At 66.5% G+C, this 56,293-nt stretch carries 55 protein-coding genes and 1 tRNA gene (1 of these 56 cut by a window edge); 25 read left to right on the top strand and 31 right to left on the bottom strand.

Features of this window, described 5'->3' with window-relative positions; genetic code table 11:
• The 4 genes from ON45_RS00525 to ON45_RS00505 all read right to left on the bottom strand — a co-directional run.
• Window positions 1-818, bottom strand: the 5' portion of a protein-coding gene (locus ON45_RS00525) for a DUF559 domain-containing protein (RefSeq protein WP_040491012.1). 118 nt of this gene lie to the left of the window's left edge; 818 of the gene's 936 nt are visible here — the first part of the coding sequence; it begins with the start codon at window positions 816-818; the stop codon falls past the left edge of the window.
• Between the two features lie 147 nt (window positions 819-965).
• Entirely contained in the window at window positions 966-3,599 is a 2,634-nt protein-coding gene (locus ON45_RS00520) for a VaFE repeat-containing surface-anchored protein (protein ID WP_158412106.1), read from the bottom strand.
• A 68-nt stretch (window positions 3,600-3,667) separates the two neighbouring features.
• Entirely contained in the window at window positions 3,668-4,195 is a 528-nt protein-coding gene (locus tag ON45_RS00510; RefSeq protein WP_040491009.1) for a hypothetical protein, read from the bottom strand.
• Between the two features lie 243 nt (window positions 4,196-4,438).
• Window positions 4,439-5,443, bottom strand: coding sequence for a PQQ-dependent sugar dehydrogenase family protein (locus ON45_RS00505; protein ID WP_148288458.1), 1,005 nt, complete (start codon window positions 5,441-5,443; stop codon window positions 4,439-4,441).
• Between the two features lie 95 nt (window positions 5,444-5,538).
• On the opposite strand from ON45_RS00505, the gene ON45_RS00500 reads away from it, so the two are divergent.
• The gene (locus ON45_RS00500) at window positions 5,539-6,558 is read left to right on the top strand and encodes a PHP domain-containing protein (protein ID WP_040491007.1); all 1,020 of its coding nucleotides are present in this window, start codon (window positions 5,539-5,541) and stop codon (window positions 6,556-6,558) included.
• Between the two features lie 181 nt (window positions 6,559-6,739).
• Here the strand turns inward: ON45_RS00500 and ON45_RS00495 are convergent, their stop codons facing one another.
• Together ON45_RS00495 and ON45_RS20765 are read right to left on the bottom strand one after the other, a co-directional pair.
• A complete protein-coding gene (locus ON45_RS00495; RefSeq protein WP_040491006.1) occupies window positions 6,740-7,882 on the bottom strand; it encodes an EstA family serine hydrolase in 1,143 nt (380 codons plus the stop codon).
• Window positions 7,883-7,956: 74 nt separating this feature from the next.
• The gene (locus ON45_RS20765; protein ID WP_148288457.1) at window positions 7,957-8,643 is read right to left on the bottom strand and encodes an LPXTG cell wall anchor domain-containing protein; all 687 of its coding nucleotides are present in this window, start codon (window positions 8,641-8,643) and stop codon (window positions 7,957-7,959) included.
• Between the two features lie 175 nt (window positions 8,644-8,818).
• Here ON45_RS20765 and ON45_RS24130 point away from each other — a divergent pair, with 175 nt between their 5' ends.
• Together ON45_RS24130 and ON45_RS00485 are read left to right on the top strand one after the other, a co-directional pair.
• On the top strand, window positions 8,819-8,938 hold the full coding sequence (locus ON45_RS24130; RefSeq protein WP_505697398.1) for a hypothetical protein: 120 nt from the start codon (window positions 8,819-8,821) through the stop codon (window positions 8,936-8,938).
• Window positions 8,939-9,075: 137 nt separating this feature from the next.
• Complete coding sequence (locus tag ON45_RS00485) at window positions 9,076-9,702, top strand: VOC family protein (protein WP_040491045.1); 627 nt, start codon at window positions 9,076-9,078, stop codon at window positions 9,700-9,702.
• Window positions 9,703-9,718: 16 nt separating this feature from the next.
• Here the strand turns inward: ON45_RS00485 and fcl are convergent, their stop codons facing one another.
• Window positions 9,719-10,672 (bottom strand): GDP-L-fucose synthase, encoded by a 954-nt coding sequence (gene fcl / locus ON45_RS00480; protein WP_040491044.1) that lies wholly within the window; start codon window positions 10,670-10,672, stop codon window positions 9,719-9,721.
• A gap of 38 nt (window positions 10,673-10,710) precedes the next feature.
• Window positions 10,711-11,652, bottom strand: coding sequence for a PD-(D/E)XK nuclease family protein (locus ON45_RS00475; protein ID WP_173400681.1), 942 nt, complete (start codon window positions 11,650-11,652; stop codon window positions 10,711-10,713).
• A gap of 112 nt (window positions 11,653-11,764) precedes the next feature.
• Between ON45_RS00475 and ON45_RS23480 the strand changes: the two genes are divergently transcribed.
• The 4 genes from ON45_RS23480 (at window position 11,765) to ON45_RS00450 (ending at window position 14,920) form a co-directional block, all read left to right on the top strand.
• Window positions 11,765-12,346 (top strand): LytR C-terminal domain-containing protein, encoded by a 582-nt coding sequence (locus ON45_RS23480; protein ID WP_173400680.1) that lies wholly within the window; start codon window positions 11,765-11,767, stop codon window positions 12,344-12,346.
• Between the two features lie 127 nt (window positions 12,347-12,473).
• Window positions 12,474-14,327 (top strand): right-handed parallel beta-helix repeat-containing protein, encoded by a 1,854-nt coding sequence (locus ON45_RS00460; protein WP_051062169.1) that lies wholly within the window; start codon window positions 12,474-12,476, stop codon window positions 14,325-14,327.
• 165 nt (window positions 14,328-14,492) lie between these two features.
• On the top strand, window positions 14,493-14,816 hold the full coding sequence (locus ON45_RS00455; protein WP_040491002.1) for a hypothetical protein: 324 nt from the start codon (window positions 14,493-14,495) through the stop codon (window positions 14,814-14,816).
• Between the two features lie 15 nt (window positions 14,817-14,831).
• A tRNA-Leu gene (locus tag ON45_RS00450) sits at window positions 14,832-14,920 on the top strand.
• Window positions 14,921-15,113: 193 nt separating this feature from the next.
• On the opposite strand, the gene ON45_RS00445 is transcribed toward ON45_RS00450, so the two are convergent.
• From ON45_RS00445 to ON45_RS00430, 4 genes are all read right to left on the bottom strand, one after another.
• Window positions 15,114-15,824: a nitroreductase family protein gene (locus ON45_RS00445; RefSeq protein WP_051062168.1), complete on the bottom strand. Its 711-nt coding sequence runs from the start codon at window positions 15,822-15,824 to the stop codon at window positions 15,114-15,116.
• Between the two features lie 75 nt (window positions 15,825-15,899).
• Window positions 15,900-16,946: a zinc-binding dehydrogenase gene (locus ON45_RS00440; protein WP_040491001.1), complete on the bottom strand. Its 1,047-nt coding sequence runs from the start codon at window positions 16,944-16,946 to the stop codon at window positions 15,900-15,902.
• A gap of 9 nt (window positions 16,947-16,955) precedes the next feature.
• A complete protein-coding gene (locus ON45_RS00435; protein ID WP_040491000.1) occupies window positions 16,956-17,999 on the bottom strand; it encodes a phosphotransferase family protein in 1,044 nt (347 codons plus the stop codon).
• Window positions 18,000-18,024: 25 nt separating this feature from the next.
• Complete coding sequence (locus tag ON45_RS00430) at window positions 18,025-19,323, bottom strand: acyl-CoA dehydrogenase family protein (RefSeq protein ID WP_040490999.1); 1,299 nt, start codon at window positions 19,321-19,323, stop codon at window positions 18,025-18,027.
• Window positions 19,324-19,417: 94 nt separating this feature from the next.
• Between ON45_RS00430 and ON45_RS00425 the strand changes: the two genes are divergently transcribed.
• Both ON45_RS00425 and ON45_RS00420 read left to right on the top strand, forming a co-directional pair.
• Window positions 19,418-20,098, top strand: a complete 681-nt coding sequence (locus tag ON45_RS00425; protein ID WP_040490998.1) for a TetR/AcrR family transcriptional regulator — start codon at window positions 19,418-19,420, stop codon at window positions 20,096-20,098.
• Complete coding sequence (locus ON45_RS00420) at window positions 20,095-20,850, top strand: SDR family NAD(P)-dependent oxidoreductase (protein WP_040490997.1); 756 nt, start codon at window positions 20,095-20,097, stop codon at window positions 20,848-20,850. The genes ON45_RS00425 and ON45_RS00420 overlap by 4 nt, the downstream gene beginning before the upstream one ends.
• Before the next feature lie 22 nt (window positions 20,851-20,872).
• Here the strand turns inward: ON45_RS00420 and ON45_RS00415 are convergent, their stop codons facing one another.
• The gene (locus ON45_RS00415) at window positions 20,873-21,637 is read right to left on the bottom strand and encodes an alpha/beta fold hydrolase (protein WP_040490996.1); all 765 of its coding nucleotides are present in this window, start codon (window positions 21,635-21,637) and stop codon (window positions 20,873-20,875) included.
• A 149-nt stretch (window positions 21,638-21,786) separates the two neighbouring features.
• On the opposite strand from ON45_RS00415, the gene ON45_RS00410 reads away from it, so the two are divergent.
• The gene (locus ON45_RS00410; RefSeq protein WP_040490995.1) at window positions 21,787-22,557 is read left to right on the top strand and encodes an enoyl-CoA hydratase/isomerase family protein; all 771 of its coding nucleotides are present in this window, start codon (window positions 21,787-21,789) and stop codon (window positions 22,555-22,557) included.
• A 16-nt stretch (window positions 22,558-22,573) separates the two neighbouring features.
• On the opposite strand, the gene ON45_RS00405 is transcribed toward ON45_RS00410, so the two are convergent.
• Both ON45_RS00405 and ON45_RS00400 read right to left on the bottom strand, forming a co-directional pair.
• On the bottom strand, window positions 22,574-23,617 hold the full coding sequence (locus tag ON45_RS00405) for an LLM class F420-dependent oxidoreductase (RefSeq protein ID WP_206537612.1): 1,044 nt from the start codon (window positions 23,615-23,617) through the stop codon (window positions 22,574-22,576).
• On the bottom strand, window positions 23,614-24,885 hold the full coding sequence (locus ON45_RS00400; protein WP_040490994.1) for an acyl-CoA dehydrogenase family protein: 1,272 nt from the start codon (window positions 24,883-24,885) through the stop codon (window positions 23,614-23,616). The genes ON45_RS00405 and ON45_RS00400 overlap by 4 nt, the downstream gene beginning before the upstream one ends.
• 128 nt (window positions 24,886-25,013) lie before the next feature.
• Here ON45_RS00400 and ON45_RS00395 point away from each other — a divergent pair, with 128 nt between their 5' ends.
• The 4 genes from ON45_RS00395 to ON45_RS00380 are packed head-to-tail and all read left to right on the top strand — an operon-like array spanning window position 25,014 to window position 29,150.
• Entirely contained in the window at window positions 25,014-25,421 is a 408-nt protein-coding gene (locus tag ON45_RS00395) for a Zn-ribbon domain-containing OB-fold protein (protein ID WP_040490993.1), read from the top strand.
• Window positions 25,418-26,638, top strand: a complete 1,221-nt coding sequence (locus tag ON45_RS00390) for a thiolase family protein (RefSeq protein WP_241432121.1) — start codon at window positions 25,418-25,420, stop codon at window positions 26,636-26,638. The genes ON45_RS00395 and ON45_RS00390 overlap by 4 nt, the downstream gene beginning before the upstream one ends.
• The gene (locus ON45_RS00385; RefSeq protein WP_040490992.1) at window positions 26,638-27,567 is read left to right on the top strand and encodes an SDR family oxidoreductase; all 930 of its coding nucleotides are present in this window, start codon (window positions 26,638-26,640) and stop codon (window positions 27,565-27,567) included. The genes ON45_RS00390 and ON45_RS00385 overlap by 1 nt, the downstream gene beginning before the upstream one ends.
• An 11-nt stretch (window positions 27,568-27,578) precedes the next feature.
• Window positions 27,579-29,150: an AMP-binding protein gene (locus ON45_RS00380; protein ID WP_040490991.1), complete on the top strand. Its 1,572-nt coding sequence runs from the start codon at window positions 27,579-27,581 to the stop codon at window positions 29,148-29,150.
• 26 nt (window positions 29,151-29,176) lie between these two features.
• Here the strand turns inward: ON45_RS00380 and ON45_RS00375 are convergent, their stop codons facing one another.
• The 7 genes from ON45_RS00375 to ON45_RS00345 all read right to left on the bottom strand — a co-directional run bounded on the left by ON45_RS00375 (window position 29,177) and on the right by ON45_RS00345 (window position 35,168).
• Complete coding sequence (locus tag ON45_RS00375) at window positions 29,177-30,049, bottom strand: TIGR03619 family F420-dependent LLM class oxidoreductase (RefSeq protein ID WP_083913948.1); 873 nt, start codon at window positions 30,047-30,049, stop codon at window positions 29,177-29,179.
• A gap of 111 nt (window positions 30,050-30,160) precedes the next feature.
• Window positions 30,161-31,378 carry a CaiB/BaiF CoA transferase family protein gene (locus tag ON45_RS00370; RefSeq protein WP_040490990.1) on the bottom strand — a complete coding sequence of 406 codons (1,218 nt, stop codon included), beginning with the start codon at window positions 31,376-31,378 and terminating at the stop codon, window positions 30,161-30,163.
• A complete protein-coding gene (locus ON45_RS00365) occupies window positions 31,375-32,175 on the bottom strand; it encodes an enoyl-CoA hydratase/isomerase family protein (RefSeq protein ID WP_051062166.1) in 801 nt (266 codons plus the stop codon). The genes ON45_RS00370 and ON45_RS00365 overlap by 4 nt, the downstream gene beginning before the upstream one ends.
• 36 nt (window positions 32,176-32,211) lie before the next feature.
• Window positions 32,212-33,396 carry an acyl-CoA dehydrogenase family protein gene (locus tag ON45_RS00360; protein ID WP_051062165.1) on the bottom strand — a complete coding sequence of 395 codons (1,185 nt, stop codon included), beginning with the start codon at window positions 33,394-33,396 and terminating at the stop codon, window positions 32,212-32,214.
• A complete protein-coding gene (locus ON45_RS00355) occupies window positions 33,393-33,809 on the bottom strand; it encodes a MaoC/PaaZ C-terminal domain-containing protein (protein WP_040490989.1) in 417 nt (138 codons plus the stop codon). The genes ON45_RS00360 and ON45_RS00355 overlap by 4 nt, the downstream gene beginning before the upstream one ends.
• Window positions 33,806-34,297: an FAS1-like dehydratase domain-containing protein gene (locus ON45_RS00350; RefSeq protein WP_040490988.1), complete on the bottom strand. Its 492-nt coding sequence runs from the start codon at window positions 34,295-34,297 to the stop codon at window positions 33,806-33,808. The genes ON45_RS00355 and ON45_RS00350 overlap by 4 nt, the downstream gene beginning before the upstream one ends.
• Before the next feature lie 121 nt (window positions 34,298-34,418).
• Window positions 34,419-35,168, bottom strand: a complete 750-nt coding sequence (locus ON45_RS00345) for a TetR/AcrR family transcriptional regulator (RefSeq protein ID WP_051062164.1) — start codon at window positions 35,166-35,168, stop codon at window positions 34,419-34,421.
• Between the two features lie 166 nt (window positions 35,169-35,334).
• Here ON45_RS00345 and ON45_RS23435 point away from each other — a divergent pair, with 166 nt between their 5' ends.
• The 7 genes from ON45_RS23435 to ON45_RS00310 all read left to right on the top strand — a co-directional run bounded on the left by ON45_RS23435 (window position 35,335) and on the right by ON45_RS00310 (window position 43,490).
• Complete coding sequence (locus tag ON45_RS23435; RefSeq protein WP_040490987.1) at window positions 35,335-36,372, top strand: ABC transporter ATP-binding protein; 1,038 nt, start codon at window positions 35,335-35,337, stop codon at window positions 36,370-36,372.
• A complete protein-coding gene (locus tag ON45_RS23430) occupies window positions 36,369-37,406 on the top strand; it encodes an ABC transporter ATP-binding protein (protein ID WP_051062177.1) in 1,038 nt (345 codons plus the stop codon). The genes ON45_RS23435 and ON45_RS23430 overlap by 4 nt, the downstream gene beginning before the upstream one ends.
• On the top strand, window positions 37,403-38,350 hold the full coding sequence (locus ON45_RS00330) for an ABC transporter permease (protein WP_040490986.1): 948 nt from the start codon (window positions 37,403-37,405) through the stop codon (window positions 38,348-38,350). Before ON45_RS23430 ends, ON45_RS00330 begins: the two co-directional genes overlap by 4 nt.
• 10 nt (window positions 38,351-38,360) lie before the next feature.
• The gene (locus ON45_RS00325; protein ID WP_083913946.1) at window positions 38,361-39,302 is read left to right on the top strand and encodes an ABC transporter permease; all 942 of its coding nucleotides are present in this window, start codon (window positions 38,361-38,363) and stop codon (window positions 39,300-39,302) included.
• Window positions 39,303-39,405: 103 nt separating this feature from the next.
• Window positions 39,406-41,274: an ABC transporter substrate-binding protein gene (locus ON45_RS00320; RefSeq protein WP_083913944.1), complete on the top strand. Its 1,869-nt coding sequence runs from the start codon at window positions 39,406-39,408 to the stop codon at window positions 41,272-41,274.
• A 178-nt stretch (window positions 41,275-41,452) separates the two neighbouring features.
• Window positions 41,453-42,196: an enoyl-CoA hydratase/isomerase family protein gene (locus ON45_RS00315; RefSeq protein ID WP_040490985.1), complete on the top strand. Its 744-nt coding sequence runs from the start codon at window positions 41,453-41,455 to the stop codon at window positions 42,194-42,196.
• Window positions 42,197-42,272: 76 nt separating this feature from the next.
• Window positions 42,273-43,490 carry a cytochrome P450 gene (locus ON45_RS00310; RefSeq protein ID WP_040491032.1) on the top strand — a complete coding sequence of 406 codons (1,218 nt, stop codon included), beginning with the start codon at window positions 42,273-42,275 and terminating at the stop codon, window positions 43,488-43,490.
• A gap of 71 nt (window positions 43,491-43,561) precedes the next feature.
• On the opposite strand, the gene ON45_RS00305 is transcribed toward ON45_RS00310, so the two are convergent.
• The 8 genes from ON45_RS00305 to ON45_RS00270 all read right to left on the bottom strand — a co-directional run bounded on the left by ON45_RS00305 (window position 43,562) and on the right by ON45_RS00270 (window position 50,201).
• Entirely contained in the window at window positions 43,562-44,389 is an 828-nt protein-coding gene (locus ON45_RS00305) for an SDR family NAD(P)-dependent oxidoreductase (protein WP_051062162.1), read from the bottom strand.
• Window positions 44,390-44,468: 79 nt separating this feature from the next.
• Entirely contained in the window at window positions 44,469-44,867 is a 399-nt protein-coding gene (locus tag ON45_RS00300) for a hypothetical protein (protein ID WP_148288455.1), read from the bottom strand.
• A gap of 146 nt (window positions 44,868-45,013) precedes the next feature.
• On the bottom strand, window positions 45,014-45,454 hold the full coding sequence (locus ON45_RS20760) for a nuclear transport factor 2 family protein (RefSeq protein WP_148288454.1): 441 nt from the start codon (window positions 45,452-45,454) through the stop codon (window positions 45,014-45,016).
• Between the two features lie 17 nt (window positions 45,455-45,471).
• Window positions 45,472-46,398, bottom strand: coding sequence for an SDR family NAD(P)-dependent oxidoreductase (locus ON45_RS00290; protein ID WP_040490983.1), 927 nt, complete (start codon window positions 46,396-46,398; stop codon window positions 45,472-45,474).
• Between the two features lies 1 nt (window position 46,399).
• The gene (locus tag ON45_RS00285) at window positions 46,400-47,212 is read right to left on the bottom strand and encodes a crotonase/enoyl-CoA hydratase family protein (RefSeq protein WP_085946483.1); all 813 of its coding nucleotides are present in this window, start codon (window positions 47,210-47,212) and stop codon (window positions 46,400-46,402) included.
• Entirely contained in the window at window positions 47,199-48,005 is an 807-nt protein-coding gene (locus tag ON45_RS00280; protein WP_083913942.1) for an SDR family NAD(P)-dependent oxidoreductase, read from the bottom strand. Before ON45_RS00280 ends, ON45_RS00285 begins: the two co-directional genes overlap by 14 nt.
• The gene (locus tag ON45_RS00275; RefSeq protein ID WP_040490981.1) at window positions 47,998-49,542 is read right to left on the bottom strand and encodes a class I adenylate-forming enzyme family protein; all 1,545 of its coding nucleotides are present in this window, start codon (window positions 49,540-49,542) and stop codon (window positions 47,998-48,000) included. Before ON45_RS00275 ends, ON45_RS00280 begins: the two co-directional genes overlap by 8 nt.
• On the bottom strand, window positions 49,542-50,201 hold the full coding sequence (locus tag ON45_RS00270; RefSeq protein ID WP_051062160.1) for a TetR/AcrR family transcriptional regulator: 660 nt from the start codon (window positions 50,199-50,201) through the stop codon (window positions 49,542-49,544). Before ON45_RS00270 ends, ON45_RS00275 begins: the two co-directional genes overlap by 1 nt.
• A gap of 53 nt (window positions 50,202-50,254) precedes the next feature.
• Between ON45_RS00270 and ON45_RS00265 the strand changes: the two genes are divergently transcribed.
• The 3 genes from ON45_RS00265 to ON45_RS00255 all read left to right on the top strand — a co-directional run bounded on the left by ON45_RS00265 (window position 50,255) and on the right by ON45_RS00255 (window position 53,919).
• Window positions 50,255-50,671 carry a Zn-ribbon domain-containing OB-fold protein gene (locus tag ON45_RS00265; protein WP_040490980.1) on the top strand — a complete coding sequence of 139 codons (417 nt, stop codon included), beginning with the start codon at window positions 50,255-50,257 and terminating at the stop codon, window positions 50,669-50,671.
• A complete protein-coding gene (locus tag ON45_RS00260) occupies window positions 50,668-51,816 on the top strand; it encodes a thiolase family protein (protein WP_040490979.1) in 1,149 nt (382 codons plus the stop codon). The genes ON45_RS00265 and ON45_RS00260 overlap by 4 nt, the downstream gene beginning before the upstream one ends.
• Before the next feature lie 309 nt (window positions 51,817-52,125).
• Entirely contained in the window at window positions 52,126-53,919 is a 1,794-nt protein-coding gene (locus tag ON45_RS00255; protein ID WP_206537611.1) for a bifunctional metallophosphatase/5'-nucleotidase, read from the top strand.
• 57 nt (window positions 53,920-53,976) lie between these two features.
• Here ON45_RS00255 and ON45_RS00250 read toward each other — a convergent pair whose 3' ends face one another.
• Window positions 53,977-54,843 carry an alpha/beta fold hydrolase gene (locus ON45_RS00250; RefSeq protein ID WP_206537610.1) on the bottom strand — a complete coding sequence of 289 codons (867 nt, stop codon included), beginning with the start codon at window positions 54,841-54,843 and terminating at the stop codon, window positions 53,977-53,979.
• Between the two features lie 100 nt (window positions 54,844-54,943).
• On the opposite strand from ON45_RS00250, the gene ON45_RS00245 reads away from it, so the two are divergent.
• A complete protein-coding gene (locus ON45_RS00245; protein ID WP_040490977.1) occupies window positions 54,944-56,230 on the top strand; it encodes an NAD(P)/FAD-dependent oxidoreductase in 1,287 nt (428 codons plus the stop codon).
• Window positions 56,231-56,293: the final 63 nt, after the last annotated feature.

The raw sequence follows: 56,293 nt of genomic DNA, 5'->3' as shown, positions 1-56,293 counted from the left end.
CCGTGGGCGGCGAACTCGGCGTCGTTGTCGCGATCGCGCTCGAACTGGTCACGTGCTCGACCGTGGTAGCGCCACCCGTCGCACTCGATGACGATCGGTGTGCCGACCACGCGGAAGTCGACCTCTCGACCGCCGACGAAGGGATGGAACTCGATGGGCGGAAGTCCGTATGCCGACACGAGCCGTCGCATCGCTGGTTCCAACACGGAATCGGCCGGCTTCGCGTCGATCGCCCAGTCGTCGAGTGCCGATCGGAGCGCAGTGACTCCGGCGCGTCCGCGGCGAGCGTGTTGCTGCAGCACGGTCTCGATCGCAGCGATGGAAGCGAGGTCGTTGGTGAGTGCATGGCCAACCGCTCCATGGACGTCGTCGGCCGCGACGGCACCGAGATCGAGCAGGGTCCGGAGGATCGAGGTGCACGAAATGTTGTCCTGGCGGTGCGGCTTGAGACGCATCAGGTCGGAGGGTCGGTGGACGACAACCCCATCGAGCCCGCGGATGTAGGTCGTCCGGTCACCCATTCGGGTCCGAGGAACGATCACGTCGACGGGCGGAGGATCGACCGTGGGGATTCCGTGCAGCAGGGCCGCCGAGCGGTGGGAGGCGAGCGCCCCGTCGCCTGCGGCGAGCACCGCCGCCGCGATCCGCTGGCGCGAGGTGTCCGCCGTTCCGACCAGTCGTGCAACGTTGCGGTGGATCGGAACGAATGTCCCGTTCGTCGTCGCCCGCTGCCATGAGGATGACGAGAGTTCGGTCTGGTGACGGGCCACGACCCCGTGTTGTCGTCGGGCGATGCGGTCGAGTGTGTCGAGCTTCATGCCCCACACACGGGGTCGTGACTCACCGGAACAGGAAACGGCATTGCGAACTTCGTTCCCGTCGCGCATCGGCCCGGAACCCGGGCGAGAGCGCGACCAGAACCGAGGCGCGACGAGAACGAAGTCGAGGCGGGGCGACGAAGTGGGTCAGGGAGCGGGTCGGTGGGGATCGTCGCGGCGGCGGGTGCCTGATGCGAAGAACAGCAACGATCCCAGCAACGCGAGGCCGCTTCCCCAGCGCTGGATCGGGACAGCGGAGCCCCCGCCGGTCCGGGGGAGGTCGTCGGGCGGGATCGACGGCGGGGCCGACACGTGTGGAGGTTCGGTCGTCGGGGGTTCCGCGGGCGGTAGTTCCGTGGGTGCGGGGCGCCAGCGCACCTGCTGGTCGGTGTCCTGCGGGTCGTGGTGTTCTGCGATGACGAGGCCGGTGTCCGCGTCGGTGATCGTCGTGAACACGACGGCGGTGCCGCCCTCGTCGGACAGGTCCGCCGACGTGTACGGGATCTCGACCGACGGCTGCGTCCCGCCTCCGACGTCCTCGACCGCGAACGTGGAAGACGCCGAAGCGCTCGTCGCGGTCGGTTCGCCGGCCGCGTCCAGCGTCATCAGAACAGAGTCGGCGCGGAGCTCGACATCGGGTCGGGACACGTCGAGGTCGGACAGCCACAGGGTCTCGACGACGGTGCCCCCGCCGAGGTCGATCCATCCGTCACCGTCCGCGCCATCGACTGCCAGCGATCGGACCGTGGGGACGAAGACGCTCTGCTCGATCGATTCCATGTCGTGGTGCGTGGCGACACGATCGTCCCCGACGAACAGGTCCTCGGCGACGACGAAGTGCCCCGATCGGTCGAGCCACTCGGAGTCGACGGGAACGTTGAAATCGAGCTCGAACGCCTGGCAGCCGTCGTCGCCAGGAGCCGCGACGAACTCCGCGGTCGCGTGGATGTCGGTCGGTTCGACCGTCCCGGAGTCGGAATCGACGAACATCAGCTCACCCTCGACCCGGTACGTCGTTCCCTCGACCACGCCACACACCTCGACGGCATCGACGATCACGCCGCCGGCAGCGCTCAGGTACTTGTCACCGTCGGCCCGGTCGGTTGCCGTCGTTCTGATCGTCGGCGGTGGAAGTGTGTTCTCGAAGCTCACGACGAGCGGTTCGGTCGTGTCGACTGGTACGGCGACACGAATCGGTTCGGGGAACGGTTCGTCGCCGGGCCATCGCTCCGGTCGGTCGACCTCCCGGATCGAATAGTCACCGGCGGGCACCGCGAGAGATGAGGCTCGTCCGGTGTCGTCGGTGGTGAGCGTCCCGAAGTTCGTCCCGTCGCTGTCGCGGGTGACGGTGAACGTGAACCCGGCGAGCTGCGGACCGAAGCCCGGGGATCCGACGACCTTCTTCTGGATGGTCACGTCGTGCTCGACCGGACGGTTCTCGATCTCGACGACGGTCGGCGCGTCCGGGTCGGTGGAGAGTCCGCCGTCCGCGATCACCTCGACGGCGTCGGGACGCAGCGCCAGGCCGACGGGCGCGGTGATCTCGCGGATCGTGAGCGGCGTCGGGTGGTGGGCGGCGATCGGCGGGAAGTCGACGACTCCTTGGTCGTCGGTGGTCCTGCGGGTCACCTCGGTTCCGTTCGCATCGATGAGGGAGAACACGGCGCCGTCCACGCCGAAGGTCGAGTCGGTCGTGGTCTTGACCGCTCGGACGAATCGTTCGACCACCTCCCCGGACAGTGAGCCCGACGCGCTCCGGATGTCGGCGGTGAGGGTCGAGACGTTGTTCTGCGCATTGATGCCGTCGCCGTACAGGTGCAGGCGGGATGGCGCGGCCGACGTCTCGAACCCGACCGACCAGGTGCCTGGTTCGGTGACCTCGATCGTGAATGTCGCGTTGCCCGACGCGTCGGTCATGCTCGCACCCTCGAGGCGACGGCTCCCGCCGAGTGCGGGCCAGCCGGCGTCCTGAGCGTTGAGGAAGGCGACCGATCGGCGGACGGCTCGATTGCTCGCCGACTCGACGTTCGCGTTGGTCGATGACGACGGCCACACAGGAAAGTTCGGAAGCGGGTTCCCCGCCCTGTCCTGAACGTGGACGGTCACTTCTTCCGCGGCGCCGATCGTCGCCGGCGGTTGTCCGTCCGTCGACTCGACCGTGACGGTCGGTCGGCCCGAGGCCGTCATGTCCCCGGCGACAGCGACCAGGCGCCGAGCGAGTTGTACTGCCGAATCACCGATCGCTGATCGCCGGCGACCGCCGGGGTCGCTGAACGTCACTGCCGATTCGAGGTCGATCCGTGGAGTGCGCGCACCGTCAGGCAACAGCGAGCGCAACGCGAACCAGACGGCGATCTGACGGTGTCGCGTTGCGGAGATTCCCGCTGTGGCGATGCCTGCCAGTTCGCCGGCCCGATCGATGCGCAGCGGCTGGTACGGAACGACCTTGTCGCCCCCGTAGAGCGTGATGATGGTTGCCGCTCGTCGCATCTCGTCGGCAGTCCAGGAGGTCGGCAGCGCTCGTTCCGAGATCGGTCCGACGGGAAATCCTGTGTGGGTGTCGTCGACGCACCAGCCCACTCCGGTGGAGTTGTTCTTCGTCGTCGGAATCCCCCACGCCGGTCCGTAGTGCGCACCGGCGGCGACCGACGGGATGGTGCCTGCGTCGGAGTCGATCCGCAGCGTGATGCCACAGAACGACGGATTGCCGGCGCACGCTCCCGGGTTCGGAGCGGAGGCGTCGACCGGCTCGTCCGACCGCGCCGACTGAAGGGCGATCACTGTGATCAGCAGGCCGATGGCACCAGCGATCCGTGCGACCCGTCCCCGAGGATGCCGCTGCGTTGCCATCACCTCGCCTCGCCCTCGGAGCCGGCAAGCTGCGAGAACGCGGCGTTCTGCGCATCGGTGAAGCGGTCGGCCCACCGAGGCGGGAGGGATCCATCGGGCTCGGGAATGATCCGAGCACCGAACGTCTCGCACACGGTTGCCGGCGTCGGATCGCTCGCTGCTGCTTCCCGATAGCGGCGTGCCTCGGTGGCCGTCCAGGCTCCGGCCGATCGCAGCTCCTCGACCAACTCCAGCTGCGCCGCGTGCGCGTGGCGTCGAGCGGCTGGCGCGTCGACGGTCGCTGCGAGCCACGTGAGCCATTCGTCGGCAGCGTCGGCGGAGGGCGGACCGTGGTCGGTCACGAGCGCGCTCGCTGGTGCGAGGGCGTAGTGCTGCCAGCACCAATCCGGTCCGATCGTGACCGGCTCGTCGGGCATCGCGAGGGCGGTGACCAGCACGACCGCGCAACTCCCGAGTGCGAGTTGACGCGAGCGTCTGGGCTTGCGCTGGTGGTGCGGCGCGATCGATCGGCGTCCGAGTTGCTTCATGCGCTGACACGGGGTCGTCGCGGCCGCGAAACCGGAAACAGCGTTCGACCGGCTTGGTTCTCGTCGCGTTCCCGCCCGCGACGCGGGGTCGATGCGTGACGAGAACCCTTGGCCGGGGACGAGCGGAACGCAGGAGTGCGGAAGTGTGTGCCGTTCTCGGTTCTCGTCGCGTTCCTGCGCGCGATGCGGGTCGATGCGCGACGAGATCGAAGGGGCGGGAGCGCGAGGACGCGGCGTGACCGGTCAGGGATGGAGGATGAGGAGCGACTCGCCGACGTCGGTTTGCGCGGCGGTCACGATCGTTCCGTCGTCGAAAACGGCGGCGCCGGTGTTGCAGGGCATCACGATCTCGGCCGGTTCGAGACCCGTGTCGCGCCCGCGATCGGTGTCGATGGTGTCGTACGCGCGCAATTCGTTGTCGAGGAATCCACAGATGCCGAGTCGCCCGTCCGGAAGTTCGATCATCGCCGACGGCGCGCGTGCAGGTTCGTCGATCTCGTCCATCTCGTTCCGATCCGGCTCGATGTCAGCTCGCCCGATCCTCTCCACGTCGTCACGCGACTCGTCGTCGGGATCGGGGCCGGCGGCGTTGTCCGCAACCCAGATCGCCGACCCGTCGTCCGTCGCCCGAAACGCCCACGGGTTGGTGTACCCGGTGCTGACGACTCCTTCGGCCTGGTCGGGCATCGCATCGGGATCGAGTCGGAGGATCGCACCGCCGATCCCGGTCTCGGTGTCCCACCCGGTGTTGCGCCCGAGCCCGATGAGGATGGAGCTCGCGTCGTCACGCTGGAGCACTCCGCCGATCGCTCCGCTGCCGGACTCGCCCGCGCTCCACACGATGCGTGGATCCGCCGAAGGGCCGATCTCCCCGACGATCAGTTCGAGGTCCGGGGTGGTCCACGATGCGTAGCGGCGCCCGTCGATGAGCACCTGGCCGAGCAGACCGCGCTGCTCGCCGTCGATGCCCACGTCGACCGTCGCGACGGTCTCGATCTCGGAGCCGGAATCGTCGATGTCGAGTCGGTGGATGGTGCCATCTCGGCGCGAAGCCCACTCGACGGTGCGCGTGCCGTCGGCGGCGTCCACGGCGATCAGGCCGACCGTGTCGCCCGGTTGCGCCTGGCCGAACTCGGCGAGAACCTCCGGCTCGGACGAGTCGCCGCCACCGCACGCCGTGCCGAGAAGGGCGACCGCGATCAGGCCGACGATCGTGGTGCGTCCGTGGAGCGACGCGGTCGGCAGCATCGCGGCCAACGTACTGTTCTCGTCGCGCATCGGATCGGCGGGCGGGTCGATTCGCGACGAGAACGGAGGACCGGAGCCTCGCTACGATCGCAGGTATGACACCGGAGGCCGCGCTCCTACGCGTGATCCACTGCCTCGACCGCTCGCGGGCATCCGGTTTCAAGACCAAAGCGTTCGTACGTGCCATCGACGTCGTGCGTTCGACCGACCCGGACGAGCTCGTCCGCCGGGCCGAGAACGACACGCTGACCGACCTCGACGGCATCGGTTCGTCGACCGCGCAGGTCATCTCGGACGCGCTCGCCGGACGGACACCCGCGTACTTGATCGACATCGAGGCGTCGTCGCAGGTCGAAGTGAGCGACGAGGCCCGTCCGTACCTCGACGCGCTGCGCGGCGACTGTCACCTGCATTCGACGTGGAGCGACGGGGGAGCGCCGATCGAGCGGATGGCGACGACTGCGATGGCGATCGGGCACGAGTACATGGTGCAGACCGACCACTCGGCTCGTCTGACGATCGCTCATGGTCTCAACGAGGAGCGGTTGAGTGAGCAACTCGACCAGATCGCGGCCGTGAACGAGGCGATCGCCGATGCCGGACACGACTTCCAGATCCTGTCCGGGATGGAGGTCGACATCCTCGAGGATGGCGCTCTCGATCTGTCGAACGAGATGCTGGAACGGCTCGACGTCGTCGTGGCGAGCGTTCACTCCAAGCTGCGGATGGAGAAGCAGCAGATGACCGAGCGGATGTTGCAGGCGATCGCGTCACCGCACGTCGACATCCTCGGGCACTGCACCGGTCGGATGATCGGCAAGCGTCCGCCGAGCGATTTCGACGCCGACTACGTGTTCGCCGCGTGCGCTCAGTTCAACACGGCCGTCGAGATCAATTGCCGTCCCGAGCGGTTGGATCCGCCACGGGACCTGTTGCGACTCGCGGTCGAGTACGGGTGTTGGTTCACGATCGACACCGATGCCCACGCGACGGGTCAGCTCGAATGGCAGGCGCTCGGTTGTGACCGTGCGGCGGACTGCAATGTTCCGATCGACCGAATCTTGAACACGAAGCCGGTCGACGACCTGCTCGAATGGACCCGCGCCGCCGCGTGACGCGCAGCCGAAGCCGTTCTCGTCGCGTATCGGCCCGGGTAGCGGGCGCAAACGCGACGAGAACGAAGGTGCGGGCGGACGGGAGCGGGCACCGCAGCTGGACTGGGTTCTGGTCGCGTTCTGGCCCGGGTAGCGGGCGCAAGCGCGACGAGAACGGAGGGGGCGGTGAGGTAGCGGCGGGTCAGGACATGAGGGCGGTGTACGTGGCGAGGAGCGGACCGGCTCCGCGCGGGTCGCCGGTTGTGGTGTCGCCCATCTTGTTCATGACGTAGCTGTAGCTGAGCTTGGCGTCCATGTCGATGATCGCGAGCGAGCCGCCCCAGCCACCCCAGTAGCAGGTGTGCGGGTTGGGGAGAGGGAGCATCGGGCTGGGCAGACCGAAGCCCATCCCGATCTTGAGGTCGGCACCCAGCACCTTGTCGATTCCTTCGGCCTGGACCTCGAAGATCCGCTCGAGCCCCTCGGGCGAGATGATCTGCTTCCCGTTCGCCGTGCCCCGGTTGGCGGTGAGGGTGTGGATGAGCGCGACCGATCGTGCGTTTCCATGTCCACCCGCCGCGGGAATCTCGGCCCGCCGCCACGCGGGTGTGGACGAGAACGAAGCGTCCATCACCGGGTTGGACAGCGTGCGGACAGCGATCGAGTCGGGATCGACCAGACCAGCGTCGGCGCCCAGCGGGGCGACGGGCGGGATGACGTGGGCGATCCGGCCGTCGTGTTCGGCAGCGGTGCCGATGTGGAAGTCGGCTCCGAGCGGGCCGGCGATCTCGTCGGCGAAGAAGGTGCCGAGCGACCGACCGGACACTCGCTTCACGATCTCGCCGAGCAGATAGCCCTGGCTGATCGCGTGGTAGCCCGACCCGGAGCCCGGTTCCCACCACGGTGCCTGAGCAGCGTGCAGTCCGACCAGCTTGTCGTGGTCGAGGAAGTCACTCATGTCGAGCGGCTCGTCCCAGCCCGACAGGCCCGCGGTGTGGCCCATGATGTGGCGGGTGGCGACCTGGTCCTTTCCGGCAGCGGCGAACTCCGGCCAGTACGTGGCAACGGGCGCGTGCAGGTCGAGCTCATCCCGATCGGCGAGAAGGAGGCAGCACAGGAACGACATCGTCTTCGTCGTCGACCAGACGTTGATGATCGTGTCCTCGGCCCAGTCGCGTTCGCCGTCGTCGAACGTGGCGCTGCCACCCCACAGGTCGAACACGACCTCACCGTCGACGGTGGCGCACACCGAGGCGCCGGCCTCGCCGTGCAACTCCCAGTTGGTGGCGAACGCGTCGCGAACCCCCTCGTAGCCAGGCGCGACGGTTCCGTGGATCTCGGTCATGACGCGACAGTAGCCACCGCCCGTCGTCCCGACCGGGACGAGACGATGGCTACCGTCGGATCGGATTCAGTTGTTCAGTCGGCGTTGGGAACAGCGTGGCGACGGCGCATGGCGACCGAGGTCACGATGCCGGCACCGAGGAGGCCGGCGCCGATGATCAGCGTGATCATCGTGGCGTTGCTGCCGGTGGACGGCAGCACTCCCGACGAGGAGCTGCTGGTGGGCTCGTCGGGATCGTCAGCACCGCTGGGCTCTTCCGGATTCTCTGGGCTCGCGCAGGCGCTGGTCGCGGGCGGATAGCTGACTGCCGCGGTCGCCGTCGGGTTGACCTCGACCTGGATGGTGAGACCGTCGCGAAGAATCGCGTCGGACGTGTCGGGAACCCACTCGTCGCCGTCGAAGAACCATCCGGGCCAGTCCGTTCCGTGGCCCTCGCTGTCGACGGTGGCACCAGGGTAGAGAAACTGTCCGCTGAGTGATTGAACGACGAACTCCTCGACGAAGTCACCGTTGATGTCGAAGATCGTCAAGGTCGCCGGACCGAGGGACGAGAACCCGACCGGGAGGATCTCGTACTGGATGTACGGGACGTCGTTCTGACAGACGGGAGCGAACGCGCTGACATCGAGCGTGCGTTCCTCCGGGGGATCGGTGTTCGGCGGGTAGTCACCGCCCGCGCTGGCCAGTGATGCACTCATCGAGAGCGCGATCGTCGCAGCTGCGGCGGCAACCGTGGCTCGGACGAGCGATTTCTTCAACATGTTGAGTTCTCCGATCAACCTCTCGTCCCGAACCGAACTGGCCGCGACTGCAGAACGCGGGCAATACTACAGAAAGTGGTGGGCGACCACTAGCTTTTTCTCACCCGTAGTGAATCCGTAATGCAGAGGGTGGGAAATTGGCCGCTCGACGTGGGCGAAGCTCACTCGGTTGGCGATGCGTCGAAACGGCCGTAGCATCGAATGCCTTATGTCGAAGAAGACCAAGAAGCGCAAGGCTCGGCTCCGCCGCTCGAAGGCGAACCACGGCAAGCGTCCCAACATGGGCCGCGGCTGACCGCCACGCGTACACGCAACCGAACGAACCACGAGGCGTCCGCACGCTCATCGCTGATGGGTACGCGGGCGCTTTGTCGCGTTCGGGCACGTTTCGTGGATGTCGGAGCTGCGCGGTCGGTCTGGAAGGATCGGGTGATGACGGCGTGCGTGGAGTGGTTGGACGTGGCGGGGGAGCCGGGTGCGTGGCGCTCGATCGGGCTCGTCGTCGCCGACGACGGCCTTGTGCCGCTGATGGGGACGTCACTGCGGATCGTCGACCCCACCGAGCATGGCGGGCCGGGTGTGGTGGGCTGGACGTTGAGCGGAGTGTCCGACACGCTCGACGGAACAGAAGTGGACGGACTGCGTACTCGGGCGGTCAGCGCGTGCGATCCCGTGTTCGGAGCTCACGAGCTCGGCGCGAGCGGGCTCGACCACGTCGTGGTGATGACGCCCGACCTCGAGCGGACCAGCGGGGCCATCGCCGTCGCGACCGGCTGCGAACTCAAGCGGGTCCGCGAAGTGGGTTCGATGCGGCAAGGATTTCATCGGATCGGCCGAGGAGGGTTGATCGTCGAGATCGTCACGCGCCCCGAGATCCCGGCCGGACCGGCGAGTTTCTGGGGTCTGGTGCTCAACGTCGGCGACATCGACGCAGCGTGCGATCGGATCGGCCCCGACCGGGTGAGCCCGCCGAAGGACGCCGTTCAGCCGGGTCGTCGAATCGCGACGATTCGAGACGAGGTCGGACTCGGTGTTCCTGTCGCCCTGATGACGGTGTGAACGCCGACGGTGGACGTCAGGCGCCGCGGACCTGGGAGTCGGTTGCGAGCTGATCCAGGAACCACGCGTAGGTCTCGGCGATCCCCTCGTCGAGTTCGATCGACGGCTTCCAGCCGAGGGCGTTGAGCTTCGACACGTCGAGCACCTTGCGCGGCATCCCGTCGGGCTTCGACGGGTCGAACCTCAGCTCGGCCTCGCCGCACACGACGTCGCGGATCTTCTCGGCCAGCTCGCGGATGGGGAGATCCTGGCCGGTTCCCACATTGATGTGACCGACATCGCTGTAGTTGTCCATCAGGAACAGGCAGGCGTCGGCGAGATCGTCGACGTGGAGGAACTCGCGCATCGGTGAGCCGGTGCCCCACACCTCGACGATCTTGTCGTCGGTCGAGCGGGCGTCGTGGAACTTGCGCATCAGCGCCGGGAGCACGTGGCTCGAAGTGAGGTCGAAGTTGTCGTTCGGCCCGTAGAGGTTGGTCGGCATCGCCGAGATGAAGTCACTGCCGTACTGCTGGCGGTAGGACTGGCACACCTTGATCCCGGCGATCTTTGCGATCGCGTACGCCTCGTTGGTCGGTTCGAGTGGACCGGTGAGCAGCTGCTCCTCGTCGATCGGCTGATGAGCGTCGCGTGGGTAGATGCAGGACGATCCGAGGTAGAGCAACTTGCTCACGTTGCTCTCGTGCGCGGCGTGGACGACGGTGCCGTGGATCATCATGTTGTCGTAGATGAACTCGGCCGGCCGGGTGCTGTTGGCCATGATCCCGCCGACGGTTCCGGCGACGAGGAAGACATGATCGGGACGGTGGTCCTGGAACCAGCGCGAGACGGCGGCCTGGTGCCTGAGGTCGAGTTCGGAGCGCGTGGCGGTGAGAAGATTGGTGAAGCCCTCGCGTTCGAGTCGGCGCATGATGGCGGATCCGACCAGTCCACCGTGGCCGGCGACGAACACCCTGCTGTCCCGATCGATCGACATCGGACCACGTTACCGAGTGGGGCCGGTGCCCTTCAGTCGCTCGCGCGTCGCGCGTCGAGATAGGCCACGCCGACTTCGCACGAGTCGTTGATCGCACACCAGCGACACGTGACGCCGGGTCGGCGCGTCGGAGCGCGTCCTTCCGACTCGAGCTCGATGATGCGATGGAGTCCGTCGAGCGTCCGGCGCATCGCCGTTTCGAGCATCCGCTCCGATACGTCGTCGGCCTGGGCCTCGGCCGCGTCGAGGTAGAAGGTGGCGACCTTGCGAGGCGGCACCTCGCGTACGAGCGTCTCCAGGAGTGCGTAGAACGCGAGGTCCTGACGATGTCGTGCGTTGGGTCGGCCGGTCTTGAGGTCGATGATCACCTTGCGGCTCTCGCGTCCGTTCGGTCGGCCGAACAGCAGGTCGACCTTGCCCGACAACGTGATCGGGCCGCTGTTCGGCCACCGGATCGACGCTTCGGTCACCGGTGCCCAGCGTCTGCTGAGCGGCGGGAAGTTCTCGAGGAACTGGGTCACCCGCACGGTGGTCTGACTTCGGACGTCGGCTTCGTCGGCCGGAGACAGCGTCTCGATCCACTGACCGATGCTTCGGCTCTCGTCGCCCAGACGGGACATCGCCTCGTCGACGAGATCGATCGGCGTCGGTTCACCGCGGCGTTGCGGCCAGGAGAGCAGCAGTTCGATCGCCTTGTGGGCGATGGTGCCGTTCGCGTTCGCGCTCGTCCACTCGAACTCGTCGGGAAGCAGATGATGCTCCTCGCATTCGAGGACCGATGCGATCCGATGCTTGGAGATCCAGACCTCCTCGTCGGCACCGAGCCGCGCGGCGAAGTGATCGAGTGCGGCGCGCATCTCATCGCGGATGTCGTCGACGAATCCTGCATCGAAGACCACCGGATCACCCGATCGCCGGAGCACGTCGAGCGTGCGCTGTTGGACCGGGCTGAGGCCGTCGATTCCGTCGGTCATCCACGCCGACTGTAGGCGGCAGATCCCCCCGTGCCCTTCGTCCCCTCGGTAGTCTCGCAGGCGCCGTCGAGCCTCCGTCGTGTGCGATCGGCCCGTCGTTTTCCCCTCGCCCATGTCGAACAAGACCGCACTCAGCATCATCCTCGCGACCATCATGGTCGGGCTGGTGGCGACGTTGATCATGGTGAAGGTGACCGAGGACGCTCCGCCGCCGACGACGACCACCACGACAACGACCACCACCACGACGCTTCCCCCCACGACCACCACGTCGACGACCACCTCGACGTCGTCCACGACGAGCACGTCGACCACCTCGACCGTGCCACCGACGACTGCCGCCCCGATCGAACGGTTCTTCGTGGGTGTGCTCGTCGTCAACGGAACGAGCGCGGGGGAGCGGCTGGATCCTGTCGTGCAGACCCTGAACGACCGCGGGTACCTCGATGTTCGTGGTGTTGCCGGCGCGGTGCAGGCGCAGGAGACACGGATCTACTACGTCGATCCGTACATCGCCGAGGCCGAGAACGTCGCCCTGGACCTCGGATTCGACCTGGACGAGATCGAGATCCTGCCGATCTCGGACGCGCCGCCCGTGCCGGGAATCGGGGTGGCAAAGGTGATCGTGTACCTGGGTCCGGGTGCACTGCCCGAACCGCCGCCGATCACCGAGGCCCCGCCCGCGGACGTCTGATCCGCCCCGCGTGGTCACCGCCGGACGGACACGGTGCGCGGGCCCGGGAACGTTGTCGAAAATTCCGCGCATCCAAATCAGGTCCGTGAACGAACCCAGGTGAACCATCCCAACAAGGAGCGTTCACATGACCCGCACACGACCACTCATCGCCGCGACCGGAGCCGCCGTGCTCCTGGCCGCGGGTTTCCCGAGTTCAGCGCTGGCTCAAGAGGGTGGTGGAATCTTCGACGTCGATACGACCGACGACACGGTCGACGCCGCACCCGGAGACGGCGAGTGCGCCGATGCCGACGGGGCGTGTTCACTGCGCGCCGCGGTGCAAGAGGCGAACGAACACGACGGTGCGTCATCGGTCCGACTCGGTTCCGAGACCTACGTGCTCAGCGTGGGTGAGGCGGGTGACGAATCCGCGGAGTCGGGTGACCTCGACATCACCGGCAACGTGGTGATCAACGGCCGTGGGAGCGTGATCGACCTCGCGGGCTCCGGCGACCGCGCCTTCGACGTGGCCGCCGACGCGAGCCTCGCCGTGTCGCGTGTCGACATCGTCAACGGAGCGACCGCGGACACGGAGTCCGGCGGCGCGATCCGGAATGCGGGCATCCTCGACGTGTCCCGGTCCAATTTCCGGGACAACGTCGTCACCGGTGAAGGAGCATCCGGCGGCGCGATCGCCAACGGCGGCGACCTGCGCGTGCAGCGCAGCGAGTTCACCGGCAACGAGGCCACGCGCGCCGGCGGTGCCATCGAGGCGACCGAGGGCTCGGCAACGTCGATCGATCGCTCGACGCTCGACGGCAACACAGCGGGACCGATGCCCGGCAACGGGGGTGCCTTCCACCTCACCGGCGCCGGCACGGTCGACATCAGCCGGAGCGTGGTCTCCGGCAACACGGCTGCCAACGAGGGCGGCGGTGTGTGGAACTCGGCGCTCGGTGACATGACGCTCGACCGTGTCGAATTCACGGGGAATGTCGCCAGCGGTGTCGAAGCGGACACCGGCGGTGGAGCGATCTTCAACCAGGGCAACGACGACAACACCAGCGGTGGAGTCCTGACCGTCGTTCGCTCCACGCTGTCCGGGAACACCGCTCCCGAAGGCTCGGGGTCCGGTGGAGGCATCCTCAACGAGGGCGGGGACCTGACCGTGCTGCGCAGTCGTTTCGTCGACAACGAAGCGGCCCGCGCCGGTGGCGGCATCGAAACGGTGGCCGGAACGGTCACGATCGATCGGACGTGGATGTCCCGGAATGCGACCGGACCCGAGCCCGGCAACGGTGGCGGCCTGCACATGAGTGGTGCCGGCGTCGTCGACGTCACCCGGAGCCAGTTCTACAACAACGTCGCCGCCAACGAGGGTGGGGCGCTCTGGAACTCATCGGTCGGCGTGATGACGCTGGACGATGTGTCCCTCCGGTTCAACGCCGCGAACGGTGTGGAGGCGGACAACGGTGGCGGCGCCCTGTTCAACCAGGGTGACGGCGAAACCGGCGGAACCCTGTCGGTCACCGACTCCAAGATCACCCACAACACGGCGCTCGAGGGTGCCGGGTCGGGGGGCGGCATCCTGAACGAGAACGGCAGCTTGACCGTGGTCGGAAGTGACATCTCGCGGAACAGTTCGGCACGAGCGGGTGGCGGCATCGAGACCGTCGGCGGCACGGTCGACGTCGACAGGGTGGTGTTCGATCGCAACGCCACCGGTTCGGAACCGGGCAACGGCGGGGCGCTGCACATCAGCGGTCCGGGAAGTGTGGACGTGAACGGGTCGCAGGTCACCGGCAACTTCGCTGCCAACGAGGGCGGCGGACTGTGGAACTCGACGGTCGGCACGTTGACCGTGACCGCCAGCGACATCACCGACAACGAGGTCGGCGTCGCCGAGAACGGTCCGAACGTCTTCCAGCAGGCACCGCTCGAGGGCGGCGTGTTCACGGTCGACGGGGAAACCATCCCCGAGGGTCCGAACCAGATCTGATGCGTTGACTGAGCTGGGTGCCCTCGAGGCGCCTCCTCCCTGGCACATCTCGGCGGATCGAGACGCTCAGCGTCCCGATCCGCCGAGATTTTGCCGCGAACGGGTCCCGTGACGGTCACCGGGCGGGCGATCAACTCTGGGGTACCCCGCCGTCATGATGGAGACATGGAGTTCTCCTCGACCGTCGAGTTCGCGCAGGCGGCCCGCGCGCTCAGCCGTGCCGCTGCTCGCCGGTCGCTGATCGCGCCGAGCTTCCGGTGCCCGCCGCGCCTCGTCGGCGTCGATCGGAGCATCCGCCGCCGATCCGGCCGTCAGGGCGACGACCCGGTCGTGTCGGTGCGGGTGAAGGGTCGCCCTCGGGAAGCGGTGCTCGCCGACATGATCGAGGGCGTCGTCGTCGGCAACGGACTCGGACCGCCCGACGCCGACCGGGTGCGCAACGAACTCTGGACGGTCATGGCGGCGGCCGAACTGCGGGCCACGGCCTAGTCTTCGCTGCCACCGGCCCGGGTGGCGAAACTGGCAGACGCGGGGGGCTTAAACCCCCCTTTTCCTTCGGGAAAGTGCGGGTTCAAGTCCCGCCCCGGGCACCAACGAGCAGGCGTGACGGAGATGTCCGATCCGTCGGCATGCCCCTCGTCGTCGTGCTTGTGCCCGAAACGCTTACAGAACGACGGTGGGAACGTGCGCGAGGGCTCGGTGGATCAGCTGCTCATCACAACACGGTCTCGCACCGAATGGTCAACCGACCGACCGACCGAGCGAACTCTGCGGTTTCTCGACGGGTCAGGTCCTGCTGCCGGGTGGCTCGACCGGTTGCTTCCAGCGGTTGAGATAGGTCACCTCGCGTGCCGGGCGACGGGGTGCGGGGGTGAAGGTGTCGCCGGTGTAGTAGGCGACGGGGAGCAGGCACACCTGGGTCACCGTCGACGGAATACCGAGGACATCCGCGATGTCGGCCTCGTGTTCGAGGTGGAACGTCGTCCACGCCGAGCCCACGCCTCGGGCGCGAGCCGCGAGTTGGAAGCTCCACACGCCAGGAAGAACCGACCCGTAGTACGCGGCGGTGGAACCGAGCGCTTCGGCGGGCGGCGGGCGATCGAGGCGCATTGCCAGCACCAGCGCGGGGACATCGGCGAGGTGCTCGACCAGGAACTTGCCCGATTCGATGACACGTTCGGCGCGCTGGTCCTGCGGCGCGCTGGAGTGTCCTTCGAGGTACGGCGCGCCGACCTCGACGTATCGCTTCGCGATCTCCTGCTTCGTCGAAGCGTCGTCGATGATCATCCATCGGTTGCGTTCGAGATTGCCGCCCATCGGTGCGTGACTGGCGACGTCGATGCACTCGAGGATCTCGTCGTTCGGTACGGGTCGGCTGAGATCGAGCCGTCGACGGACCTGCTTGGTCGTCTTCAAGAGGCGGTCGGCCTCGGCGAGATCGAAGCCGGTTCGCGGGTGGCGGGTGCCGGGAGTGGGGTTCGGGTCATTGTCGTTCATCGGTGGTCCTTCACGTGGCGGGGGAGGAGTGGCTGGAGAGGAGAGGTGCGGGCAGCGTGACGAGCTCGACACGTGTCAGAGTTCGAAGAGGATCTTGTTCACACCGTCCTGGCGGGCGTCGAACAAGCGGTACCCCTCGGCTCCTTCGGAGAGCGGCATCCGGTGGGTGAACAGGCCCTCTGCGCGGAGCCGTCCGCTCTCGAGCAGCGGCAGCAGCGACGGCCAGAGTTCGGGGACCGGAGCCACTCCCGCCCGCACGGTCAGACTGCGGTAGATCAGCTGGGCCATGTCCAGCCCGGTGCCACCCTGCGGCAGACCGATGAACGATGCTGTGCCACCGCTGCGAAGGATGCGGGGAACCGAGGCGATCGCGGCGGCCGCTCCGGATGCTTCGAAGCAGCGGTCGACGAGACGACCGCCGGTCAGCTGGCGAATCGCAGGATCCAGATCATCGCCCGGCGACAACACACTCGCACCGAGGCCGGCAGCGTGGTCTCGGCGCTCAGCGACCGGGTCGATCGCGATGACCTGCGCTGCACCACTGAGGGAGGCGAGTTCGACACCGAGCAGTCCGATCGGCCCGAGGCCGACCACGGCGACCGTGTCACCCGGCCTGATCTCGCACCGGTCGATCCCGAACTTGGCCGTGGCCAGCGCATCGGTGAGCAGGAGTGCCTGTTCATCGGTGACGTACTCGGGAATCGTGCGAATCGTGCGATCCGCGTTCGGGACCTGGACGAACTCGGCTTGCCCTCCCTGGAGTCGCGCCGAACAGCCGAATGCCACGGTTGCCGGACATCGTCCGATGCCGGAGCGGCAGGCGCGACAGTTTCCGCAGCCGGTCCCACCAGCGACGAAGACGCGGTCGCCGACTGTCGAGTTGTGGACCATGGGCCCTGCTTCCACGACTTCGCCGATGAACTCGTGCCCGACGCAGAACGGGTCGAGCCCGGTCGTGTAGTCGACCTTGCCGATCGCATCCCCGTGGTAGATGTGCAGATCCGACCCGCAGATGCTGCACATCTGGACCTTGACGATGACCCCGTTGTCGATGGTCAACTCGGGATCGTCGAAGTCCTCGTAGCGGATATCGCGTGGACCGTTGAAGACGAGTGCTTTCATGGTGTCCTTTCAGGACTGACGGATGAGTCGGTCAGCCTTGCGGAACAGGCTGAGCGTGATGGCGTGGAGGGTGTCGCCGGTCGCCTTCGGAGCCTTGCCTGCGATCGCGCGAACGTGCGTCCCCTCCAGGATGATGCCGGTCTTGTAGCAGGCGAGAACGCCGTACCAGGCGGCCGCCGAGACGTCGCGCCCGGATCGTTCGGCGTATCGGGCGACGAGGTCGTCGACCGACGGAAACGCTTGGACGAGTTCGGCGGCGGGGCCTGCGTCCGCCTCGTCGTCGGGAGTGCGGAACGCGATGATCAGCCCGAGGTCGATCAGTGGGTCGCCGATCGTCGTGAGCTCCCAGTCGACGATCGCCGCCAGCTGTGGACCGTCATGTCGATACATGACGTTGGCGGTGTGATAGTCGCCGTGGATGATGCCGGGGGCTGAACTCTCCGGGCGATTCGCATCGAGCCAGTTCCCGACATCGTCGATGCCCGGGATGTCGGGCACCCACTGGTCGCTGATCTCGCGGTAGCCCGCCAACTGCTTCCGCCAGCGGCCGACCTGTCGTTCGAGGTACCCGTCGGGTCGGCCGAGGTCGCCGAGTCCGACCTGCTCGTGATCGACGGTGCTGAGCGTCGCGGCGCCATCGATGAGCGCGAGACCCATCTCGCGTTGCATTGCCGGGTCGGATCGATGTGGTTCGGGCAGATGTGCTGCCGCGTTGAAACCGTCGACTGGCTCCATCAGATAGAAGCTCGCGCCGAGCACCTCGTCATCGGGCTCGCCCGCGATGAAACGAGGGTGCGGAACATCGGTGCCGGCGAGCGCTGCGAGCACCCGCGACTCTCGCCGCATCGTCTCGTCGCTGTTCGCCCGCTTGTGGAGCGGCGGACGCCGCAGCACGTAGTCGCGGCCGTCTCGCCGGAAGCGCACCAGCACGTTCTGCGTGCCGCCGGTGAGCTGGGCGACGTCGGTGAGGTCGCCGGAGCCGAGGTCCTGCTCGTCCATCCATTGGCGAAGGCGATCGAGGTCGACGCCTTCGACGGTCTCGTTCGTACTCATGAGTGGTCGGTCGCCAGCCAGACGATCAGTGATCGGCCGCTTCGCGCTCGAAGTGAGCGGCGTACTTCGCCCGAGCCGCAGCCTTGCGGGCAGGAATGTGGGCGCTCGGCCAGAGCCCGTCGACGGGCTTGTGTTCGCGCAGGACCTGGCGGGCGACGGTGGTCTTGTGGACCTCGGTGGGGCCGTCGGCGAGCGCCATGACTTCGGACGCGATGAGCATTCCGGTGAAGGGCATCTCGTTGGACACTCCCAGTGCGCCGTGCAGATGCATCGCCCGCAGCGCGACGTCGTGGTACACCTTCGGCATCGCGACCTTGACGGCGGAGATGTCCTTGCGGACCTTGCGGTAGTCGTTGTACTTGTCGATGCGCCAGGCCGTGCGCAGGACGAGCAGTTTGAACTGTTCGATCTCGATCCACGTATCGGCGATCTGCTCTTGCACGACGCCCAGCGATGCGAGCGGGCCGTTGCGTGTCTCACGTGACAGAGCCCGTTCGCACATCATGGCGAACGCAGCTTCGACCTGGGCGATGGTGCGCATCGCGTGATGGATGCGCCCGCCGCCGAGGCGGGTCTGGGCGATGGCGAACGCGGAGCCCGGCTCGCCGAGGAGGTGGTCGTTGCTCACCCGGACGTTGTCGTAGTGCATGTAGGCGTGGCTGCCCTCCGCTTCGGTCTCGTTGCCGATCCCTGTGTTGCGGATGATGTTCACGCCCGGAGTCTCGGCCGGGACGATGAACATCGACATGCCTTCGTACGCACTCACGTCGGGGTTGGTGACCACCATGACGATGAAGAAGCTGGCGAACTTGGCATTGGACGAGAACCACTTCTCGCCGTTGATGACCCACTCGTCGCCATCCTTCACGGCGCTGGTGGTGAACATGGTCGGATCTGCGCCGCCCTGGGGTTCGGTCATCGAGTAGCACGAGCTGATCTTGCCGTCGAGCAGAGGCTGGAGGTAGCGCTCCTTCTGGGCGTCGCTGCCGTAGTGGGCGAGGATCTCTGCGTTGCCGCTGTCGGGTGCCTGGCAGCCGAACACGGTCGGTGCGAACCGGGACCGGCCGAGGATCTGGTTCATCAGCGCGAGCTTCACCTGTCCGTAGCCGGGTCCGCCGAGTTCGGGGCCGAGGTGGCAGGCCCACAGCCCACGTTCGCGGACCTGGTCCTGCAGCGGGGTGATGAGCGCCAGGCCGGCTGAGTCGGACTTGTCGTAGGGGTCGTCCAGCACGAGGTCGAGGGGCTGCACCTCGTTGGTGACGAACTCGTCCATCCAGTCGAGCTGTTCTTGAAATTCGGGGTCGGTCTCGAAATCCCAGGCCATGGCGTTTCTCCAGTCAATTCTGTCGCTCAGTCAAGCGATCCGCATGTTAACACAACTGTTTCAAAATAGCTACTTACTGTGTTACAGTGACCGCATGGACGGGAACGGCTCGAGTGGACGGGACGCATTGGTCAGTAGCGCCCGGCATCTCTTCGCCGAGCAGGGCATCGACGCCGTCTCGTTGCGCGAGGTCGCCCGTGCCGCCGGCCACCGCAACACCAACGCGGTGCAGTACCACTTCGGGGACCGTGACGCGCTGGTCGCGGCGGTCGTCGAACCGTTCGAACACGATGTCGGTGCCCGGCGAGCCGCACTCGTCGACGTCCTCGCTTCGGAAGCGGTTCCGTCAATGCGTTCGATCGCCGGTGCGCTGGTGCGTCCATCGGCGGCGATGCTCGAAGTTCCGGAAGGGCGGGAGCACCTGCGCATCGTTGCCGAACTGATCGTCGACATGGACCGGTTCAACGCGTCGACCGGTGACGCCGACAACCACCTGGTCGAATGGGATCGCCTGGCCCGTTCGAAGATGGCCGACACCACGCTCCCGCTCCACCGTCGCTACGCCGCCATCTCGCTCTGCTTCAGCGAACTCGGCCGGCGCGCTGCGACTCGTCGGCGTCCGGATCACCGTCTCTTCGTCAGCGACCTGATCGACCTCGTGACCGGCGTCCTCCTCGCCGACGTGTCCGACGAGACGCGACAGCTGCTCGACGAGCGAGAACGACAACGCATGAAGAAACAGCTCGACACCCCCACCGAAAGGGCAGCAACATGACCGACGAACTCCTGGACTTCACGGGCCAGGTCGCACTGATCACCGGCGGCAGCCGCGGCCTCGGCCGCCAGATGGCCCTCGCCCTCGCCGCGCGAGGCGCCGACGTCGTCGTGACCAGTCGCAAGGTCGACGCATGCGTCGAGGTCGCCGGCGAGATCGAGGCGATGGGGCGCCAGGCCCTCCCGTACGGGTGCCACGTTGCGGACTGGGATCAGATCGACGGACTCGTCGAGGCGGCCTACGAGCGCTTCGGCAAGATCGACATCTTGATCAACAACGCCGGCATGTCGCCGCTGTACGACAAGATCAGCGATCTCTCGTCAGAGCTCTTCGACAAGGTGGTCGGGGTCAACCTCAAGGGGCCGTTCCGATTGATGGCCGTCGTCGGCGAGCGGATGGTCGCCGACGGTGGCGGATCGATCATCAACGTCAGCAGCGTCGCCTCCGAGCGTCCGATGCCGGGAGCCGAACCGTACGGTGCCGCCAAAGCGGGGCTGAACGCCCTCACCCGTTCCTTCGCGTTCGCCCTCGGCCCGGCGGTGCGGGTGAACTGCATCGTCGCCGGGCCGTTCCTGACCGACATCTCGGATCACTGGAACATGGACGCCTTCGAGAAGGACGCAAGGATCAACCAGGCCCTGAAGCGAGGTGGCGAACCCGACGAGATCGTCGGGGCAGCCCTGTACCTCGCCAGCCGCACCAGCTCGTTCACCACCGGCACGCTCATGCGCGTCGACGGCGGCGGGCGATAGCTCGCGAGGTGGCCCCCGATGCTCAGAGATCGTGGGCTGCCAGGAAATCGAGAACTGCTGCGTTGAACGCTGCGGGCTGATCGATGTTGGAGGCATGGCCGGCGTCGGGGATCACGACCTTCGTTGCGCCGGGAATCTTGGCTGCCATGTAGTCGGTGGCGTTCAGGAAGGGTTCGTCGTCCGCCCCCACGAGCACCAGGCTCGGAACGCCGATCGACGGCAGTGACTCGATGACGTCGGCGCTGTGCTGGGTGAGCATGTGTCGAGCGGCGAGCACGAGACCGTTGGGATCTCGGTGGCTGGCTGTTGCCTGCTCCACCGAGCGGTCCGCGAGATGGTCGAGGCCACTTTCTGCGAAGCCGTCGGCGAACGAGTTGGCGTAGGTGTTCCAGCCGGCACGTGCCTCGTCGTTCTTGAAGCCGGGCCCCGTGTCGATGATCAGGAGCGCTCGAACGCGCTCGGGATGAGCGCCGTAGAAGGCGAGCGACATGTAGCCGCCGAGCGAGAGCCCGCCGACGATCGCCGACGGCGCGTTTACGTGGTCGAGCAGCGCTGCCATGTCGGCCACGGTGAGAGCGGCACTGTACTGATCGGCATCGGTCGGGCTGTCGCTTTGGCCATGGCCTCGCATGTCCCAGGTGATGAGTGTGTGGTCGGCGGCCAGAGCCTCGATCTGGCCGCTCCACATCTCGGACGTGGCCGAGTAGCCATGCGTCAGCAGGAGCGCCGGGCCGGCGCCGTGCACTTCGAAATGGATGTCGACTCCGTCGCGGGTGAGTGTTGGCATGTCAGAGGCCCTTCCTGGTTTCGGTTCGGTTGGACTTCGACATCGAAACCCGACAGTCGAGTATAGTCGACATCAATGTCGAAGAAGCGTCGATGCGGCCCGGGTGTGTTGCCCGTGAGCGGTGCTGGCCCTGACCCCGAGGAGCGATGATGAGCGCCGAACAATCTGGTCAGATCCTGGCCGAATGCACCACCGAAGGGCTCCTGACGATCACGTTGTCGCAACCCGAGAAGCGAAACGCACTCAGCCTGCACATGCGCCGAGAACTCCGAACGGCGATCACCGGTCTGGCGAGCGATGTGCGGGCAGTCGTCATCACGGGTGCCGAGGGCTACTTCTGCTCGGGGGGCGACTTGACCGAATCGACGACCGATGCCGACGAGGTCCGTCGATTCGACGACCTACTCGCCATCGTCGACGCCATCCTGCTCGCCCCGGTTCCGGTGATTGCTGCTGTCGAGGGTGGAGCGCACGGTGTCGGCCTGTCGATCGCGGTCGCCTGTGATCACATCGTCGCGAGCGAAGAGTCGAGCTTCGGTGCTCCTTTCACCAAGGTCGGGCTCGTCGGCGACGGGGGCATCACGTGGACTCTTCCGCGCCGAATCGGCCCATCGCGAGCGCGCAGCATGCTCATCGGCGCGGAACGGGCGTCGGCAGGGGAGGCCCTGGGGATGGGCCTCGTCGACCGTCTGGCTCCAGCGGGCCAAGCATTGGAAACTGCCAGCGACGTGGCGGCTGCGTGGGCCGTCAACTCCCCCGAGGCGATCCGAGCCATGAAACAACTCTTGGCGGCTTCTCCGGCGAGCCATGTCGAAGCGCTCAAACTCGAAGAACGCGCACAGCGCCGGATGATGGCGGGGCCGGACGCTCGCGAAGCGCGCGCGGCGTTCGCCGAACGGCGGCCACCGAACTTCCGGTGAAGATCGCGGCGAGCGGTCAGTCGGCCGAGTCGACCAGTCGGTGGAACCGCTCGACCTGGTCGACGCGCTCGTGGCGATCGTCACCGACCGGCACCACGTTGAGGACGGTCACGCCGGCCTCGCGGTAGGCGGAAAGCCTCGCGGAGACGAAGGCCTCGTCACCGATGAGCGACGTCGCTCGGGCGAACTCGTCCGGCACCAGGTCGACCGCCTCCTGGCGTGCGCCGGAGAGGTAGAGCGCCTGGATCCGTTCGCCCAGGTCGCCGAACCCGTAGCGGTGGGCGAGTCGGAGGTAGAAGTTGGTCTCCTTGGTGCCCATTCCTCCGATGTAGTGCGCCAGGCTCGCTCGGTGACCACGCATGGCGCGGTCGGTGTGGAGGTCGATGGCCAGTGGTGCGGTGACGCTGATCTGGAGCGGACCGAGTTCGGCGGAGCGTCGTGTGCTCGCTGCGGTCAGCGGTTCGCCCCAGACTTCTCGTGCACGCTCGGGCCAGAAGAAGACCGGCATCCAGCCGTCTGCGACCTCCGCGGCCAGCGCGACGTTGCGGTCGCCGACCGCGGCCACGTAGATCGGGATCAGCCGTTCGGGTCGGTGGATGAGCTTCAGACCGCGATACGGCTCGCCACCGGGTTCGAGGCGCCCTGACGACAACCGTTCACCGGACCAGAGCGCTCGGCACTGTTCGATCACCTCGCGGGTGCGGGCGAGTGGACGGCCGAATTGGCGGTCATGGAGGCCTTCGATGACCGCAGGTCCGGAGGCGCCGAGGCAGAGCAGCGCTCGGCCATCGCTGAGCGCGTCGAGCCCCGCCGCCGTCATCGCGATGAGTGCCGGCGATCGCGTCTGGACCGCGAGGATCGCCGGTCCGAGGTGGATCCGGTCGGTTCGGGCCGCCAGCGCGCCGAGCGCCGTGGGTGAGTCGTAACCGTACGATTCGCCCAGCCACGCGACGTCGATTCCGGCGTTCTCGTACGCGACGACGTCGTCGATGATCTCGGAGAATTCGGTGCTCGAGCCGTAGTGGACGCCGATTCGCATGTCGTGCTCCAGCCGGCTCACGCGTTTCGCCGGACGTCGCGGAACGCGACGTCGGTATCGACGGAGGGCTCGCGGGGCAGGCCGAGGATGCGTTCGCCGAGGATGTTGCGCTGGATCTCGTCGGTCCCGCCCGCGATGGACTGGGCCGGGACGGAGATGAGTACCTCGCCGATCATTCCGTCGAAGGCGCCGTCGGCGCCCGACAACATTCCGTCGGCTCCGCCGATGAGGGAGTGGGTGCGTGCCGCCTGTCGTGCGAGGTTGCTCAACGCCAGCTTGCCGATCGACCCTTCGGCGCCGGGAGGCCGACCGAGCGCCCGAGCCGCAGCTGCTCGGCGAGCGGTCCACTGGCTCACACGTTGCATCGAGATCAGGCGTGCCAACTCTTGTCGTATCACGGGGTCATCGGAGGACTGTGCCCGGTGGGCGTATTCGACAGCCAGGTCGACACGTCCGGCGCGCTGCGGGTACCACGCGTACGTCTGGTAGTACCTCTCCGCTTCGGCGCGCGCTTCCTCGGCGGCGCGCCCCTCACCCGGGAGATCGGCCTTGCCCATCGAGGCGAATCGACGCTCGTACGACAGTGTCGTCAGCGCGACCGACCATCCCTGACCGACGTCGCCCACCACGTTCTCGGCCGGAACGACTGCGTCGGTCAGGAAGACCTCCATGAACGATGCGTGGTAGTTCATCTGCTTCAGCGGCCGAACCTCCACGCCGGGTTGATTCATCGGCAGGACGAAATAGGTGAGGCCACGATGTTTCGGCACGTCCCAGTTCGATCGTGCGACCAGGAGCCCGAAGTCAGCGTGGTCGGCGCTCGTGTTCCAGACCTTCTGGCCGTTGAGGATCCACCGGTCTCCGTCGCGTTCGGCGCGGGTCGTGATTCCTGCGAGGTCCGAGCCTGCGCCGGGCTCGCTGAACAGCTGACACCAGGTCTCTTCGCCGGTGATGATCGGCTCCAAGAAGCGGTCCCGCACTCGGTCGGGGCCGTGATCGACGATGGTGGGGGCAGCGAGTGACATTCCGCCGCCGACCGGTGTCCCCACCGCTCCGACGGCAGTGAGCTCCTCGGACACGATCGCGTCGGCCCACGCCCCCAGGCCACGACCGTGGCGCTCGGGAGCCCAACTCGGAACGGCCCAGCCCGACTCCAGGAGTCGCCGGCGCCATTCGAGTAGCGAGAGATCTGGATCCCAGGCTGCTGCGAGCCACGCTCGCACCTCGGCACGGACGGTTTCAGGGGTCGTGCGTGACGAATCGGTGGGATTGCTCGTGGCAGCGATCATGGCGACACCGTACCTCGACTCGACAACGATGTCGATTACTACGTCGAGAATTCGACATCGGTGTCGAGTAGGATCTATGCTGACCCCACTCGCTCACTGCGGAGATGCAGAAGTCAAGGAGTCCACCTGTGGCAACACACATCCCGATTGTCAACTACCTCGATCTCGATGACCCCGCTCATCTCGTCGCGACCACATGTGACGAGTGTGGTGCGAAGTTCTTCGGAGAGCGGCTCGCCTGTGCTCGCTGTGGTGGACGGGGCTTCCACCACGAGCGCTCGGCTCGTACCGGCACCGTCGGTTCGTTCTCGATCATCCACCGCGCTCCGGCCGGAGTCGAGGCCCCGTACGTATCAGCAATCGTCGACCTCGATGACGGAGCGGTCGTCAAGGCCAACATCGTCGGCTGTCCCGCCGATCCCGAGTCCGTCCGGCTCGGCATGACCGTCGAACTCACCACGTACGAGGTCGGCACCGATGACGACGGCACCGCCGCCGTCGCGTTCGGCTTCGTCCCGTCGAAAGGAGCATCGTGAGCAGCAACATCGACGACCACGACATCTGGATCATCGGCGTCTCCATGACGCGTTTCGGCCGGTACCCCGACAAGGACGCATTCCTGCTCGGAGCCGAAGCCGCCCTCGACGCGCTGGACGATGCCGATCTCACCATCCACGACATCGACATTCTCGCCGCCGGCAGCGTCAATCAGATCCGTGCGTACCCTGCACAGCGCATCCAGAAGCACATCGGCCAGACCGGCATCCCCGCCGTCAACGTGATCAACGCCTGCGCGACCGGCGCCACCGCCGTCCGTACCGTTCATCAGGCGATCAAGGCGGGAGAAGCTTCCATCGGTCTCGCTGTCGGGACCGAGCAGATGGGCAAGCAGGGCATGCTGGGTGCCGGCCGATTCGGTGCAGGTGGGGAGCGCAGGTTCGTCCCCGAGGGTCCGCAGGGTGCCGTGATGCAGACCGAAGGAATCCTCGGGACGGGGCTGATGCCGGGCACGTTCGCCCAGGCGGGCATGCGCTATGCCGCCCAGCACGACGGAGTCGGACCGGAGCAGTTCATCAAGATCGCGGTCAAGAACCACGAGAACTCGGTGCGCAACCCACTCGCCCAGTACCAGAAGGCGTTCACCGCCGAGCAGATCCGCGACGCCGAGATGATCGCGTACCCGAACACGACCCTGATGTGCTGTCCGACGGGGGACGGCGCGTCCGGTGCAGTGTTGGTCTCGGGCGAGCGACTGCGGTCGCTTCCGGTCGAAACGCAACGCCGCGCGGTGAAGATCAGCGCGTCGGTCCTCACGAGCGATCCATGGGCTCCCGACGGGCTTGTCCAGCCCGACATCAACACCCTCACCCGGAACGCGGCGCGACAAGCCTATGAGGTCGCCGGGGTCGGTCCGGCCGATCTCGACCTGGTCGAACTGCACGACTGCTTCGCGACCGCCGAGTTGATCCACTACGACAACCTCGAACTGTGCGAGCCCGGTGGGGCCGGCGATTTCATCGATCGCGGTGCTCCGAAGCGCGATGGCGAGACGCCCGTCAACGTGTCGGGCGGATTGCTGTCGAAGGGCCATCCGCTGGGTGCCACGGGAGTCGCCAACATCTTCGAAGTCTCCACCCACCTCCGGGGCGAGGCCGGCGACCGTCAGGTCGAAGGAGCGACCGTCGGCTTGACGCACGTGATCGGCCTCGGTTCGGCCTGCTCCATCCACATTCTCGAGAAGGGAAACCTGTGATGAACGGAATCTGTGATGGTCGCGTCGTCGCGATCACCGGTGCGGGCCGCGGCCTCGGCCGCGAGTACGCGCTCGAGTTCGCGCGCCAAGGCGCGCGTGTCGTGGTCAATGACCTGGGTGGCGAGAGCGACGGGGGCGGCTCGTCGGCCGGGCCTGCTCAGCAGGTCGTGGACGAGATCGAGGCGATGGGCGGCGCAGCGGTCGCGAACACCGACGACATCGCCGACTTCGACGGCGCCAAGCGTTTCGTCGAATCGGCCATCTCCTCGTTCGGCCGGCTCGACACCCTGGTCAACAACGCGGGCATCCTGCGCGACCGCACGATCGTCAACATGTCGATCGAGGAGTGGGACTCCGTGATCCGAGTGCATCTCCGGGGCACCTTCTCGCCGACGCGCTGGGCCGGCGAATACTGGCGCGAGCGCTCCAAAGCGGGCGACCAGATCGATGCCCGCCTGATCAACACCTGTTCGTCGTCCGGTCTCTATGCAAACCCCGGCCAGGCCAACTACGCGGCCGCCAAGTCGGGGATCGCGACCTTCACGGTCGTCGCCAGTCGAGAACTCGCTCGGTACGGCGTGCTCGCCAACGCGATCTATCCGACCGCGCTGAGCCGTCTCACCGAAGAAGTCTTCGCCAAAGCGGGCCTGACCGACGAGGCCGTGGCCGAGGGCGAATTCTCTCCCTTCGACGCCGCGAACGTGGCGCCCGCCGTGGTGTGGCTGGGGAGCAGTCGGTCCACGGGGATCACCGGGCAGGTGTTCGGCGTGCGTGGTGGGTCGATCGTGGTCGCCGAGAATTGGCGCCCGGGTCCCTCGGCCGAGGTCGATCGTCGCTGGGACCCGGCCGAGCTCGACGAGATCATTCCCGATCTGGTTGCTCGGTCGACCGAAGCGTTGACACCGGCCTCCAGCCGCTCGGCAGAATAGGGAGACGCGAGTTGGACAACGCCGTCCCCGGCTTCTGGTACGAAGCGACCGAAACACCCGAGTGGGTTGCCGTCCACGACATCGATGGAACCGCATACACGGCGGGGGAGATCCTCGCCAAGACCAATCGCGTCAGCAACGCGCTCCGTGCCGAGGGCGTCGAAGCGGGCGACGACGTGGCGATCCTGACCCGAAATCGAGCCGACACGCTGGTGCTCGAGCGTGCCTGCGCGCAGATCGGCGTGTACCACACGATGGTCAACAGCCACCTCACGGCGCCGGAGGTCGCGTACATCCTCGAGGACAGCTCGCCCCGTCGCGTCTTCGTCGAGGACCGAACGGCCGAGCTCGCTCGTCGCGCGGTCGACCTGGCCGGCATCGAGCACGGCCGCGTCTGCTCGCTCGACCCCGGTGATCACTTCGTCACCGTCGAGGAATGGAGTTCCACCGAGTCTGTCGAAGCGCCGAGCGACCGCACCATCGGTCCGGTGATGTTGTACACGTCGGGGACATCGGGACGACCGAAGGGTGTTCGCCCGCCGCGCGTCGACATGTCACCGGAGGAGTACGCGACGATACGCAGCGGACTGCTGCGCAGGTACGGCATCGACCCGAGCGAGCAGCTCGGCAACGGTGTCCATCTCGTGACCTCCCCGCTGTACCACGCGGCCCCGCTCGCCAACGCGTCGATCGCTCTCGATCTGCGTCACCCGGTCGTCCTCATGGACCGGTTCGACGCGGCGTCGGCATTGCTCCTCATCGAGGAGCACGCGGTGACCTGGACCCACGTCGTCCCGACCATGATGCGCCGCTTCATGGAGCTGCCCGAGGCGGTTCGGGCCGGTGCGGACACGTCATCGCTGCGGTGGCTCATCCATGCCGCCGCCCCGTGCCCGGTCGACCTCAAGCGCCGGGTCATCGACTGGCTCGGTGATGTGGTGTGGGAGTACTACGCGTCGACGGAAGGCGGCGGCACCGTCATCAGCGCGCACGAGTGGCTCGAGCGTCCCGGAAGTGTCGGGCGGCCGTACCCCGGCGCCGAGATCCGGATCTTCGACGAGGTGGGCAACGATGTCCCGCCGGGCGTCACCGGCGACATCTACATGCTCAACAATCGACCGTTCACGTATCACAACGACCCCGAGAAGACCGCTGCGTCGATGCGCGGCAACTATGTCACGGCGGGTGATGTCGGCTACCTGGACGAGGCGGGCTACCTGTTCATTGCCGATCGTCGAACCGATCTCATCCTCACCGGTGGCGTGAACGTGTATCCGAGGGAAGTCGAAGACGTGCTGATCATGCACTCCGATGTTGCCGATGTCGCCGTGATCGGTCGGCCGGATGACGACCTCGGGCAGGTCGTCCACGCCGTCGTGGAACTCGCGGATCCGGATCGGGACAGCGAGGATCTCGTCGCGGAGCTGTCCCTCCTCGTGGCCGAGCAACTGAGTTCGCAGAAGCACCCCCGCTCGTACGAGTTCCGTGATCAACTCCCGCGCAACGAGGCGGGCAAGTTGCTCCGACGTGTGTTGCGTGACGAAGCAGCGGGGCCGGCCGCGTCGTCCGCGTCCTCGGCATGAACTGAGTTTCGTCGGCTGGGTGGGCTTCAGGTCGCCATCGAGACGCCAGCCTCGACAAGAATCTCGGCCATCGCCTCGATCGATTCGAGGTACGCCGACACCGTCCGTTGTCGAGGTTCTGCGACGACGTGATTGACGCCGACGGCCCGATACTGCTCGATCTCGTCCAGGATCAAACTGCGATCGTCCTCGAGCGGGTCCCAGCGGGTCCGCATCGAGATCGCAAACTCGGGTTCGGGACGTGCGGCGCGCAGGTGCGCGATCATCGGAATCGAGTCCTGCGGCGAGACGAAGCCGCCATGCCAACCGTCGCCGACCGAAGTCGCACGGTCGAGGGCCACGCGGGCGTGCCCACCAATCCAGAGCGGGATGTGGCGGCTCGGTTGCGGCTTGCATCGAATCGACTCGAAGCTCGCGCCGTGCACCGGAAACTCGGCGGTGATGTGATCTTCCGTCCACATCGTGCGAAGCATCTCGATCGCCTCGTTGGTGCGCGCTCCACGCTCCTCGAACGGCACGCCCAACGCATCGAACTCGGCGCGCAACCAGCCAGCTGCGGTGCCGAGGATCACGCGCCCCTCGCTGAGCAAGTCGATCGTGGCAATGGACTTCGCCACCACGATCGGGTTTCGCATCGGCATCACGAGCACCGTGGTTCCGATGTGGACGCGCGTGGTTGCTGCTGCAACCCATGTCATTGCGGTCAGCGGCTCGAGTACGTAGGCCGAAGGTGGGTACGGAACACCGGTTGGAACAACGAGGTGGTCGCTCACCCAGACGTCTGCGAACCCCAACTCTTCTGAGAGCACTGCTGCTGCGGTCAACGAACCCCCTGACGCTGCCGGTCCGGCCTGTGGGAGGTGCATTCCGGCGGTCATTTCCTGCGGTGTTTGCGTCATGCGCAGCAGGCTAGATCGGTTTCGACATCATTGTCGAGTTTGGCCCTTGGCCCGCTGATGAAACCGTGAAGCTCATCGGCCGAGATCGCGCATTTGCTCCCCCCACCGCCTCTAGCGAACCTCCGCCGCGCCGGAATCGACGAGCGACGTGATCGCGTCGTCGTCGTACCCGACCTCGGAGAGAATCTCGGCAGTGTGCTCGGAACGCATCGGCGCCGGTCGCCGGACGGTCGCCGGCGAGTCGTCGAGGATCATCGCCGGGCCGATCGAGCGGTAGGGCCCGATCACCGGATGCTCGGCCTCGCTGATCATGCCGCGGTGGAGGGCAGGGTCGGCCAGGATCTCGTCGAGGTCCGGCACGGGGTTCGCTGGGATTCCCTCCGTTGCGCAGAGTTCGAGCCAGTCGCCGGTCGAACGCTCGCGAACGATTGCGGCCAGCTCGGAGTAGACCCTCTCGGCCTCGAGCAGGCGGGTGTTGTGATCTGCGAACCAGGGTTCCTCGAGCAGTTCCTCGCGACCGACTGCGGCGAACAGGCGACGCCAATGGTCGTCGCTGTACGGCATCATGGCGATGTAGCCGTCGGCGGTCCGGTGCGGGCCGCGCGTCGTGGTCATGATGCGGCTGTAGCCAGAGGGTTCGCCGACCACGGCGGCACGAGAGAGGTGTTCCGTGAGGTTGAACGAGAGCACGGCATCGAACATCGGCACCTCGACTCGCTGACCGCTGCCGGTTCGCTCTCGATGGAGGAGAGCGGCAAGCACGGCGCTGACGATCGTCTGGCCGGCGATCTTGTCCGCGATGATCGACGGAAAGAACGCGGTCGTGCCGACCGTGCGGTCGTTGAGGTGAGGCATTCCGGTCGCGGCCTGGACGATGTCGTCGTACGCGGGACGGTCCTCCTCGTCGGTACCGGTCCGAAAGCCCTGCGCCTGACAGAAGACGAGGTCGGGACGACTCGGCGCGACGGTCTCGTAATCGAGCCCGAGCCGCTTCAACGGTTGAGGGCGGAGATTGGTCACGAAAACGTCGCACGAATCGAGGATGCGCGAAAATGCCTCGCGCCCACCCGGCGATTTCAGGTCGAGCGAGACAGCCCGCTTGTTGCGATTGATGTTGAGCGCGATCCCTGACAGCTCACCGTGGGGGCCGCCACCCATGAAACGGTTGATGTCGCCTCGGCCCGATTCCACTTTGATCACATCGGCGCCCAGGTCGCCGAGCTGTTGTGTGGCGTACGGTCCCATGATCACCGACGTGAGGTCGAGCACTCTGATTCCGTCGAGGACGCCTCGGCTGGATGAGGTCTCCGCCGACTCCACCACGCTCATCGTCCGACGAACGTCGCAGGTCGGCGCGCTCCGACTGCCGCGATGCCTTCGGCAAAATCGGCGGTCTGTTGGAGACGTTCCTGTTCCGCACGTTCGTGGACCATTGCAGCGCGGGCCTCTTCGACGAGCGGGCCCCGCATGGTCTGGCGAATCGAACGCGTTGCCAACGGTGCCGCCGCAGCGATGTCGGTCGCGCGATCGATCGCCCGCTGGCGGATCTCGGAATCGGCGACCAGGTCGTCGCACAACCCGATTCGATGCGCCGTCTCCCCGTCGATTCGTCGACCGGTGTACAGCAGGTCGAGCGCCGCCTGGTGTCCGACGACGAGGGGAAGCGTGACGCTCAGGGCGAAACCCTGATGAAATCCGAGGAGCGAGAAGTTGGCGGCGAGCTTCGATGACGGCCCTGCCACGCGAAAGTCTGCGGCCATCGCAAGTCCCAGACCGCCTCCGATGGCCGCACCTTGGACTGCCGCGACGATCGGAAGCGGCTGCTCGAAGAGCCTGATGGCCATGTCGTAGATGTGCGGAGCTCCCTCGCGGCGCAGCTCGCCATCGCGACCGCTGAAGTCGGCACCGGCGCAGAAGTTCTTGCCCTCCGCACACAGCACCACCGCGCGGGTGTCACCCTGAGCGAGCTCTTCGGTGGCCTCGGCGAGGCGGGTCAACACATCGAGGTCGAAGAAGTTGTGTGGACCCCGTCGCACCTCGACGATCGCGATGTGGGCGTCATCGTCGATCGTGACGGCGACGTCGCGATCGAGCGCTTCGACCGGAGGAGCAGATTGTTCTGTCATGAGCCCATCGTAGTCGAAGTCGACAACGATGTCGACTTAGATCGGCGGCAGCAGCCCGTTGCGCGACTGGGTCCATGGCACGTCGCGATCGAGTCGGACGTCACTCGGAAGTCCGAGGATGCGTTCTCCGATGATGTTGAGCTGAACCTCGTCGGTTCCACCGCGGAGCGACATCGAGGGGGAGAGGAGGAAGTCGTCGGCCGCGGAATCATCGCGCAGCATCCCGTTCGCTCCGGAGGTATCGAGACACAACTCGGCGCGCTCCTTGAACGTTCGTACGATCCTCAACTTTCCGCCGGATCCGCCGGGTCCGGGAGTGCCGGATCGGGCCTCGGCAGCACTGCGCCGGGCGGTGAGTTCGAGCACTCGCCCGTTGACGAATGCGCGCATCGCTCGGTCGCGTCGAACTCGGTCGTCGAGGTCGCCGCGCTCGGCGAGGGCTCGCAGCCAGCTCGGGAGTACGAACATCTTCGGCTCGGCTGACCGACCGCGTGCGATGCCCGCACGTTCGTTGGCCAGCACCGTCATCGCGACGGCCCATCCCTGCCCGATGTCGCCGACTCGGTCGGCGTCGGACACGGTGGCGCCATCGAGGAAGACTTCGGTGAAGTGTGCCTCTCCGTCCATCTGATGGAGGGGCGTCACCGTCACGCCGGGCTGGCGCATGTCGATCATGAACATGGTGAGACCGCGATGTTTGGGGGCATCCGGGTCGGTTCGGGTCAGACACAGGCCCCAGTCCGAGTACATGCCACGCGACGTCCAGACCTTCTGGCCCTGCAGGGACCACACGTCGCCGTCGCGGGTGGCGCGGGTGGCGAGATTGGCGACGTCGGACCCGGCGTCGGGTTCGGAGAACATCTGACACACGATTCGATCGCCGGTCGCGATCGGCCTGAGCCAACGCTGTTGCTGTTCCGTGGTCCCATGTGTGAGCAGGGTCGGGCCGACGATCGACATCCCGATACCGAAGGCATAGAGGTCGGGTGCCGGGAGGGAGGCGACAGTTGATCGGATCGCTGCTGCGTCGGCCTCGGTCGCTCCGCATCCACCGTGTTCGACGGGCCAGGTCGGTACGGCCCAGCCGTGGACCGCGAGCTTGCGGAGGTACTCCCGTCCTGGGGCGAGCTCGACCTCGTGTGTCGGTGACGGTACGTGGTCCCCCGCTGGCGCAGGGTCGCGAAGGAGATTCTCGACGTCGGCGACCGATGGAGCGTTCATGTCGGCTGGTCCGCTCGAATCCGAGCGTGCCCCGAGAACACCACCTCGTCGCGCTGATTGCGCGTCACGACCGAGACCGTGGTCGCATCGGTGTCGATTGCATCGACGGTGAGCACCGCCGTGAGCGAATCGCCGGGAAACACCTGGGCGGTGAATCGTCCACCGAACGAGGCAATCGAGTCGACACCGAACGTGTCGGTGACCACACGTCCCGTCATCCCCATCGTCAACATCCCGTGCGCGAAGACTGATGGGTACCCGGCGACCTCGGTTGCGAACACCTCGTCGGTGTGGAGTGGGTTGAAGTCGCCCGACGCTCCGGCGTACTGCACGATGGTGGTGCGTTTCAGGTCATCGACCAACCGCAGTTCGACGATGTCGCCGACCGTGAGGTCGTGGATCGACCGGCTCACGACGCGCCGTCCTCGATCACCTGGACGCCCACCGATCGCGCCGTCACGACGGCGTCGCCGTTGCGGTCGACGTATTCGGTGATCCGCTCGCGAAAAACCAGGGTTCCTCCACGTGAGCTCTGCTTTTCCCATGTTTCGCCATCACTGACCCTGGCGGTGAGCGCCGCTCCGGGCACCACCGGCCGGTGGTATTCGAAGTGCTGCTCGGCATGGAGCCCACCGCCTTGGCGGCCCCCTGTCGACTCGCCCCCGACGTCGGGCTGCGTTCCACTCGGTGTACCGCCCGAGCCGAACCATCCGGATGCCCCGATCTTCGGCCGGAGGTAGTAGTCGGGGTCGAAGTGGGCGCTCGATTGCACGAACGTCGGCGGTGCGACGACCGTCGACGGGTCGGTCCGGGTCGGGTCGAACGCGGGGTTCTCATCTCCGATACTGCGGGCGAACATCATGATGTGTCCGGCCTCGACGTAGAAGTTCTCCGCTCCCATCTCGTGGGTCCTTTCGCTCGAGAGAAGTCGTGTTCTATCACCATCTCGACATCAATGTCGAGTCGCGTCAGCTGCAGCGTCGCGGACGAAAGGGGTGTTCCGCGACGTCAGGACAGCGACGTCAGAGGCGAGCGGCGTACGCTTCGCGCCAGGCCTTGCGCGGTCGATCGCGCAGGCCGAGAACTCGGATCCAGTTCGACGTGAGTGTCTCGACGGCGCGTTCGGTCTCCCAATCCTCGCCGCCGACGAACCACCAATAGCAGAAGTTCGAGGTCATCGAGACGAGCATCGCAGCGGTGGCGTCGACGTCGATCTCGGGGTCGGCGCGTCCCGCCGATTGCCACCGCCGGATCGATGCGGAGACTCGATGCGCGTGCTGCTGTCGCCGGGCGAGTCGGGCGTCGTGGATCACCGGGTCGATGGTCGCGAGTTGTTCGGTCAGGCCGTAGATGGCGGCGTGCTCGCGGTAGGCCTCGACGTACTGTCGATTCGACTGTGCGAGACGCTCGGTCGTCGTCCCAGCCGGCTGCGGCATCCCGCTGACCGCCGCGAGAATCTCTTTGCCCACGGCTTCCGACACCACACGGAAGACAGCGAGTTTGTCGGGGAAGTAGGTGTAGTAGCTCCCGCGCGCGACCTCCGCCTCGGAGACGATGTCATCCACCGTCGCGTCGAGATATCCCATCCGTTCGAAGACGCGACGGGCGGCGTCGATGATGCCGTTGCGCGTCTTGCGACCGCGGTCGGTGCCATGTTCGGCGTGCTTCGTACGTCGTTCGGCTGCGGTGCCGACCGGGATCCAACCGCCACGAGTGCGGGTGCTGTCTCCGTCGGCTGACGGTTGTTGTGTGTTGGCGGCTCGGGGGTTCATGGGTTCGGGACGATCGGAGGAACGATGAACGAGGCTAGTCGTCCGACCGACCGGGCGTCGCCGAGGTGGATGCAAAGTGTCGACGGAAAGCGAGAATTTCGATATCTATGTCGATTTCTTTCGTTGTAAGTCGACAACGTTGTCGACTTCGGGTACCTTGACCGCCATGGACACCGGGGGGTTGCATGCTGAGACGTCGGACGCCGTGCTGTCGGTGCGACAGTTGCGCACCGAGTTCGCGACGCGTCATGGTCAGGTCGCAGCGGTGTCAGATGTCAGCTTCGATGTCCGGCCAGGGGAGACCGTCGCGCTCGTCGGCGAGTCGGGTTCCGGGAAGACCGTCACGGCACTTTCGATCATGCACCTGCTGGAATCGACGGGATCGATCGCAGGCGGTGAAGTGATCTTCGAGGGTCGGGACATCGCCCACCTCGAGGAGAGGGAGATGCGGAGCCTTCGGGGGGAGAAGATCGCCATGATCTTCCAGGACCCGTCCACGTGTCTCGACCCGTTGTTCACCGTCGAGCATCAGTTGGCCGAGATGCTCCATCTGCACCGGGACATCACCGATGCCGAGGCGCGGACACGTGCGCTCGAGCTGTTGCGACACGTCGGCATGCCGGACGCCGAGGCCCGCCTCGACACATATCAACACAAGCTGTCGGGAGGGCAGCGACAGCGCGTGATGATCGCGATGGCGCTGGCGTTGTCGCCCTCGCTCCTCATCGCCGACGAGCCCACCACGGCGCTCGACGTCACCGTGCAAGCGCAGATCCTCGACCTCCTCCGCACGCTCGCGGACGAGACCGGGGCGGCGATCCTGTTCGTCACCCACGACCTCGGGGTCGTTGCCGAGATGGCCGACCGCGTCGTCGTCATGTACGCCGGGCAGGTGATCGAGCAGGGCAGAGTGCGCGAGGTGCTCAAGACGCCTCAGCACCCGTACACGGCCGCGCTCCTCAATTCGATGCCAGGGAATGCGGCGATGACCGGACAGCGTCTCGAGGCGATCGACGGTTCGGTGCCTTCGCTCTTCAACATGCCTCACGCGTGCCGATTCGCCCCCCGGTGCAAGCACGCCTTCGACCGGTGCACCGTCGAGCCGCCCCCGGTGCACGAACTCGGCTCGGACCGAAACGCGCGGTGTTGGTTGAGCGACCCGAGTGAGTCGTGGCGACGTCAGCCGGCGGAGGTGTCGACATGACCGTGACCGAGCCGTCATCCATTTCGGCCGAAGCCAGCTCCGACACGATCGTCGAGGTGCGGAACCTGACGAAGCACTTCCCCATCGAGAAGGGCCTCCTCAAACGAACGGTTGGACAGGTGCAGGCCGTCAACGGCATCAGCTTCGACGTCCGGCGTGGCTCCACGGTGGCACTCGTCGGAGAGTCGGGCTGTGGAAAGACGACGACAGGGCAACTGATCCTGCATCTGCTCGAACCAACGTCAGGCACGGTGCGTTTCGAGGGTCGCGATCTGGCCGGCCTCCAGCGCGGCGAACTGCGCCGACTCCGTCAGCGAATGCAGATCATCTTCCAGGACCCGTTCAGTTCGCTCGATCCCAGGATGAGCACCCTGTCGATCGTCGCCGAGGGCCTCGAGGTGCACGGTATTGCCTCCGGCAAGCAGAAGGTCGACCGAGTGGTCGAGCTGCTCGAACTGGTCGGGCTGTCGAGTCGGGATCTGCGCAAGTTCCCGCACGAGTTCTCGGGTGGCCAGCGACAACGCATCGGCATCGCCCGAGCGCTGGCAACCAATCCAGAGGTCATCGTCTGTGACGAGGCCGTCTCGGCTCTCGACGTGTCCATCCAGGCTCAGGTGCTCAACCTCCTGAAGGATCTGCAGGCCGAATTGAACCTCACGTACCTGTTCATCACGCACGATCTCAACGTCGTGCGCTACATCAGTGACGAGGTCATCGTGATGTATCTCGGCGAGATCGTCGAACAGGCGGCGACAGAAGACCTGTTCGAGAATCCGATTCATCCGTACACCCGCTCGCTCTTCTCCGCGGTGCCGGTCGTCGACCCGGATCTGGCCGAGAAGCGTGAACCGTTCCTCGCCTCGGGAGAGCTCCCGAGTCCGTCGAATCCGCCCTCTGGCTGCAAGTTCCACACCAGGTGTCCGTTCAGCTGCGAGGCAGCCACGCAACAGATCCCGGAGACGGTGGAATTCGAGCCGGGCCACCGAGCCGCAGCGTGCCCGTGCTACACGACCGACGGAGTCAGGGTCCGATGACCCAGCTGATCGTCAAGCGGTTGCTCAGCGGGCTGCTCGCACTGTTCCTGATCGCGACGTTCTTGTTCTTCGTCATGCGCTCGGTTCCGGGCGACGCGATCGACATCCAGCTCGCCGAGTCCGGCCTCTCGGAGGAGCGGATCACGGAGGTCAAGGACGAGATGGGGCTCAACGACCCCATTCTCGAGCAGTACGCGGACTGGGCGAGTGGCATCGTCCGGCTCGACTTCGGCGACAGCTTGGTACGCGACGAGTCGGTACTCGACATCATCCTGCGGCGGCTGCCCGTCACGCTCGAGCTGTCGTTCCTCGCGATCGCGCTGTCGCTGGCATTCGGGCCGATCGTCGGGATGCTGAGCGCCATCCGCCGGGGCAAGCCCAGCGACGCGATCCTGCGGGTCGGGTCCATCGTCGGACTGTCGATTCCGAACTTCCTCGTCGGCGTCTTGATGATCACCTATCTGTCCGAGTGGTTCGGCTACTCGGTGCCGATCGGCTACCAGGAATTCTGGGAGTCGCCCTGGGTCAACCTTCAACAGATGATCCTTCCAGCAATCGCGCTGGCGCTGTCCGTCGGAGCCGCGACCGCTCGGATGACTCGAAGCTCGATGCTCGAAGTACTCGGAACCGACTACATCCGCACCGTTCGCGCCAAGGGCGCCGACGAGCGGATGATCAACACTCGGCACGCCTTCAAGAACTCGCTGATCCCGGTGCTCACGTTGGTCGGCCTGCAATTCGGCGGGCTCCTCGGGGGCACGGTGATTCTCGAGGCGATGTTCTCGTTGCCGGGTCTCGGCAGTCAGGTGTTCGAGGCGGTCCGCACTCGCGACTATCCGCTCATCCAGGCCGCCGCGCTCGTGTACGGCGCAATGTTCATCTTGGTCAACATCATGGTCGATCTCGCCTACGGCTGGATCGACCCCCGGATCCGGGCGTCGTGAGGAGTCACCCATGGTCGACGTGAACCAGCATCTCGGGTCTCCGACGAACCCGCCATCCGAGGTCGTCGACGAGGACACCGACGTCTCCGCCGATGCTTCCGATTCGGCGTTCTCGCGCTTTGTCGGCAGCGCTCGTCACTTCGCGAAGACGCAGAAGCTCGGGATGGCGGCCCTCGCGGTGATTCTGCTGCTCGTGCTGATGGCGGTCTTCGCCGGTGTGATCTCAGCGAACGATCCGGCGCTGCAGAACCGAGGTGACGTCAAGGTCGGCCCGAACGGTGCCTACTGGTTCGGCACCGACCATCTGGGCCGCGACATCTTCGCGCGCATTGCGTACGGCGCTCGGGTGAGCCTCACCGTCGGCGGTGTCACCGTGCTCGTCGCGACCGTCGTCGGAACGCTGGTCGGCGGCTTCTCGGGCTACTACGGAGGTCGGTTCGATCTCGTCCTCCAACGGATCGTCGATGCGGTGATGTCGATTCCCGTCCTCGTGCTCGCGCTCTTCATCGTCGCACTGCTCGGCCCGTCGATCCGCAACCTGATCCTCGCCCTGACGATCGTCGTCACCCCGAGTTTCGTTCGAGTTGCGCGAGGCGAGATGCTGCGCATCCGCAGTTCGGACTACGTGCGTGCCGCTGACGCGCTCGGCGCGAGCCCGTTCCGCACCGTCGTACGCCACGGGCTCCCGAATCTGTTCGCGCCCATCATCATCCTGGCCAGCCTCACGTTCGGCAACGCGATCGTGGCCGAGGCCAGTCTCAGCTTCATCGGGCTCGGCGTGCCACCCCCCGAGCCGTCATGGGGCCGGATGGTGTCCGATGCACGCGAATGGATCCGCTTGTATCCGTGGATGCTGCTCTTTCCCGCAGCGGCCATCTCCGTCTCGGTCCTCGCCTTCAATCTCTTCGGCGACGCACTGCGCGACCACCTCGATCCAAAACTCGTGCTCTGACCGCTCGGTCGACACGCCACACCATCGCGAACACAGCGAGCCGGGCAACTGCTCGGGCCCACCACTCAGAGGTCACCAGAACAACACCAGGAGGAGAACAGACATGAGGAAATCACGAGCGGGTCGGAGAACCCGACTCCTAGCAGGACTGTCGGCGATCGCACTCGTCGTGGCAGCCTGCGGCGGCTCCGACGGAGACAGCAGCGTCGACGATGGGACCGAAGAACAGGGCAGCGGCGACACCGGCGCGGACGAGGACGGAGACGATCTCGCCAACCAGGCCGCAGGACTCGACAGCGAAGACGACTCCGAGACCGCCGAGGACGATGAGTCCGAGGGCGACGAGTCCGAGGATGCAGCGTCGGAGGATGCGGAGTCCGGCGCGGAGAGCAACGTCAACGCCGACAGCCTCATCGAGACCGTGAACGACCTCCGGTTCACCGGCGAACCGGAGTACGGCGGAACGCTCACCCATTCGTGGACATCCGACGTGCAGACGCTGGATCCCCAATCGTCGATTTCCTACAACCTGCACACTCGTCTGGGACCGATCTTCAACAAGCTCTACAGCTGGGACTACGGGCCCGACGTTCCGCAGTTCGGCAAGACCGCCGTCCCCGAACTCGCGGCCGAACTGCCCGAGATCAGCGACGACGGCCTGACCTACACCATCCAACTTCGCGATGATGTCTATTGGCAGGACCTTCCGCCGGTGAACGGTCGCCAGTTCACCGCCGACGACGTCGTCGCGACGATGGAGGCGTACCGGTCGACCTTCCAAGGCGCGATGATCGAGCGCGTCGAGACCATCGAGGCGATCGACGACTTCACGGTGCAGCTGAACCTCTCGGAACAGTTCTCGCCGTTGTCGAACAACCTTGCCAACCACCAGTTCTGGATGTTGCCCGCCGAGGCGTTCGACGAGGCGTCGGGGTACGACCCTGAGGCTCCCGTCGGAACCGGGCCGTTCGAGCTCGAATCCCACGAGTTCGACGTCGCAACGACCTATGTCCGCAACGACAACTACTGGAAGACCGACGACAACGGGAACCAACTGCCGTACCTCGACGAATTCCGGATCGCGGTCATCAAGGACGCCGCCGCCCGGAACGCAGCGTTCATCGCCGGCGAGATCGACCTGTTGGGCGATGCCGGAAGCTCACGCGAGGGGTACGAGCAGCTCAAGCAGGACTACCCGGATGGGCAGTATCTCCTGGCACTCGGCGAGGGGCTCAGCCGGATGGCGTTGAGTTGCAAGGTCGAACCGTTCAACGACCCCGACGTGCGGCGAGCGATCAGCCTCGCGATCGATCGTGAGGGACTGGGTGAAAACGTATGGGGCGGCGGCGCGATCACGTCGCCGATCTCGCTGGCCTTCCCGGACTTCTCGTTGCCCGAAGAGGAGCGTCTCGAGGCCTATCGCTACGACCTCGAGGCCGCTCAGCAGCTGCTGGCCGATGCCGGTTATCCGGACGGTTTCGAGCTCACCGTCCTCACCACCGAGGTGTACGGACCGGCCTACACCGCTCAGACCGAATGGGTGGTTGCCGACCTGGAGGCGCTGGGAATCGACGTCACCCTCGAGACGCTGGACTACGGCACCTACATCGAACGGGGCAATGTCACGTTGGACTTCGAGATGATCGTCGGCCCTCAGACGCCGTTCCAGGAACCTGACGAGTGGCTCCGAGGTCAGTACCACACGGACGGACCGCGCAACAACAGCACATGTTCGGATCCGACCCTCGACGCGCTGATCGACGAGCAGCTGTCGTTGTTCGGCGACGAGCGGGTGGCGAAGATCCAGGAGATCCAGCGCTACGTGATGGAGGACATGAACACACCGATCCCGCTCTGGACGATCGAGTATCGGACCGCAGCGCAACCGTGGGTTCGGAACATCGCTCCCTACGGCGTCCCGAACTGGTATGGACTCCCTGCCGTCGAGGTGGCCTGGCGCGCCGCCGAGTGATGCCGACAGCGGCGTTCTGATCTCGGAACGCCGCGACCGGTCGGAAGGGCCGCCCCGTCTCCCCCCGGGGCCGCCCTTCCGACCCTGGTGATCATGCGTCGCCACCGCGATCCACCTGTGGCACCCAGTTCTGCAACCCCACGTTCTGCCCGACACCACATCCGAGAGGGAGGAACGGATGACCTCCGAGCCACTCGTCGTCCGAACCGATCGTTCCGACGGCCTCACGACACTGATCCTCAATCGACCCGACAAGCTGAACGCGCTGAACCCGGGCGTGTTCGTCGAACTGCGCGAGCACCTCGATGCGATTGCCGAAAGTGACTCCGTCGGATGCGTGGTGCTGACCGGCGCGGGGCGAGCCTTCTGCGCCGGCCATGACCTCGGCGCGATCGCCACTCAGGAAGAGGCACCGTCGAAACACTTCGAACCCGAGACGGTCGACGCTCTCGAAGCCCTTCCCCAGCCGACGATCGCTCGCATCCACGGCCATTGCTACACCGGCGGACTCGAACTCGCGCTGGCCTGTGACCTGCTCGTCGCCGCGGAGTCGGCGAAGCTGGGCGACACGCACGGGCAGTGGGGCCTGGTCCCGATCTGGGGAATGTCGATTCGACTCCCCGAGCGCGTCGGGCGGTCCACCGCCAAAGAACTGATGTTCACGAGTCGTCGCATCGACGCCCGCGCCGCTGCGGAGATCGGACTCGTCGACCGGTGCGTCGCCGATGACGACCTCGACTCCACCGTCGACGGCCTCGTCGCCGAGATCCTGGCGAACTCGCGCGACACGAACCGGATCGTGAAGAAGCTCGTCGACGATCGCCTGCAGACGAGTCGGTTCGATGCGCTGCTTCAGGAGCGGGAGCTGCCCCACGGCTTTCCCCGCGATGCCGCCGAGCGAATGCGTTCCGGCGGCCGATGATCGTCGACACCACCTCGGGGTGCGTTGAATCGGAGATCGGAGAACCCACATGCTCACCGAAGATCAACATCACGACATGAACGTCGAAGGCGCCGGCCAGGCTCTGGTCGACCCAGTCGCATACGCCGACGGTCGCCTCGAGCGCGCGTGCCGGGTGCTCCGGGACCAAGCGCCGATTCACCTGGTCGAGCACGACCAGTTTCGACCGTTCCACGCCGTGACTCGTCATGCGGACATCCAGACGATCGAGCGCGACGCGGATCGCTTTCAAGCGGGCCCCCGGTATCGGCTCTTTCGCAAGAGCCAAGAGGACGCGAGCGGCGGCGTCGGCGTGCGGTCACTGGTTCGTATGGACCCGCCTGATCACACGGCGTATCGGGCGCTCGCCGCCGACTGGTTCATCCCGAAGAATCTGAGGGTGATGGAGGAACGAGCTGCAACGTTCGCCAAGGACGCGGTTGATCTGATGGCCGAGCAGACAGGCGCGTTCGACTTCGTCTCGACCGTCTCGATGTGGATGCCGCTCCGCATCATCTGTGCGATGCTGGGCATCTCGGACGACGATGGCGAGTACATCCTCCGTCAGACGCAGATCAACTTCGGTGCCGAGGATCCCGACTACGTGGCGACGGCAGCGGCGAATCTCGGCGATGGCCCCGACTGGTTCGAGTGGTTGGGCCAGCTCGCCCCGGATCGGCGGGCCCATCCGACCGACGACTTGACATCAGCCATCGCAAATGCGCGCCTGGACGGGGAACCCCTTCCCGATCTCGAGACCATTTCCTACTTCGCGATTCTTGCCACTGCCGGTCACGACACGACGGCCGCCGTGCTCGCCGGCGGCGTCGAGGCGCTCGCTCGCTTCCCTGACCAGTTGTCCCGCCTGGAGGCACAACCGGAGCTCCTGAACTCCGCCGTCGAGGAGATGCTTCGGTGGACCACGCCGGTGAAGTCGTTCATGAGAACCGCTACCCAGGACACGGAGCTGCAGGGCAACCCCGTGCGGCAGGGTGATGCTCTGCTCCTGCTCTATCCGAGTGGGAACCGCGACGAGCTCGCTTTCGACAACCCTGAGAACTTCGACGTCGGTCGAACGCCGAACAGGCACCTTGCGTTCGGCCACGGTGCACACTTCTGCCTTGGAGCCCAACTTGCTCGGATCGAACTACGAGCGTTCTTCCGGGAGCTGATTCCCCGCCTCCGTGACATCGAACTCGCTGGGGACCCGGCTTTGATCAGCACGCTCTTCGTCGGGGGCCACAAGTACCTGCCGCTGAACGTCGTCGTCGACTGACGACAAGGACCCGCGACTCCGACGACGCGAGGTTCCATTCGTGCCGAACGTGGACGTCACCGGGTCGGCTGTCAGAGCCCGAGTGTGATGCGTGCGATCCGATCCCGGACGAACGTCGGAACGAGGTTCTCGGTGAGGCCGAGCGCCTGTGCATCGAGCCCCACCCGATATCGAGCTCGCGGGTTCCCCTCGATCGTGTCGACGATCACCTTCGCACAGTGTTTCGACTCGATCATGATCGGTTGCCACAGACGAGCACTGTCCAATGAGCGCTGATAGCTCGCGTCGAATCGCGAACCCGAACGCTTGTCCAGGTCACGTTCGGTCTCGTCCCAGATCGCAGTCTTCACGCCGCCCGGCTCGACGAGCACGACCTTGATCCCGTCCCGAGCGACTTCCATGCGCAGCGCGTCCGAGAGTCCTTCGAGGGCGTGCTTGCAACCCTGATACCAACCGGTCAACGGGGTGCTCGTTCGCCCGTAGATCGACGACACGTTCACGATCCGGCCCCACTCGCGGTCACGCATGTGCGGCACCGAGAGGCGCGCCAACCGCATCGGCGCGAGGACCATCGTCTCGAATGCGAAACGGGCTTCGTCGTCGGTGACGTCCTCGATGGCACCGGTGATCGAGAAGCCGGCGTTGTTCACCAGAGCGTCGGGACGGTACTCGTCGACGACCGCTGCCCCGGCCGCCTCGTCGGTGACGTCGAGGAGCGCTGTCTCGACCGTGACGCCTGCTTCGTCTGCAGCAGCGTGCACGGTCTTCGCCTTCTCTTCCGACCGAACCGTACCGACCGAGCGATGCCCGCGGATCGCCGCCTCGATCACCGTTGCGAGACCGATGCCCGAGTTGGCCCCCGTGGTGACGATCGTTCGCTCCGTAGCTCGTCCGCTCATGTGGTTCCTCCTCTGTCGTGGTGCGTGCTGAACCCTTGCACATCGGCGGTCGGTGCGGGCGACCCGAGCGGAACGGCGTCTACCTTCGGATCGATCGGGTGAAGAGCTCGCGCGCCTGCTGGTCGAACTCCGGATGAGTCGGCTCGATGACCACGGTGGCTCGGTCGGCGCTCAGGCGACAGGTGGTCCAGTAATTGTGATGGGCGCGCGTTCGATACGTGCCGGCGACCAGGACGAGCACGAGGCCGACGCCGAACAGATCGCCGGCCTGGCGCACTGTGCTCGCGGCGATCAACCCGGCACCGAACACCAACACCGTCAGCGCGGCAACGTTTCGGCGGTGCCACGTCCTCCATACCCGGGTACTCACCGGCAACGACACGCGTGCGCGTTCGTGCACGACGCCCAGCACCGGCACCATTCCGGGAATGCCGAGAATCCAGCGACGGCCCCTCCACACGACAGCGGTCGCGTGCACCGCACGGTCGGTCGCAACACCGGACAGCACACACCGGTCGGGGAATCGGCTCGCTCTCTGATCTTCCAGCCTCACGACCGATCGAGCCATCTCTCTCCTCTCGGTGCCGCCGGCGCAGCGCGCGCTGCGCCGCTGTCGTGCGTGGCCTACTCCGCGACCCACACGTCGAAGAGATGCAAGGTGTCTTGGTACTCCCGGAACAGGACGAGTTGGTCGTCGCGGCGTTCGAACACGTAGCAGTACAGGTTCTGGTATCGGCGCCCGTTGAGCGGGTTGATCGCGTCGCCGACGGCCTCGATCGCGGCGCGGTCGCCGTCGGCGATCACCGACTTCAGTTCGAGTTGGAACTGATCGGTCGCGGCAAAGATTCCGCGGAAGACCTCGAGCGTTTCGGCCTTGTCGTAGATCGATTGCTGCCACGGCAGGTTCATCCCGTCGAGCAGCTCGGACTGCAGCGACCGCATGTTCGGGTCGTCATGGTCGGTGACCGCGATGTGCCACCGAAAGTCGGGGTGGAACAGTTGCTCGAGACGGTCGGCGTCGGCATCGTTCCAGGCGGCCACGAACTCGTCGGCGATGTGTCTCATCGTCGTGGTGTCGGAGGTCAACTCATGCCGCCCTTCGCGCCGCCGCTGACGACGAGGGTTTGGCCGGTGACGTAGTCGGACAGCGGCGAGCAGAGCCAGAAGATCGACTCGGCAGCGTCTCGGATGTTGCCCGTGCGACCGAGCGGGACCATCGCATTCGGCACCGGTTGCGAGGCGTACATCTGCTCCTCGGTGGGCTTCTCGTCGAGTGAGACTCCCCTCCGTTCGGCCTGCTTGGCCGGCATGCCCACGTGCACCGTGCGGCCACCGACCTCGATGACCTCGTCCTCGGACTGGGGGAGTCCGAACCGCGTCTGGATGATGCCGAAGGCGACAGCGTTCACGCACACCCGATACTTGCCCCACTCCTGGGACATGGTTCGCATGAGGCCGAGCATGCCCGCCTTGGCTGCGGCGTAGTTGCCCGCACCCTGCAGGCCCCACTGTCCGGCCATCGACGACACCATGACGGTCTTGCGATAGATGTCGTCGCGGTCGCCGTCGGCTCCGGCGAGTTCGCGGAAGACAGGTGCGGTGGCGCGCGCCAGCCGGAACGGAACGACGAGATGGATGTCGAGCATCGCTTGGAATTGCTCGTCGGTCATGGAGTGGATGCCACCGTCCCATGCGTATCCGGCGTTGTTGACGACGATGTCGAGTGAGCCGCCGAATGTGTCGCGAGTGTGGGCGACCAGCCGATCGCACGAGTCGGGAGCGACGAGGTCGGCAACGAACGCGCTGGCGGTCCCCGCTCCGTATGCGTCGTTCAGTGTGGCGACCGATTCTTCGGCCTTGGCGGCGTCGACCTCGGCGATCACGACCTTGGCGCCGTTCGCCGCGAGCATGGTGGAGGTGGCGCCGCCGATGCCGCGCGAGCCGCCGGTGACGATCGCGACGCGGTCCGCCAGCAGGTCGGACTGGAGTCGGGGTTCGATGATGGTCATGTCAGCGTCCTTTCCAGACGGCCGGCCGTTTCTCGGCGAAGGCGGCGAGGCCTTCCTTCAGATCCTCAGACGCCATGACCGGAGCGGCGTACTCCATCTGGTTCTTCCAGCCGTCGCCATCGTCCCAGTCGTATGCGCGCTGCACGATCTGCTTGCTGGCGCGTACGGCGAGCGGTCCGGCCGCGAGGATCTCGTCGGCGAGCTCGATCGCTCCCGCAAGGGCTTCGCCCGGTTCGGTGAGCTTGTTGACGAAACCGAGTTCGGCCATTCGCTCGGCCGACCATGCCTTGCCGGTGAGAGCGAGCTCCATGGCCAGGTGGTAGGGGATCCGCTTCGGGAGGCGGAAGAGTCCACCGCCGATCGCGACGAGCGATCGGGCCGCCTCGGGGATTCCCATCGTTGCCGTGCGCGACGACACGATCAGGTCACACGCGAGGCACAGTTCGAGGCCACCCGCGAGAGCGTGGCCCTCGACGGCGGCGATGACCGGCTTGGTGGGCGGCTTGCCCATGATGCCGAACCCGCCTCGCTTCGGCGACGCGCCCATGTCGTCGTAGGCGGCGGCGATCAGGTCCTGCCCGCTGGAGAACACGATGTCGGAGCCGGTGATGATCGCACAGAACAGCGAATCGTCGTCTTCGTAGGCGTCGATCGTGGCTTCCATCGCGCGCGCGGTGGCACCGTCGAAGGCATTGCGGCGGTGGGGTCGGTCGATGCGGATCACGAGCAGGTGCTCGCCGACCCGCTCGGTCCTGATGGCGTCTGGACCGGTTGGCGCCGCGTTCGGCACCTCGGGAACTTCACTGGTTGACACTGAATCCTCCGTTCACTGGGTAGGTCTGTCCGGTGATCCATCCCGACGCCCCGGAGGCGAGGAACGTGATCAGTGCGGCGGGGTCGGACGGTTCGCCGAACCTGCGGATCACATAGTTCCGCAGGACCTTCTTGGCGTAGTCCTCGTTGTCGGTCATGGCCGTGATCGCCGGCGTGCGGGTGGCGGCGATGGCGACGTTGTTCGCGGTGATGTCGTAGCGGCCGAGGCTGCGCGCGAGCGCACGGGTGAGACCGGCAGCTCCTGCCTTGGCCGCGGAGTACGCCTCGAGGCCCGACTCGCCGACGCGACCGGCGTCGCTGATCACGGTGATGAGTCGGCCACCGTTGCCCGCGGCGATCATCCCAGGGATCACCGCCCGACTGCAGTTGAGTGCTCCGTACAGGTTGACCTGCAGGAACGGCTCCCACTCGGCCGGGTCCTTCTCCCAGAACGGTTTCCCGGTGAGAGCATCGGGGTCGGCTCCGGCGTTGCCGGCGTTGTTCACCAGCACGTCGATCGGGCCGAGCTCGGCGCTCGTCGACGCGACCAGGTCGGCAACGAGTTGGAAGTCGGTGATGTCCGCCGGGGCGGCGACGGCGTGGCCACCGGCATCGACGATCTCTGCGACGACCGCTTCGGCGCGTTCGGCGACGTAGTCGTTGATCACGACGTTGGCGCCCTGGGCTGCGAGGTAGCGGGCCGTCTCGGCACCCACGCCCTGCCCGGCACCGGTCACGAGCGCGGTTCGCCCGGTGAGTTCGAGGATGTTCCGGCGGTCGATTCGCTCAGACACTCCGGTCGCGTCCTTCCCAGTGCGGTGCGCGGAGATCGTTCTTGAGGACCTTGCCCATCGGGCTGGTCGGCAGGGACTCGACGAACTCGAACCCCCGTGGTCGCTTGTACGAGGCCAGTCGGCCGTCGAGGAACGCGAGGATGTCGTCGGCGGTGGGCGAGCTTCCTGAGCGAGGCACGACGTAGGCCAGCGGCTGCTCGCCGAAGTCGTCGTGGGGGATCCCGATGACCGCGCAGTCCTCGACGTCGGGATGCTCGACGATCGCCTTCTCGATCTCCGCGGGGTAGATGTTGACACCGCCTGCGACGATCATGTCCTTGATCCGGTCGGTGATGAACAGGAAGCCGTCCTCGTCGAGGTGCCCGACATCGCCGGTGCGGTAGAAGCCGTCCTTGATGGTGTCCTCGCCGAGTTCGTCGCGGCCCAGGTATCCCTTCAGCACCGTCGGTGTGTTGACGGCGATCTCGCCCGTTTCGCCGGCCGGAAGACGGTTCCATTGTTCGTCGACGATCGCGATCTCGACACCGTCGAACGGGATTCCACTGGTCCCGGGCTTGGACAACTGATGCTCCGGGGCGGTGTAGGAGATCATCCCGGCCTCGCTGGCTCCGTACGACTCCCACAACACGTCGGGTCCGAGGTGTTCGATCACCCACTCCTTCAGCGTCTGGGGAACCGCCGCCGCTCCGGTGGTGAGCGCCGTGAGCGACGACAGGTCGTAACGGTCGAGGACGTCCTCCGGGAGCGCCATGATCCGCAGCAGCATGGTCGGAACGGCGGTCCAGGATTGCACTCCGTGGCGGTCGATCAGGCGCAACGCCTCCTCGGCGTCGTACGGATCGAGCAGCACCGCCGTGCCTCCGTTCGCGCACGTGGCCGTGGCGATCATCGGTCCCGCGCCGTGATGGATCGGCAAGGTGAGCAGGGTGACCGCTTCGTCGGGGTACGGCGGCACCGAGCCGACGGAGGCGCCGTACCGGAAGAGGCGATCGAGGTCGGTGACCGATGCGGGGTCGAGCGGTGGGACGCCGCGTGGAGCGCCGGTGGTGCCCGACGTGTAGAGGACCATCGATGCTCGGAGCGGGCCGAACCGGGTGGGTGCATCCGCGGTGTCGAGGAGGTCTTCGTAGCGCACGCCGGGAGAGCCCGGCTCTTGTCCCACCGTCACCACGAGTCCGACATCGGCATCGTGCCAGCCCGTCGGGTCGGTGTCGTTGCACGCCAGTCCCTTGGCCTCGCTGTCGCGGACGATGTAGGCAGCCTCGTCGGCGGTGAGCTTCCAGTTCACCGCGACCTGCGCGACTCCGATCTTCTGGAGGGCGCGCTGGATGACGAACCATTCGATCCCGAGGTGGAATCGCATCCCGAGTCGGTCCCCGGCGACGAGTCCGAGCTGCGACAGGCCCTCGGCGACGCGGTCGGCACGGTCGTTCCACTCGCTGTAGGTGAGGGTGGTGTCGCCGCTGATGACCGCTGTGGCGTCGGGTCGTTCTGCAGCCCAGTACTCGGGCGTACCGCGTTCGGCTTCTGGCAACATCAGCTGTTCTCCTTGATGGTGGGTTCGAGATGGGAGTGGACGATCTGCGCGCAGGTCGATCGTGCGGCCGTGAGGTCGACCGCCGCCGGCGAGACAGCGAACTGCCCGGCGATCCCGCGCAGGAGCGCGACGAAGGTGACCGCGAACACGTCGGCATCGACGTCGTGGCGGATTGCCCCGGCCTCCTGCTCGGCTCGGATCACCGCGGTGATGCTCGTTCGGAAACGCTCGTCGTCCTCGTCGAAGACGGGTCGGAGTTGAGCTTCCTCGGCAAACGACGATCCCCACATGACGAGAAACGCTCTGCTGCGGTCGGCATCGCGCTCGACCGCGTCGAGGTAGGCGTCGGCGATCGCGACCAGCGTGTCGCTGCCGCGTGGGCACTGCGTCTCGGCGGTGGTGCGGAGTCCGCTGATGAATCGACGCTGGCAGCGCGCCGCCAAGCGTTCGACCAGGGCGGTCCGGGTACCGAAGTGGTGATTGACGAGAGCGCGGCTGTAGCCGGCCTCCGCACCGATGTCGGCCAGTGAGGTGGCGTCGAGACCCTTGCGGGCGAACAATCGCTCAGCGCCATCGAGCAGCGCGGTCTCGGCTTCGGTGCGCCGCTCCCCTTGGGTGCGGCGACCGGTACTCGTCGTACTGCGGGCGCTGGACGGCATGGCACGAACGTACTAACATGCTGAACGCTTAGCAAGTAAGTTTTCTCGAGAGGATGCGAATGCGAGTTGCCGCTCACCCCGAACTGTTCGACCCCGACGCCGAATCCCCGACGCTGCGTGCGACGCGCTGCGCGTCGTGCGGAAGGGTTGCGTTCCCTCCGATCGCGATCGGTTGTGACGTGTGTGGAGCGCTCGAGGAACAGCTGACCCCGATCGCCGTGGAAGCCGCCGGGGTGATCCACGCCAGCGCGACCGTGCACCGCCATTTCGGCGAGCCACCGACGCCGTTCACGATCGTCGAGGTACGCCTCGACGACGGTCCGATCGCCCGAGGCATGGGCGATCCGGGTTCCGACGGATTCAGCGTCGGCCAGCGGGTTGCCGCGACATGGCAGGTCGAACGTGTCGATGACGACGGCAACGACGTCGTCGAACCGGTCTTCGCTGCGATCGAGGAGGTTCGGTCGTGAGGCGTCCGCTGTCGGATCTTCGTCCGGTCTATGTGGTCGGCATCGGACTGCATCCCTACCAGCGCCCCGGCGAGACGCCGTACACGGCGCTCGGGGTGCACGCGATCCGCGGTGCGCTCGCCGACGCCGGAATCGAGTGGACCGATGTCGAGAGTGCCTACACGGGTACCGCCACGACGGCGATGGCGTTGTCGCGTCTCATGTACCGCCACCTCGGATCCACCGGGATCCCGATGGTCCAGGTCGAGAATGCCTCGGCGTCGGGATCGACGGCCGTCCGCCAGGCCGCCTTCGAGGTCGCGGCAGGTCTCGCGGATGTCTCGATCGCGGTCGGGGTCGACAAGCCGCTCAACTTCACCATGCCGCAGGGAGCCGCCGGCGCCCGCGACCTCGTCGGTGGCCGCGCCGCGCCGTTCACCCACTTCGCATTGTTGGCCGATCGCTACATGCACGAAACCGGGGCGACACCCGAAAACTTCGCCCAGGTGGCGGTCAAGAACAGCCGGAACGGCGCGCTCAACCCGAACGCTCAACGACGCAAGGTGCGCACGCTCGAGGACGTGCTCGAGCCGCCGCAGATCAGTGGGATCCTGACTCGGCTGCAGTGCACCCCGATCGGTGAGGGCGCGGCAGCGGCGATCATCGTCTCCGAGGATGCGATCGAACGGCTCGGCATCGATCGGTCACGGGCCGTACGGATCAGTTCCTCGGCGTCGCAGTCCGAGCAGGTGTATGACGGCGAGAACTTCGACGTGGCGCTCACGAAGGCAACGACCGAGCAGGCGCTCGGCGAGGCCGGCATCGGCCCCGGCGACCTCGACGTGGTCGAACTCCACGATGCGTTCACCGTCGAGGAACTGCTCTACGTGGAGGCGATGGGGCTCTGCGAGCCCGGGCACGCTGCGGAGGCACTGATGTCGGGTGAGTTCGACATCGGCGGTCGCGTCGCAGTCAGCCCATCGGGAGGGCTTCTCGCCATGGGCCACCCGACCGGTCCCACCGGTGTCGGCCAGATCTGTGAGATCACGACGCAGCTGCGAGGCGAAGGCGGCGAACGCCAGCAGCCCGACGCTCGAACCGGGCTCGCACACATGGTCGGTGTCGGCGCGGTCTGTGTCGTTCACGTGCTCTCGCGTCCCGCCTGAAGCTCTCGGCGTCGGACCGCATCCCCAAGGACGAGCTGCGCCGGTCCCGACGGCGCCGACGGACTGATCGAGGCGCGCAGCAACCACTGAGCACTGGCTGATCGAGACAGGGTCCACCTGCGCTCGTGCGCGGATCCGATCGTGACGCGGCAATGACTGGGGAACCAACCGGGACCGACAGTGGGTGCGCGATCACGGGGTGTGTTGAAGTTCGAGCTCGGAGCTGACAGTGTGCGGGGGGCTTCGAGCCGTCGACTCGGTCACCGTCGTCGTCCCGAAGAACGAGCACAAGCGACAAGGAGCATCATCGTGTCAACGACATCACGCACAGGTCGAGAGATCCGCACTCGTCGACACCGGTTGTTTGTCGGGTTGGGTGTTGCCGCACTGGCGATCGGCGCCGTGGGCATCTCGGCGTCGACGGCGGCCGCGGGGAAGGACAAGCCGAAGCCGCCGGGCAATCCTGACCCGAAGGGCCAGCTGATCGACGTCCAGGTCCTCGGCTTCAACGACTACCACGGCCACGTCGAACCGACCGGAAACGGCACCGTCGACGGTGCCGAAGCCGGAGGCGGCGAGTACCTGTCGGCGAAGCTGAACGAGCTTCGCCAGGGACAGAAGTACAGCATCACGGCGGCAGCCGGCGACCTCATCGGCGGCTCGACAGCGTTCTCGGGGCTCTTCCACGACGAGCCGTCCGTCGAGTCGCTGAACGCGATGGAGCTCGACGTGTCGGGTGTCGGCAACCACGAATTCGACGAAGGCGTCACCGAGCTCCTGCGGATGCAGAACGGCGGGTGCCACCCCGAGGACGGCTGCTACTTCCCCGCTGAGCCGTATGCCGGAGCCGACTTCGACTGGCTCTCCGCGAACGTGGTCGACCAGAACGGCGACAGCCCACTCCCGCCCTACTCGATCGAGAAGTTCAAGAACGTCGAGGTCGCCTTCATCGGCATGACCCTCGAGGCGACCGACACCCTCGTCGCCGCGGCAGGCATTCAGGGCTACGAGTTCCTCGACGAGGCCGAGACGGCCAATGCGCTCGTCCCGATCCTGCAGGATCAGGGGGTCGAGGCGATCATCGTCCTGTTGCACGAGGGCGGGATGCAGAATCCGGCACCCGGCGACGTCAACTCGTGCGACGGCATCAGCGGACCGATCCTCGCGATCAACGACGCGCTGGATCCGGCGATCGACGCGATGATCACCGGCCACACGCACCTGCCGTACAACTGCTCGCTCGCCGACGCCGCCGGTGACCCGCGTCTGGTGACGAGCGCCTATTCGTTCGGACGGGTCGTGACCGAGATGAACCTCGTGCTCGACAAGCGCACGAAAGACGTCCGCCGTGACCTGAGCACCGCAACCAACCATGTGGTGGAGCAGGCCGCCCTCTCGCCCGACCCCGCGGTGACCGCGGTGATCGACAAGTGGCAGCCGCTCTTCGACGATGCCGGCAACACGCCACTCGGAACGATCACGGCCGACATCAACCGTGGGGGATCTCCGACGGGATCGGACCGTGGTGTCGAGTCCGCTGCGGGCAACCTCATCGCGGACGCCCAGGCGTGGGCGACGTCCTCGAACGGGGCGGATGTGGCGTTCATGAATCCCGGTGGCGTGCGCTCGGACCTCACCTACGCCTCGTCGGCGGGAGAAGGCGACGGCGTCGTCACCTACGGTGAGGCGTTCACGTTCCAGCCGTTCGGGAACACGTTGGTGACGTTCCCGATGACCGGTGCGCAGATCGTGTCGGTACTCGAGGAGCAGTGCCAGCCGGCCGGCTCCAGCCGACCGTTCCTGCACCTCGGGGTGTCCGAAGGCTTCACCTACGACCTCGCGACGACGATCGTCGGCGGGAACTGCACCTCGGTCACGATCAGCAACGCCGTGCTCGACGGCGTGCCCCTCGATCCGGCGGCGATCTACGACGTGACGGTCAACAACTTCCTGGCCGACGGCGGTGACAACTTCGGCACGTTCGCCACGATCACCGCCCCGCGTCTCGACGGTGGCAACGACCTCGAGGCGCTGTCGAACTACCTGGCGGCATTCAGCCCGGTGGCTCCACCGAGCACCGATCGGGTCAACGAACTGCCGTGACCCTGCTGTGACGGGGTCGCCCGGTCGTCGCGTGCTGCGCGCCGGCCGGGTGACCGGTCAGTCGGCCACGTGGTCGGACAACCAGGCGATGATGTCGGCGGTCACCTCGTCGCGATTCGTCTCGTTGAGGATCTCGTGGCGGGCGCCCGGGTAGAGCGTCACGGTCACGTCGGTGACCCCGGCATCGCGATAGCGCTGCCCGAGGAGTTCGACGAGTTGACCGCCGCCCGCGAGCGGGTCGGCGCTTCCCGACGTGACCAGGAGCGGAAGGTCGTCGCGGATCCCGGCGAGCACCGTCGGATCGCCGAGGCGCTCCGCGGGAGCGAACAACGACGGCACCAGCTCGTCGGGGAGGTCGAACCCGCAGAATGGATCGGCGACGTACGCGTCGACCTCGGACTCGTCGCGGGTCAGCCATTCGTACCCCGTCCGGTGTTCGAAGCCCACGTTGAACGCCTCGAGCCCGACGGGTCCGTCCGACTCCGCAAGTCCCGCCGCGAGCAGGTCGAGCGCGGTCGACCCGGAGAGGACGATGCCGGCGTACTGCGCGGAGTTGTCGATGACGATCGACTGCGAGGCGAACGATCCCATCGAATGACCGAACAGGAACAACGGCACGCCGTACTCCTCGGTGATCGCGGCTCCGTACTCGACGACGTCCGCGATCAATCCGTCGAAGCCGACGCTGCCGAAGTCGCCCAGCCGGTCCTGGCCGGTGCGGCCGTGTCCGCGATGGTCGGTGCCGAACGCGAGGAAACCCGCACCGTTGAGCGCGGTCGCGAAGCGGTCGTACCGCTCTGCGTGCTCGGCGAGCCCGTGCGCGATCTGGACGGCGCCTCGCGGTTTGTCGACGTCGGTCCATGACGACGTTGCGATGGTCGTCCCGTCCGCAGAGGAGACGAATGAGGACTGCTGAGCTGTCACGGATCGATCTTCACACATTCGCCGGGACGCCGCCATCGCCCACTCGCCTGCGTTTCGTGCCCGTCGCGCCGAAACCGATGCCGCGCGAGAGAATACGGGGATGAACCGCCAGTCGTCCGATCGTCCACACGTCGTGATCGTCGGGTGCGGTTTCGGCGGTCTCGCTGCGACGCGAGCACTCGCGGATGTCGATGTCGACGTCACCGTCGTGGACCGGGAGAACCATCACACGTTCCAACCGCTGCTCTACCAAGTGGCCACCGCAGGGCTGAACCCGTCCGACATCGCGCAGCCGATCCGGCACGTCATCCGCAAGCAGGACAACGCCCGGGTGCTGCTCGACGAGGTGTTCGACGTCGATCTCGATGCGCGGACGGTGCGCGTCACCGACGGCGACATCGGCTACGACTACCTCATCGTCGCCACCGGAGCGACGCATTCCTACTTCGGCAACGACGACTGGGCCGAGTTCGCCCCAGGACTCAAGACGATCGATGACGCACTCGACGTCCGGCGTCGCATCCTGCTCGCCTTCGAGCGTGCCGAGGCCACGACCGATCCCGACGAGCGAGCGCGGCAGATGACCTTCGTCGTGGTCGGCGCAGGGCCGACCGGAGTGGAACTGGCCGGCGCCGTGAAGGAGATCGCGACGACGACGCTGCGCGCCGACTTCCGGACGATCGACACGACAGCGAGTCGAGTTGTGCTCCTCGAGGCCGGACCCCGCGTCCTGCCGGCGTTTCCCGACTCGCTGTCCGCTTCGGCCGAGAAACAGTTGACCGACGTCGGGGTCGACGTCCGGACCTCGACGGCCGTCACCGGGATCGACGCAGACGGGGTCGCCACCGCCGACGGACCAATTCCTTCGGCGACCGTGCTGTGGGGAGCCGGCGTCGCCGCGTCACCGCTGGGTCGCGCGGTTGCCGCCGACCTCGACCGGGCCGGTCGCGTCCCCGTGACCGCCGAACTCGCGGTCGGCGGCCACCCGGAGGTCTTCGTCATCGGTGACCTCGCGGCGTCCGAGTCGGGCGGGGTCGCCGTTCCCGGTGTGGCGCCGGCGGCGATCCAGGGAGGCGAGCACGCCGCCCGCTGCATCGAGGCCGATCTCTCGGGCAGCGCCCGACCCACCTTCGTCTACGAGGACAAGGGGTCACTCGCGACGATCGGCCGCTCGAAGGCGGTCGCGGACCTGAGCCCGAGGCTGCGTTTCGGTGGTCTGTTGGCGTGGCTCGTGTGGTGTTTCGTCCACGTCTGGTCGCTGATCGGCTTCCGGTCGAAGCTGCGCACGATGAGCACCTGGGTCTGGCAGTACCTCACCGGGCGTCGCGGGGCACGACTCATCACGGGCACCACGCACCGGCGCCACCCGCCGTCCGGGTCGGCCTGACCGGCCGAGCCAGGCGTGGGCGACGCGTCAACGGCGTTCTCGTGAACAGTTCGCGCACGGAGC

The sequence above is a fragment of the Ilumatobacter nonamiensis YM16-303 genome (assembly GCF_000350145.1).
GTDB classification, from domain to species: domain Bacteria; phylum Actinomycetota; class Acidimicrobiia; order Acidimicrobiales; family Ilumatobacteraceae; genus Ilumatobacter_A; species Ilumatobacter_A nonamiensis.
This window is presented reverse-complemented; position numbering and strand designations above follow the sequence as displayed.

Excerpts from the sequence above, each read along its gene's own strand:
- ON45_RS24130 (WP_505697398.1), top strand. The coding sequence starts at position 8,819 with ATGCGTCGAAACGGCCGTAGCATCGAATGCCTTATGTCGAAGAAGACC.
- ON45_RS00425 (WP_040490998.1), top strand. The coding sequence starts at position 19,418 with ATGGACGGGAACGGCTCGAGTGGACGGGACGCATTGGTCAGTAGCGCC.
- ON45_RS20765 (WP_148288457.1), bottom strand. The coding sequence starts at position 8,643 with ATGTTGAAGAAATCGCTCGTCCGAGCCACGGTTGCCGCCGCAGCTGCG.
- ON45_RS00460 (WP_051062169.1), top strand. The coding sequence starts at position 12,474 with ATGACCCGCACACGACCACTCATCGCCGCGACCGGAGCCGCCGTGCTC.
- ON45_RS00350 (WP_040490988.1), bottom strand. The coding sequence starts at position 34,297 with ATGGGAGCGGAGAACTTCTACGTCGAGGCCGGACACATCATGATGTTC.
- ON45_RS00310 (WP_040491032.1), top strand. The coding sequence starts at position 42,273 with ATGAACGTCGAAGGCGCCGGCCAGGCTCTGGTCGACCCAGTCGCATAC.
- ON45_RS00385 (WP_040490992.1), top strand. The coding sequence starts at position 26,638 with ATGAACGGAATCTGTGATGGTCGCGTCGTCGCGATCACCGGTGCGGGC.
- ON45_RS23430 (WP_051062177.1), top strand. The coding sequence starts at position 36,369 with ATGACCGTGACCGAGCCGTCATCCATTTCGGCCGAAGCCAGCTCCGAC.
- ON45_RS00440 (WP_040491001.1), bottom strand. The coding sequence starts at position 16,946 with ATGAAAGCACTCGTCTTCAACGGTCCACGCGATATCCGCTACGAGGAC.
- ON45_RS00505 (WP_148288458.1), bottom strand. The coding sequence starts at position 5,443 with ATGCTGCCGACCGCGTCGCTCCACGGACGCACCACGATCGTCGGCCTG.
- ON45_RS00410 (WP_040490995.1), top strand. The coding sequence starts at position 21,787 with ATGAGCGCCGAACAATCTGGTCAGATCCTGGCCGAATGCACCACCGAA.
- ON45_RS00290 (WP_040490983.1), bottom strand. The coding sequence starts at position 46,398 with ATGACCATCATCGAACCCCGACTCCAGTCCGACCTGCTGGCGGACCGC.
- ON45_RS23435 (WP_040490987.1), top strand. The coding sequence starts at position 35,335 with ATGGACACCGGGGGGTTGCATGCTGAGACGTCGGACGCCGTGCTGTCG.
- ON45_RS00345 (WP_051062164.1), bottom strand. The coding sequence starts at position 35,168 with ATGAACCCCCGAGCCGCCAACACACAACAACCGTCAGCCGACGGAGAC.
- ON45_RS00245 (WP_040490977.1), top strand. The coding sequence starts at position 54,944 with ATGAACCGCCAGTCGTCCGATCGTCCACACGTCGTGATCGTCGGGTGC.
- ON45_RS00330 (WP_040490986.1), top strand. The coding sequence starts at position 37,403 with ATGACCCAGCTGATCGTCAAGCGGTTGCTCAGCGGGCTGCTCGCACTG.
- ON45_RS00420 (WP_040490997.1), top strand. The coding sequence starts at position 20,095 with ATGACCGACGAACTCCTGGACTTCACGGGCCAGGTCGCACTGATCACC.
- ON45_RS00445 (WP_051062168.1), bottom strand. The coding sequence starts at position 15,824 with ATGAACGACAATGACCCGAACCCCACTCCCGGCACCCGCCACCCGCGA.
- ON45_RS00430 (WP_040490999.1), bottom strand. The coding sequence starts at position 19,323 with ATGGCCTGGGATTTCGAGACCGACCCCGAATTTCAAGAACAGCTCGAC.
- ON45_RS00265 (WP_040490980.1), top strand. The coding sequence starts at position 50,255 with ATGCGAATGCGAGTTGCCGCTCACCCCGAACTGTTCGACCCCGACGCC.
- ON45_RS23480 (WP_173400680.1), top strand. The coding sequence starts at position 11,765 with ATGTCGAACAAGACCGCACTCAGCATCATCCTCGCGACCATCATGGTC.
- ON45_RS20760 (WP_148288454.1), bottom strand. The coding sequence starts at position 45,454 with ATGAGACACATCGCCGACGAGTTCGTGGCCGCCTGGAACGATGCCGAC.
- ON45_RS00455 (WP_040491002.1), top strand. The coding sequence starts at position 14,493 with ATGGAGTTCTCCTCGACCGTCGAGTTCGCGCAGGCGGCCCGCGCGCTC.
- ON45_RS00415 (WP_040490996.1), bottom strand. The coding sequence starts at position 21,637 with ATGCCAACACTCACCCGCGACGGAGTCGACATCCATTTCGAAGTGCAC.
- ON45_RS00435 (WP_040491000.1), bottom strand. The coding sequence starts at position 17,999 with ATGAGTACGAACGAGACCGTCGAAGGCGTCGACCTCGATCGCCTTCGC.
- ON45_RS00275 (WP_040490981.1), bottom strand. The coding sequence starts at position 49,542 with ATGTTGCCAGAAGCCGAACGCGGTACGCCCGAGTACTGGGCTGCAGAA.
- ON45_RS00365 (WP_051062166.1), bottom strand. The coding sequence starts at position 32,175 with ATGACAGAACAATCTGCTCCTCCGGTCGAAGCGCTCGATCGCGACGTC.
- ON45_RS00325 (WP_083913946.1), top strand. The coding sequence starts at position 38,361 with ATGGTCGACGTGAACCAGCATCTCGGGTCTCCGACGAACCCGCCATCC.
- ON45_RS00360 (WP_051062165.1), bottom strand. The coding sequence starts at position 33,396 with ATGAACGCTCCATCGGTCGCCGACGTCGAGAATCTCCTTCGCGACCCT.
- ON45_RS00475 (WP_173400681.1), bottom strand. The coding sequence starts at position 11,652 with ATGACCGACGGAATCGACGGCCTCAGCCCGGTCCAACAGCGCACGCTC.
- ON45_RS00400 (WP_040490994.1), bottom strand. The coding sequence starts at position 24,885 with ATGATCGCTGCCACGAGCAATCCCACCGATTCGTCACGCACGACCCCT.
- ON45_RS00320 (WP_083913944.1), top strand. The coding sequence starts at position 39,406 with ATGAGGAAATCACGAGCGGGTCGGAGAACCCGACTCCTAGCAGGACTG.
- ON45_RS00485 (WP_040491045.1), top strand. The coding sequence starts at position 9,076 with ATGACGGCGTGCGTGGAGTGGTTGGACGTGGCGGGGGAGCCGGGTGCG.
- ON45_RS00315 (WP_040490985.1), top strand. The coding sequence starts at position 41,453 with ATGACCTCCGAGCCACTCGTCGTCCGAACCGATCGTTCCGACGGCCTC.
- ON45_RS00375 (WP_083913948.1), bottom strand. The coding sequence starts at position 30,049 with ATGACGCAAACACCGCAGGAAATGACCGCCGGAATGCACCTCCCACAG.
- ON45_RS00270 (WP_051062160.1), bottom strand. The coding sequence starts at position 50,201 with ATGCCGTCCAGCGCCCGCAGTACGACGAGTACCGGTCGCCGCACCCAA.
- ON45_RS00510 (WP_040491009.1), bottom strand. The coding sequence starts at position 4,195 with ATGAAGCAACTCGGACGCCGATCGATCGCGCCGCACCACCAGCGCAAG.
- ON45_RS00500 (WP_040491007.1), top strand. The coding sequence starts at position 5,539 with ATGACACCGGAGGCCGCGCTCCTACGCGTGATCCACTGCCTCGACCGC.
- ON45_RS00495 (WP_040491006.1), bottom strand. The coding sequence starts at position 7,882 with ATGACCGAGATCCACGGAACCGTCGCGCCTGGCTACGAGGGGGTTCGC.
- ON45_RS00370 (WP_040490990.1), bottom strand. The coding sequence starts at position 31,378 with ATGAGCGTGGTGGAGTCGGCGGAGACCTCATCCAGCCGAGGCGTCCTC.
- ON45_RS00305 (WP_051062162.1), bottom strand. The coding sequence starts at position 44,389 with ATGAGCGGACGAGCTACGGAGCGAACGATCGTCACCACGGGGGCCAAC.